This is a genomic window from Collinsella aerofaciens (assembly GCF_040910265.1).
In the GTDB taxonomy this organism is placed as follows: Bacteria; Actinomycetota; Coriobacteriia; order Coriobacteriales; family Coriobacteriaceae; genus Collinsella; species Collinsella aerofaciens_BK.
This window is the reverse complement of record NZ_JBDGAW010000022.1, coordinates 1-44,980: the sequence shown is the minus strand read 5'-3', so window position 1 is coordinate 44,980 and position 44,980 is coordinate 1. Positions and strand designations below refer to the sequence as shown.

Sequence of the window (44,980 nt, the reverse complement as noted above, 5' to 3'; positions counted from 1 at the left end):
CGCCTTTAGACGCGAGCCCGGAGCCCGTGGGTTATACCCTAAGAGCAAACCACCCTTTTTAAGGGTGGTTCTGATTGGGAGAGATGTGGCGTTTCCGCAGATAAAACCGACCAAAACAAACCTGTCCCTTTTTGGTAGGTGGAGAATGGGGTAAAGTAAGTGGTGGCTAACTAGAGGAGGCTTGCTATGGCACCTATCGATATTGTTGTACTGGCTGTTATTGGTATTGCGTTTGTCGCGGTATGCGTGCGCATCTACCGCAAGGGCACCTGCGCCGACTGCGCTCAGGGTGGCGTTTGCACGGGGCATTGCTCCAACAAAAAGACGTGCGCCGCACTTAAGGGCGTGGACAAAATCGCCGAAGACTTGGGCCGCGGTATCAAATAAGGTCTAGACATCCAAGCGCCTCGCGAGCATCCGTTCGCGGGGCGCTTTGCGCATTTGGGCGCGAGCGCGGCGAGTTGAAGAGTATTTTTGGGGTATCGTTAACTGAACTGTAAATTGGCAACTTATCTATAACGGAGTAATCCCATGAGCGCTCGTGTAACCATGAAGGACATAGCCGCCGAGCTTGGCGTTTCCATCAATACCGTGCACAAGGCCCTGACGGGAAAGGCCGGCGTGAGCGAATCCGTGCGCGCCAAGGTGAACGCCAAGGCCGAGGCCATGGGCTATCACCGCAACACAAGTGCCTCAAGCCTGCGCCGCAAGGACATCAACCTGGTGTTTTGCCTGCCCCGCGCATCGCGCGAGGGAGCGTACTTTTTCCGTTACCTGTGGGAAGGCTGCAATCGCTTTGAACAGGAGGTCATCGACCAGGGCATTACGGTTGAGCGTGTTGAATTTGGCGTGGGCGGCTACGCTGATGCGCTCGAGCAAATCGACGAGCGTTTGCAGGTGGGCGAGAAGATCGATGGCTTGCTCGCCTATGCGCCGGGCGACGATCGTGCAACTGAGCTTTTGGGGCAGATTGCCGAGGCGGGCGTGACGATCGAGCTCGTCGACGGTGACCGTCCGCACCTCGACCGTCTGGGCGCCAGTCTGGCGGACTATTCCGCGGCGGGCAGTCTTATGGCGGAGCAGGCGGCAAATCTGGTCCACGCTTCTGGGGTTGACGCCCGCGTGCTCCTGTTGGCGGGCGACCCCTATACCGATTCACACTACCTGACCGCCCGCGCCTTTCATAATTACCTGCGCGAACACGATATTCCATGGCAGGTTGAGGACCTTGCCGGCGCCCATGCGCAAGTCAAACAGCTCGAGCGCGAGCTTGAGCAGCGCTTGAGTGCGCCGGATGCTCCCGAGCTCATCTGTAGCGTTTTTGCCGTTGGTTCCGAGGTGGTCGCCGACGCGCTTGTTTCAAGCGGCAAGGCCGGCAAGGTCATGGTAATCGGCAACGACCTGTTCCCCGAGAGCGCCTTGGCCTTGCGCCGTGGCATCTTTACCAATATTGTCTATAAGGACCCGGTGAGCCTGGCCTACCGTGGCGCCAAGACCTTGGGCGAGTATCTGCTGTGGGGTAAAACTCCGGCGGAGCCCGTGCAGAAGGGTGCTGTGGAGATGGTGTTTGCCAGCAACGTCGACCGCTACTGCGAGCTTGCGGGAATTTAGCCGTTTAGTCAGGTGCCCCCTCTTGCGACGTGCATTTTTTGGAGTATTCAGCAATGGCGTGTCCCGAAAGAGGTTAGGACGACTGTTTTAAGTGCCCCCGATGGCGTAATTCGCCATCGGGGGCATTTATTTATGCCGATTGGGCGCAATATGAGCATCAGATAGGGCTTCGAAGACGGTGCGCGGTGCGCTCCGATGCTGAATACTCCCAAAAATGCACGGCGGAACATGACCCACCTGGCCAAAGCGCTCAAGTTCGGTATTCGGGGACGCCTGCCAATTCGCAATACATACAAGTCACGGCTCCAGTAACCGTTGAACGGGCAAAATCGACCGTTCACCCCATGGTGGTTAGGTGAACGTTCACCTTTTAAGTCGCAATGAATTAGTATAGTGAACGTTCACCTAGAGGATAACGAGCGCATCGTGCGCCCGCTCCGCCAACAAAGGGGTTGTTTGATGAAAAACTTCATGGACGATCAGGATTTCCTGCTAAGCACCAAAACCGGTGAGGAGCTGTTCCACAACTTTGCCGAGGGCATGCCCATCGTTGACTACCACTGCCACATTTCTCCCAAGGAGATCTGGGACGACAAGCGTTTTGAGAACATCACCGAGGTTTGGCTGGGCGGTGACCACTACAAGTGGCGCCTGATGCGTGCCAACGGCGTCGACGAGCGCGTCATTACCGGCGATGCCCCTGCTCGCGAGAAGTTCCAGAAGTGGGCCGAGACCCTGGGCCGTTGCGTGGGCAATCCCGTCTTTGAGTGGAGCCACCTGGAGCTCAAGCGCTTCTTTGGCTACGAGGGCGTCCTCAACGGCAATACTGCCCAGGAGGTCTGGGACCTCGCCAACGCCAAGCTCGCCGAGGCCAGCTTTACCTGCCGCAACCTGATCAAGCAGTCCAACGTCCGCATGATCTGCACCACCGACGACCCCGCCGACAGCTTTGAGTGGCACAAGAAGATTGCCGCCGACGAGAGCTTTGACGTCCAGGTCGTCCCGGCCATGCGCCCCGACGCCGCCCTGCGCATCGAGCGCGGTCAAGAGTTCGCCGACTACTGCAAGCACCTCTCCGAGGTCGCCGGCGTCGATGTCAACGACTTCGAGGGCATGAAGGCTGCCATCTCCAAGCGCTACGATGTTGCCCACGAGCTGGGCTGCCGCGCCTCCGACCACGCTCTCGACTACGTCATGTATGTCCCGGCTACCGCCGATGAGATCGAGGCCATCTTCGCCAAGGGCCTGGCTGCCGAGCCGCTCACCGAGGAAGAGGTCCTCAAGTACAAGACCGCCTTTATGCAGTTCGTCGCCGGCGAGTATGTCCGCCTGGGTTGGGCCATGCAGCTGCACTTTGGCTGCAAGCGCGACAACAACCGCGCTATGTTCGCCAAGCTCGGCCCCGACACCGGTTACGACTGCATCTCCAACTACACGCCGTCTGACCAGCTCGCGGATTTCCTCAACTCCATCCAGGAGACCTGCGGCCTGCCCAAGACCATCCTGTATAGCCTGAACCCCATCGATAACACCATGATCGACACCGTCATGGGCTGCTTCCAGGAGGCCCCGACTGCCGGCAAGATCCAGAACGGTTCCGCTTGGTGGTTCAACGACAACGAGGTCGGCATGCGCGAGCAGCTCACGGCCCTTGCCAATGAGGGCGTTCTGGGCAACTTTGTCGGCATGCTCACCGACTCCCGTTCTTTCCTGTCCTACCCGCGCCACGAGTACTTCCGCCGCGTGCTGTGCAGCGTGATCGGCGAGTGGGTCGAGCAGGGCAAGTACCCGGCCGACATGGAGCTGCTGGGCACCATCGTGCGCGACATCAGCTACAACAACTCCGTCCGCTACTTCGGTTTTGACCTGGACACCGTCGAGGCCTAATTCCACAGCGAACCACATCGAACCCGGGAGCGCCGTTGCCACACGCGGCGCCCCCGTTTTACTTGCACGCTAACAAACGCCTAAGGAGATACATAGATGGAGAACATCAGCTACGAGACGCTCGAGAAGATCGGCTACGAGGGCTACGTGTTGCCCAAGGACGCCCCCGAGAAGGTCCTGCAATTTGGCGAGGGCAACTTCCTGCGCGCTTTCGTGGACCGCTTCTTTGACATGGGCAACGAGGCCACCGGCTGGAACGGCAAGGTCGTTATGGTACAGCCCATCAGCGGTGCCTTTGGCTTTGCCGACGGCATCAATGCCCAGGACGACCTGTACACCGTGCTGGTTCGCGGCAAGGAGAACGGCAACACGGTTGACGAGTCCCGCGTGATCAGCGCCTGCAGCCGCTGCCTCAACCCGTACCGCGAGGACGACTACCACGCCATCATGGAGGTTGCCGTCTCTGACGACCTGGAGATCATCGTCTCCAACACCACCGAGGCCGGCATCGCCTACGACCCGTCCTGCAAGGCCGACGACATGCCGCCCGCGAGCTTCCCGGCCAAGCTTGCCCAGGTGCTCCACACCCGCTGGGCTGCCGGTAAGCCGGGCGTTATCGTGCTCGCCTGCGAGCTCATCGACCACAACGGCGAGGAGCTGCTGCGCATCATGAACCAGTACGTGAGCGACTGGGGCTGGGAGGACGAGTTCTCGCAGTGGATGGCCAACGACTGCACCGTCTGCACCACGCTCGTCGACACCATCGTTCCCGGCCGCATCCGCGACCCCAAGGAGGCCGCCGCGGTTGCCGAGCGTCTGGGCTACGAGGATCCCTTCCTGGCCGTGCGCGAGCCCTTCCAGATGTGGGGCATCCAGGGTGATGAGTCGCTCAAGGAGCGTCTGCCCTTCGTGAAGGCCGGCCTGCCGGGCGTCTTTGTGACCCCCGACGTCACCCCGTACAAGAAGCGCAAGGTCCGCATCCTCAACGGCGCCCACACCGCCTTTGTTCCGGGCTCTTGGGTTGTCGGTTTTGACATCGTGCGCGACTGCATGCACGACGAGACCATCCGCGGCTTTATGAACACTATGCTCTACGACGAGGTCATCCCGACGCTTGCCGCCGATCTTGATGTCGAGGACTGCAAGGCCTTTGCCGCTGCCGTCGAGAACCGTTTCGATAACCCGTTTATCGACCACGCGCTGCTCTCCATCTGCCTCAACTCCACCGCCAAGTGGCGCGCCCGCGACCTGCCCACGCTCAAGGACTACGTTGCCGAGACCGGTAACCTGCCCAAGTGCCTGTCCACGAGCCTGGCTACGCTCATCGCGTTCTATACGCAGGAGCTCGTTGCCCGCGAGGGTGACGGCCTGCATCTGCGCCGCGCCGACGGCACCGAGTACACCGCTCAGGACGACGCCTTCGTGCTCGATTTCTACGCCGCCCACGCCGGTGCAGACGATGCCGAGCTGGTGCACGACGTGCTCAGCAACGAGAAGATGTGGGGCGAGGACCTTACGCAGATCGCCGGCCTTGAGGAGTTTGTCGTCAACGCACTCGCCGTCGTGCGTGTCGAGGGCGTCAAGCAGGCATTCGCCAACGCTCAGGCCTAAATCCCTTTGTGCGCCCGCCGGTCAACCGGTGGGCGCCGCTCGATTTTTGCTCAACCTGTAGGGTTAGGACTCTTTGTAATGAACACTATCCAGATCAATCCGGCCGACAACGTGATCGTTGCGCTGTCACCGCTCGCCAAGGGCACCGCCGTCGCGGTCCCCGGTGTGGGCGAGGTCGTGGCCGTGGAGGATATCCCGCAGGGCCACAAGATGGCCGTGCGTGCGATTTCCGCGGGGGAGGACGTCATCAAGTACGGCCTGCCCATCGGACACGTGACGGGCGACATCCAGCCCGGTCAGTGGCTCCACACGCATAATGTGAAGACCAACCTTTCGGGTGAGGTCGAGTACACGTACAACCCCACGCATCCGGTTGTGGATTCCGTTGAGCCCGAGACCTTTATGGGTTTCCGCCGTGCCGACGGCCGTGCCGCCACGCGCAATGAGCTGTGGATCATCCCCACGGTCGGCTGCGTTAATGAGGTCGCGCGCGCTATGTGCGAGCAGGCCCAGGATTTGGTCGACGGTTCGCTCGAGGGCGTCTATTACTTCCCGCATCCCTTTGGCTGCTCGCAGACCGGCGCCGACCACGCCCAGACTCGTCGTCTGCTGGTGGCGCTTTCGCGTCACCCCAATGCGGCGGGCGTGCTGTTCCTGTCGCTCGGCTGCGAAAACTGCACGCACCAGCAGGTGCTCGATGAGCTCGGTGACTTCGATCACGAGCGCGTCCGCTTCCTCACCTGCCAGGACGTTGCCGACGAGCAGGTTGAGGGTCACAAGATTCTAGCCGAGCTGGCCGACCTCGCCAAGCAGGCCAAGCGTGAGCCCATCCCGGCTTCCGAGCTGGTCATTGGCCTCAAGTGCGGCGGCTCTGACGGCCTTTCGGGCATTACCGCCAACCCCACGATCGGTCGTGTGAGCGATATGGTCGTTGACCGCGGCGGCACGTCGGTGCTGACCGAGGTGCCCGAGATGTTCGGCGCCGAGAGCATCCTGCTCGACCGTTGCGAGAACGAGCAGGTCTTTAACGCCGCCTCGGACATGCTCAACGGCTTTAAGGACTACTTTATCAGCCACGGCGAGGTCGTCTATGAGAACCCGAGCCCCGGCAACAAGGACGGCGGCATTACCACGCTCGAGGACAAGAGCTGCGGCTGCGTGCAAAAGGGCGGCTCCGCGCCCATCGTCGACGTGCTGCCGTACGCCGGCCAGGCCACCAAGCATGGCTTGAATATGCTGTGTGGCCCGGGCAACGACATGGTGTCGACCACGGCGCTCACCGCTGCCGGTTGCCACGTGATCCTGTTCTCCACTGGCCGCGGTACGCCGTTTGGCGCGCCGGCGCCCACGCTCAAGGTGTTCACCAACCAGCGCCTGTGCGACCACAAGGCCAACTGGATGGACTTTAACGCCGGTGTGGTGGCTACGGGCGAGCGTACGCTCGATGAGGCTGCCAGCGACCTGTATCAGCTGGTGCTGGACACGGCGAGCGGCAAGCTTACGAGTGCCGAGCGTCGCGGTTGCCACGAGATCAGCATCTGGAAGGACGGGGTCTGCCTGTAGCGGTAAATGGGTTCGCATAGGACGCTATTGACCATGGCCCCGTCGGGAGTGTTCCCGGCGGGGCCATGTTTGTTCTGTCTGTTCGGGCGTGTCTTTCTGAGGGTACGGGAGCGGCGAAAACAATAAACGTTCACCTAATCGACCTCAAATTGAAACCCACTCAATACCTATGTAATCGTGATTTTTTTCAAGTCAGACGTCCGTTTAACGGCAAAAAACGACCGTTCAAGGATAATATACAAGTGAACGTTCACCTATCATAAGCAATCGCGCATAATCTAGCTAAACGTTCACCCTACGAGTGGGCGACATGCAGACAGACATCGGTATGGACTCCAATGTCTTGTTACAAGACAATCGAGAAAAGAGAGGGAGCTCGATGACTAACAAGATCGGTAAAAAGCGCAAGATCACATTCTGGACGCGCTTGGGCTTTGGTATGGGCGGCATGCTCAACTCCGGTGCCCTGAGCTTTACGCACAGCTACATGGTGCTGTTCCTGTCCACGGAGTGCGGCCTGTCCGCAGGCGAGGCTGCTCTGATCAGCTCGTTCGCCATTTACCTCAACGCCATCCTTTGCCCGCTGATGGGCTTCGTGGCCGATAACTTCTACGCCACCAAGGTCGGCCGTATCTTCGGTCGTCGCCGTTTCTGGATTCTGCTGGCCATCCCGATGATGGTTGCCGAGCCGCTCATCTTCGTGGCTACGCCGTTCGGTTTCCCGTACTACTTTGTGCTGTACCTGATCTACAACGTCGCGTACACGTTCTGCACCGCCAACCTGTCGCCGCTGACCATCGAGATGACTGACGACTTCAAGGAGCGCACGTATCTCACCGGATACAAGCACCTCTTTGGTAACGCCGCCGGCTTCCTGATGGCAGCGCTCGTCGGCTTTGGCTTTGGCACCTTTGGCGAGACCAATCCGTTCAGCTACTTCATCATCGCTACGATCAACGCTTCGGTCATGGCAATCTCGCTGCTCTGCGTGTACCTGTCCACGTGGGAGCACACCCCCGAGGAGGTCGCTCAGGAGAAGATCGAGAGTGTCGGCGAGGGCATCAAGAAGTTCTTCATCGATGTTGTCTCTACCTTCCGCAACAAGTCCTTCCGCAAGGTCCTGTATGCGCAGGTTTCCACGAAGCTCGCTGCTGCCTGCTGGTCTGCCTGCCTGTCCTTCTTCATCGTCTACTGTCTGCAGATTCCTAAGTCCTACGAGTCCGTGATGGAGATGCCCGGCAAGGTCGTCGCTATCGTCTGCACCGCTATCTGGGTCGCTCTCATGGCCAAGAAGGGCTTCCACAAGTCTTGGTACCTGGCCAACGTCGGTTGCGCTGCGTGCATCATCGCCTACAACTACTTCGCCTTTGGTCAGATCAACGGCACCTCCACGATCGCCATCGCCATGATCGCTTACCCCATCATCTTCGCCATCTGGAAGTTCTTCTACGTTGGCTTCCAGTATCTGCCCGATGTCCTGCTCAACTACATCCCCGATGTCGATGAGCTCATCACCCTGCGTCGCCGCGAGGGCATCTACAGCTCCGCCCAGCAGCTCTGCCAGCAGGTTGCCCAGGCAATTGCCGTTAACGCATGGGCTATCGTCCTTGCTGCCTCCGGCTTCATTCAGACCGCCGGCAACAGCGACGCCGTGACCCAGCCCGCTACCGTGCCTCTGTACATCTGCGGCTACATGCTCATCGGCTGCGCCGGCTTCTTCCTGCTCGCGGCTGTCCTTGCCCGCGGCATCAAGATCGACAAGGAGCAGTGCGACATCCTTTGCGACGAGATCCACCGTGTCAAGGAGGGTGGCAAGATGGCCGACGTCAAGCCCGAGGTCAAGGCGCTTTGCGAGGAGCTCTCCGGCTTTAAGTACGAGGACTGCTTCGCCCACAACAATGTTGGCTTCCAGGACGGCAGCGTAATTCCCGCCGAGTAGGGCAGGCGCATCGTCCAAACCACAGGGCCGTGCCACCGGAGATCCACCGGCGGGTACGGCCCTTTTTTAAAACGAGTAGTATGAACTTCTGATTACATTTGAGGGAGAGACCCATGGAGACGAACGTTATCTGGCGCAATGCCCGCGCGGCCGTTATCGAGCTCGACGATGGCGGCTACTTTACCTGTGCCGATACGTGGGAGATCTTTGTCAACGATGAGCCCGCCGGTACCACGAATACGGTCGAGACCTATGTCGATGGCCTGACCCCCGGCAAGCGCAACCTGATCCGCTTTGTCTGCGGCGAGCGCGAGCTGAGCGTAGGCGTCACCACGCCGGCGGAGCCCTTTACCATCAACGTTCGCGACTGCGGCGCCAAGGGCGATGCCGAGCACGACGACACCACCAATATCCAAGCTGCCATCATGGCCTGTCCCAAGGGCGGGCGCGTGCTGATCCCCGCCGGCAACTACCGCATCAAGTCCCTCTTCCTTAAGAGCAATATCAACATCGAGCTTGCCGAGGGCGCGGTGCTGCTGGCCCGTCACGACCGCGCGGCGCTTGCCTACATTCCGGGCACGGTCGCGGGTGACGAGGGCGCCGGGTATGCCGGCACCGACATGCTGCCCCTGGGTCGCTGGGAGGGCGAGAGCTTCTCGACCTACTGTTCGACCTTTACGGGTCTGAGCGTGCACGACGTGTGCATCTATGGTCGCGGCGCCATCGACGGCCAGACCGATTTTGCCGAGGACAACTGGTGGAACAAGGACTTTAAGAACATCTTCCGTCCCGAGGAGGGCCGCGAGGTCGCCCGCCCGCGCATGATTTTCCTGTCCGAGTGCGAAAACGTGAGCCTTGCCGGCTTTACCGTACGCAACAGCCCGGCGTGGAATATCCATCCCATCCTGTGCGAGCGCGTCGATGCTCTGTGCCTGTCCATCGAGGGTCCCAAGAACTCCCACAACACCGACGGCTTCGATCCCGAGAGCTGCGGTTTTGTCCGCATCCTTGGCTGCCAGTTCTCGGTGGGCGACGACTGCATCGCCATCAAGAGCGGCAAACTGGGCATTGAACCCGAGCTCCGTCCCGCCACGCACGACGTGCTGATCTCGCACTGCTACATGCACGACGGCCACGGCGCCGTGGTGCTGGGATCCGAGGCCGCCGGCGGCATCAAGGACCTCACCGTGAACAAGTGCCTCTTTGAGCGCACCGACCGCGGCCTGCGCGTCAAGACCCGCCGTGGGCGCGGCAAGGACGCCGTCAACGAGGGCATCACCTTCGAGCACATTCGCATGGATAAGGTGCTCACGCCCTTCGTGGTCAACTCGTTCTACTTCTGCGATAAGGACGGCAAGACCGACTATGTCCAGAGCCGCGACGCGCTGCCCGTCGACGACCGTACGCCCGGCTTTGGCGCCACGACGTTTTGCGATATCGAGGCCACCAACTGCCATGCGGCCGCGGCCTATATCACGGGCCTTCCCGAGAGCAAGGTGACGCGCCTGACGTTTCAGGATGTCCATGTGACCTTTGCCGCCGATGCCGAGCCCTTTGTGCCGGCCATGGCCTGCGGCGTGGAGCCTATGGTGCGCCAGGGCATCATCGCGCAGAACGTGAAAGTCCTCGACCTGCAGAACGTGCGCATCGAGGGTCAGGATGGCGACGAGCTGCAGCTGCAGAACGTCGACAAAGTTATCCGCGCGTAGGGTAGTGCTCCTGTACAAGTGAATACGGCATGTTGAGGCGTGCGACGGTCGGGTCTGCCCGGCTGTCGCACGCAATCTATAGGTGCCAGTATTGCATGGTGGGTGTTCTGTGATAGAAAGCGTAATGACAGATGAGTGGTAAAGAACAGCTCTTTGAGGTATCGCTCGAACGCGAAGGCGCGTATCGCAGCATTTCGGCGGCGCTCGAGGCGGCGGAGCGGTGTGTGCCCGATGCGACCGTGCCGGTGCGCGTGCTGGTGGCGCCGGGCGAGTACCGCGAACAGGTCGAAATTCGTCGTCCGCATGTGACGCTCGAGGGCGAGACCGCCGACAGCGTGCGTATCGTGGGAGGCCTGGGTGCCAAGATGCCTTCGGAAGACGGTAGCGGCCAGGATGGAAGACTCGGCACCTTCCGTACGTACACGGTGCTGGTCGATGCCGACGACGTGACGCTTGCGGGCCTAACGATCGAAAACGATGCCGGTGATGGGCGCGAGGTCGGTCAGGCGATTGCCCTGTATGCCGACGGCGACCGCCTGGCGGTCGATACCTGCCGCATCCTGGGCCATCAGGACACGCTCTTTTTGGGGCCGCTGCCGCCGCGCGAGGCCAAGCCGGGCGGCTTTATAGGCCCCAAGCAGTTCGCCCCGCGCCGCGTGGGGCGGCAGTATTTTCGACGTTGCCGGATCGAGGGCGATGTCGACTTTATCTTTGGCGGCGCGCGTGCCTACTTTGAGGGGTGTGAGATTCGCTCGCTCAACCGCGATATGGATGTCAACGGGTATGTAACGGCAGCCTCCACGCCTCAGGGCGAGCCGTACGGATTTGTGTTTCATGGCTGTTCGTTTACAGCCGATGAGGGCATTGCCCCCGGATCGGTCTATCTGGGTCGTCCATGGCGCGAGTGGGCCCAGACCGTTTTGCTCGAATGCTGGCTGGGCCCCCATATTTCACTCGAGGGTTGGTGGGATTGGAATAAGCCAGCGGCACATGACGGCACCCTGTATGCCGGCGGTGCCCTGTTTGGCCCGGCGGGTGATACTGCCGCTTGGGTGCCGTGGGCGCATTGCCTGACCGGTCAGGATTCCGAACGCTATGCGCGTGACCGAGTGCTTGCCGGCACGGATGGTTGGGATCCCGAGGGCGGCGACGGTGATGCGGTAGAGACGGCCGGGCTATCTGCCAATGGCCGCACCGTGCACATCGAGACGTACTACGAGGACGAACCTGCGCTGCGCGCCCGACTGAAGCGCGAGGGGCGCTCGGCCGCATTTACGGGCAAGACTCCCACAGACTTTGAGGCATGGAAGGCTGCGACCAGGACTCGTCTGTACGATATTTTGGGTCTTTCGCTTATGGACCGCGCCCCGATTGAGATTCGTGAGCTCAATCGCGTGCGGGTTGCCGGCAGCATCGTGCGTACTCATGCGGTGTTGCAGGTTGAGCACGATGTGTGGATGCCGTTTTACCTGTTGGAGCCGTCCCGCCCCAAGCTTGACGAGCGGGGACTCAAGCGCTGCTATATCTGCCCGCATGGTCACCAGGGGGCGGGTGCTGCAAGCATAGCCGGCGTTGCGGGCGTGCCGGCGGTCGACGATGCCGTGCGTAAGTTCAATTACGACTACGGTCTGCGTTTGGCGCGCATGGGTTACGTGACCGTCTGCCCCGATGCGCGTGGTTGGGGATACCGTCGTGACTGGAAGGGTCAGGGCGACGACGAGAACAGCTACCTGCGCGGTACGTGTCTGAATCAAGCACGTATGGCCGAGCCGCTGGGTCTTACGGTCGCGGGCCTCAACGCCTGGGACAACATGCGCTTGATTGATTACTTGGAGACACGCGGTGACATTGCCATGGACGACCTGGGCTGCTTTGGTTTTTCGGGCGGCGGTTACATGACGTTGTACCTGTCCGCGCTCGACCCGCGCGTGCGCAAGGCGTTTGTCTCGGGCTATCTGTACGGCGTTGATGATTCGCTACTGCACCTCAACGGCAATTGCAGCTGCAATTACACGCCTGGACTCTGGCGTCTGCTCGACATGGGCGACATTGCATCGCTTGTCGCGCCACGGCCGCTCTTGGTTCAGAGCTGCGAGAAAGACCATCTCAACGGCGCCCGCGGGCTTGCGAACGTAGACGAGCAGCTCGATATCGTTCGCGACGCCTACGCGCTGCTGGGCAAGGACGAAAACCTTCTGCACGAGGTCTGTCCGGGTGGACACCATCTTGGCGTGGCGCATCTTGCCGAGGATATCGAATGGCTCGATTCGCAAGTTGCGGAATGCGCCCACGCATAGCCCCACGGATGTTGCGAATGAACGGTATGTACCTGTATGACCGCCGGTGTGCGGGTGAGGAGAAGAATATGGAAACGAAAAACTTGAGCGAATCGACCATCTGCTGCTTTGGCGATTCGACCACCTGGGGCGATAACGGATGCGGCGGGGGAGGCAACGATATCTCCTGGACTTCGCACCTGGGTGCGCTGCTGGGCGGCGCTACGATCGAGAACTATGGTATTAAGGGTTCGCGTATTGCCGTCAAGGCCGACCGTAGCGATTCGTTTGTCGAGCGCTTGGACGGCATCGATCACACGGCAGATATCTGCATCGTCTTTGGCGGCGTTAACGACTTTAGCCGTAACGTGCCGCTGGGAGAGCTGGGCAGCACGGACGTGCACGAGTTCTACGGTGCGCTCGACTACCTGATCCGCACCATCACGGCGCGCTCGCCTCAGGCAAAGCTGGTGTTTATGACGCCGTGCAAGACGAGCGGCAAACACGAGAAGGATATCCCGGCAAGCAACGAGGCCAACCATCTGGGCCTGACGCAAGACGCCTATGTGCGCGCGATGCTGGAGGTCTGCGATCGCTACTCGGTGCCGGTGATCGACCTGTATGCGCAAAGCGGCATCAGCCCGTTTTTGCCGGAGCACCGCGAGCTCTACATGCCGGACGGTCTGCATTACAGCCCTGCCGGCTATGAGCGCCTGGCGCATCGCATCGCTGTGGGCCTCACCGCCGTTTGCCGTTAAAAGTTTGCCGTTCACGGGGATTATAGGGTTAACGTTCACCCTATAATCCCCGTTCGCGTTACACTAGGGGAAACGTTCACCCATCAATAACGTCAGAGGGGACAGCAATGGGTTGCAATCAGATTCTGGACCGTTATATCGAGCAGTTGATCGAGACCTCTACGCCTCAGGCGCCGGCCTGGAATATCGAAAAGCTTCGCGCCGGCAAGGAGAACACCTGGAATTACATTGACGGCTGCATGATCAAGGCACTCATCGAGCTGTACGAGATCACCGGCGAGCAGCGTTACCTGACCTTCGCCGACGACTATATCGACTTCTTTGTCCAGGATGACGGCACCATCAAGCATTACGATCCCCAGGAGTACAACCTCGACAACGTCAACGCGGGCAAAACCCTCTACAAACTCTATGACCTGGTGGGCAAGCCCAAGTACCGTGCCGCCATGGATACCATCTATCGTCAGCTCGAAACCCAGCCGCGTACCAAAGAGGGTGTGTTTTGGCACAAGGCCGTCTACCCCAACCAGATCTGGCTCGACGGCATGTACATGGCGCAGCCGTTCTACATGCAGTACGAGCTGAGCTTCCACAACCGCCGTGCCTGCTCGGATAGCTTCCATATGTTCCAAGTGGTGCACGATTTGATGCGCAACCCCCTCAACGGTCTGTACTATCACGCCTACGACGCGAGCCGCAAGCAGTTCTGGTGCGATCCCGTCACCGGCCTTTCGGCCAACTTCTGGCTGCGCGCCGAGGGCTGGTTCGCCATGGCGCTCATCGATACCTGGGAGCTCATGCCGCCCTCGATGTCGGCCGAGAAGGACGAGATCCGCAAGATGTTCCACGACCTGATCGACGCCATGCTGCCGTATCAGGACGAGAAGACCGGCATGTGGCACCAGGTCATCAACCTGCCCAATATCGCCCCCAACTATCTGGAGGAGTCGGGCAGCGCCATCTTTGCCAACGCCATCATGAAGGGCGTGCGCCTGGGCGTGCTGGGCGAGCGCTACTACCAGTACGGCCGTCGCGCTTTTGATGGCATCTGCGACACGTGCCTGTCCGAGCGCGACGGACAGCTGGCGCTCGACAACATCTGCCTGGTGGCGGGTCTTGGCAACACCGCGCACCGCGAGGGCACGTTTGGCTACTACATGAGCGAGCCCGTTGTCAAAAACGACGCGAAGGGCGTGGCGCCGCTGGTGCTTGCCTATATCGAGACCATGCATCATGACAAGCTTGCCGGTAAGCGCGATCCGCTTGCCCCTTCGGGCGTGTGCTCCATCGACGACCCGTTTGGCGGCTACACGCCGGGCATCAATGCGTGCAAGGAGGTCTAGGCATGGCGCAGTCAAAAGGCGCACTGAGCGTCGGCGTGCGCCTGCACGACCTGCCCGAGGGTACGGTCGAGGAGCGCATTCGCATGGCGGGCAAACTGGGTTTCTCGTGCATTCAGCTACCGAGCAAAGTACTCTACAAGTCCTTTGGCATTAACCGTTCCGGCCTTACGCACGAACTCGCCGACCATCTGCGCGAGGTGCTCGACACCAACGGCGTGCAGGTGGCGGTGCTCGGCTGCTATAAAAACCTGGCAACGCCCGATCAGAATCAACTGGTGGATACCTATGCCGAGTACGAGGCGTGCCTGAGGTTCGCGCGCTGGCTTGGGGGCTGTCCGGTGGGGACCGAGACGGGGCGCCCTAACGCGCGGAACAAGATGGCCGATGACCGTTTTTCGGCCGCTGCGCTCGATACGTTTTGCAAAGGACTCGCATGCGTGTGCTCGATGGCCGAAAAGGAGGGCGGCGAGCTTCTGATCGAGCCCGGCTGGAACGAGATCGTCAATACGCCCGAGCGCTGCCGCGAGGTTCTGGAGCGCGTTTCGAGCGCCGCACTCGGTGTGATCTACGATCCGGTGTCGCTGCTGCATCCCACGATCGTCGGTGAGGCTTCCGAGCAGGTGTCGCGCATGTTGCACCTGTGCGGCAGCAAGATTCGCGTGCTGCATGCCAAGGACTACGAGATCGTAGACAACGAGGACCAGGATGGCTGGTGTGATGGCTCGGGCTCTCGTTTGGTATGCCACGGCGCCTGTACGTGCGGAAACTTTGATTTTGAGGCTATTGCCGCCTGGGCCGCGGCCGCGCGACCGGGCATTATGACCGTTATCGAGAACAGCACACCGTCCACGGTCGAGCGTTCGCGCGACGAGCTGCTGCGCATGGGGCGCAGCGTGATGTGCGAGCACGTGATTCTGTAACGAAGCAGGTTGGCGAAAGAGATTGTCGTAGAGGTCCAGGAGAGGAACCGATGGCTATTCATATTGTTGAGGAAGCGAACCGTTGCCTTGGGTGCAAGAAGGCGTTCTGCCAGCTTAAAGGCTGCCCGGTGCAGACGCCTATTCCGCAGGTCATCGACCTGTTTAAGCAGCGTCGTCTGGAAGAGGCGGGTGAGCTGCTGTTCCAGAACAATCCCATGAGCGCGGTCTGCTCCATGATCTGCAACCATTCGGGTCAGTGCGAGGGCGCGTGCATCCAGGGCCGCAAGGGTGCGCCGGTGCACTTCTCGAGCATCGAGAACTATATCTCGACTGCGTATTTGGATCGTAGGGAGTGGAAGCCTGCGCCGTCGTGCGGCAAGCAGGTTGCCGTGGTCGGTTCCGGTCCTGCCGGCATTACCGTGGCCATTAAGATGGCCCAGCTGGGCTGTGCCGTCACGGTGTTTGAGCAACGCCCCGAGATCGGCGGCGTGCTGGAGTACGGCATCCCCGAGTTTCGCCTGCCCCGTGCTCTCGTGCAAAAGTACCGTCACGTGATGTGCTCGCTTGGCGTACGCGTCCGTCCCTCGACCACCATCGGTGGCGCGCTGCATATCGACGACCTGTTGCGCGACGGCTACGATGCGGTCTTTGTCGGTACCGGTACCTGGCGCGCCCGCAAGCTGGGTATTCCCGGCGAGTCGCGTGGTAACGTACTGTTTGGTATCGATTACCTGGTCGATCCCACGAGCGTGGCGATCGGTCAGAACGTGGCGGTTATCGGCGCCGGCAACGTGGCCATGGATGTTGCCCGCACGGCTCTGCGCTCGGGCGCTCGCAAGGTTACCGTGTATGCCCGATCGCGCCATATCTCGGCCATCGATGACGAGGTGGAGCTGACCGAGCTTGACGGTGCCGAGATCGTGCGCGGCAAGGCGATCTGCGCCATCGACGATAACGGTCCGGTGTTCGAGACGGCTATCTTTGACGAGGACGACAACGTGGTGGGCTACGAGGAAGAACTTGACCATGTGCCCGCCGACACGGTTGTGATTGCGGCCTCGCAAGTGCCTAAGGACAAGCTGGTGCTTACGACGGGCGGTCTGGAGACCGACCATCGCGGTCTTCTTTCGGTCGATGAGTGCGGCATGACCACCGTGCCTGGCGTCTTTGCCGCCGGCGACGTGGTCAACGGCCCGCTCACCGTGGTCCATGCCGTAGCCGGCGCCAAGCTCGCCGTCGAAGGCATGACGAGCTACCTGGGCCTCTAACCCATCCCATCCATCAGTTGCGGTGGAATACGGACTGTTTTGGCTGTCAAAGGCCTTATCTACTCCGTATTCCACCGCAACTTTTTTGTGAGGGTCGGGATTGAAGATGAGGAGTGCGAGCGAGTGCGGATACGGCGGTTCCTGATACGATAAGTACGTTAGCAACTGCCGCCGAGCGGCTCAAACGAAAGGAACCCTGTATGGAGTCTTCCGCCTACCCGATGCTCTTTAGCCCGATCAAGGTCGGTACGACCGAGGTCAAGAACCGCGTCTTTATGCCGCCGGTGTCCACGAACCTGGCCGATCATGGCTATGTGACCGACGACTTGGTCGATCATTACCGTGCCCGTGCCAAGGGCGGCGTTGGCCTGATCATCACCGAGGTCGTGACGGTCGAGCCCACCTATACCTATCTGCCGGGTGACATGTGCTGCTACGACGACACGTTTATCCCTGGCTGGGAAAAGCTCGCCGCGGCCGTCCACGAGTATGGCTGCAAGATCATGCCGCAGCTCTTCCACCCCGCCTACATGGCCTTTAACATTCCGGGCACGCCGCGCCTGATCGCTCCGTCCTTTGTGGGCCCGTCCTATGCCCGCGAGGCGCCGCGCCCCATCACGGTCGATGAGATCCACGAGCTCACGCATCAGTTTGGTGACGCTGCTGTGCGCATGCAGAAGGCCGGTGTCGACGGCGTCGAGGTCCATGCGGCACACGCCCACGGCATGCTCGGCGGCTTTTTGACCCCGCTCTATAACAAGCGCACCGACGAGTACGGTGGCTCGCTCGACGCCCGCATGCGCTTCCTGCTCGAGGTCATCGCCGAGATTCGCGAGCGCTGCGGCAAGGACTTTATCATCGACGTCCGTATCTCGGGCGACGAGTACACCGATGGCGGCCTGACCCTCAACGACATGATCTATGTCTCGCGTCGCTTGGAGAAGGCCGGCGTCGACATGATCCACGTGTCGGGCGGCACTACCATCAAGCGCGGCTCCGCCATTCCCGCCGCCGGCACCCAGCAGGCCTCGCACGCCGCCTGTTCGCGCGAGATCAAGAAGCACGTCAACATTCCCGTTGCCACGGTCGGCCGCATCAATGAGGCCTGGATTGCCGAGGAGCTGATCGAGGACGGCGCCGCCGACATCTGCATGATGGGTCGCGCCAACCTGTGCGATGCCGAGTTCTGCAATAAGGCGGCTGCCGGCAACGCCGACGAGATCCGCCCCTGCATCGGCTGCCTGCGCTGCCTGAACGGCATCATGTTTGGCAAGCGTATCTCCTGCACCGTCAACCCGGACGTGGAGCGCGACGAGGCTGGCTACGAGCCTGCCGCAGAGGCAAAGAACGTGCTGGTTGTGGGCGCTGGTCCTGCGGGCATGGAGGCTGCCTACATTGCCGCCAAGCGCGGCCACAACGTGGTGCTCGTGGATAAGCAGGACGAACCGGGCGGCGAGATGCGCATCGCGGCCGTTCCGCCGGCAAAGCAGGAACTCACCCGCGTGATCAAGTACCAGTACCGCCGTCTTGCTGAGGCTGGCGTGAAGTGCGTATTTGGCACCGAGCTTACTGCCGAGGACATTCAGCGCGACTACGCGGGCTACGAGGTTGTCTTGGCTTATGGCGCCGAGCCCATCGCTCCGGCCTTCATGCAGGGCTTTAAGCAGGTCATGACGGCTGACGACCTGCTGGGTGGCAAGGCTTTCCCGGGCAAGAAGATCGTCATTGTGGGCGGCGGCACCGTTGGCTGCGAAACGGCCGATTATCTGGCCCCGTTGGTCAACGACCTGTCGCCGGCCAACCGCGATGTCACCGTCATCGAGATGACCAAGACGCTCGCTGCCAACGAGGGCGGCGCCGGCCGAGCGGTGCTCATCACGCGCATGCTCTCTAAGGGCGTCCACGTGCTGACCGAGGCCAAGGTGACCGAGATCACCGAGGACACCATCAGCTACGAGAAGGATGGCGAGATCCACACTATCGCCGATGCGGATACGCTGGTGCTTGCCATGGGCTACCGCCCCAATACCAAGCTGGCCGATGACCTTGCCTCCGCCGGCGTTGCCATCCACGTGCTGGGCGACGCCAACAAGTGCGGCAACATCCGCGACGCCATCGGCGATGGCTACAAGGTCGCCTGCGAGCTGTAGGCTCTTGGCAAATAGGGGAGCGGCCGCCTTGCGGTGACTCAAGCGATAGCCAATCTAAAAAGGCGCCGCGACACATGGATCGTCGCGGCGCCTTTTGTCTGGCGGTTTGTTGGGGGTCGGTGCGCCCCGTGGGCCTTATTACAGGCCCAAGATCTCCTTGACCTTGGCGATGATGGCCTCGTCGGTGGCGTTGGCAAAGAAGTACTCTTGGAAGTGCTCGCCGGCAAGTGCGCCCTTCACCAGGTCCTGATCGATCTCGCCCAGGACGTCGACGAGCGGACGCATGGTCACAGCGCGCACGCCGTCGAGGATCTTCTTGTTGCGCTGCTCGGGCTCAACGCGCTCGGCGGGGTAGCCGTTGCCCGAACCAAAGCCAAAGAGCTTCTCGAAGGTGTACTCGAGGTTGAGCTCCTGGCCCCAGCCGTTCTTGAGGGCGAAGGGCATGGCGACGGCGTTGCCATCGTTGACCTGGGCAAAGGTGTAGGCATCCAGCGGGTCGGCAACGTGGCCGCACAGCACACCGGGGAAGGAGTTGCAGGCGAGCATGGCGCCCTCGCCGGTGCCGCAGCCGGTCACGACGTAGTCGGCAGCGCCGGAGTTGAGCAGCACGGCGGCAAGGATGCCGTTCTGCACGTAGGTGAGGGGCTTGGAGTCGGCGTCGGCATACATGCCATAGTTAAAGACGGTGTGCCCCATGGGCTCGACAACCTTCTTAAGGGCAGCCTCGATCATGGGGTTCTTGGAGTTCTGGGAATTCTCATTAATAAGTGCGATTTTCATTCGAGTTAACCTATCTACTAAGTGTTTTCATTTCTTGTTTCTGTGCGCGGGCGGCGGCTAATCCGACCCGCGATGAGCCATGCGGGCGGTCGGCAGTTAAGTCTGTCGCGAGTTCCGCACAAACCGAAGCGCCTGTGTTGGCTGGTGCGTGACGGTGGCGAGGGCGCGCGGAGTGCGGCAGATTGGCGTGAAAGAGGAGCGAAGCGTACTTCGGTACGCGAGCGACGGTTTGAGCGCCAAGGTGCCGTGCTCCGCGCGGCCGCAGCCTATTGCGGCTGTTTGCCGATGTAGGCGAGTATGCCGCCGTCCACGTACAGAATGTGCCCGTTGACGAAGTTCGATGCGTCGGAAGCCAGGAACACGGCGGGGCCCTTCAGGTCCTCGGGCGTGCCCCAACGGGCGGCCGGCGTCTTGGCAATGATGAACTGGTCAAACGGGTGGCGGCTGCCGTCGGGCTGCGTCTCGCGCAGCGGTGCGGTCTGCGGCGTGGCGATGTAGCCGGGCCCAATGCCGTTGCACTGGATATTGGCCTCGCCAAACTCGGAGCAGATGTTCTTGGTGAGCATCTTGAGTCCGCCCTTGGCGGCGGCATAGCCGGCGATGGTCTCGCGGCCCAGCTCGCTCATCATGGAGCAGATATTGATGATCTTGCCGTGACCCTTGGCGATCATGCCCGGCAGGCAGGCCTTGGACACGATGAACGGGGCATTGAGGTCGATGTCGACGACGCGACGGAAGTCCTCGGCGCTCATGTCGAGCATCGGGGTGCGCTGGATAACACCGGCATTGTTGACCAGGATATCGGGCGTGGTGCCAAAATCGGCCTCGATCTTGGCGATGAGTTCGGCGACGACGGCCTCGTCGGTAACGTCGGCTACGTAGCCGTGAGCCTCAAAGCCCAGCTCGCGGTAGTGCTTCTCGGCCTCGGCGACCTTGTCGGCGTGACGCGCGTTAAAGGCGATCTTGGCGCCGGCCTCACCGAGCGCCTCGGCAATCGCCATGCCGATGCCGTACGTGGCACCGGTCACGAGCGCGACCTTGCCGTTCAGTCGGAAGCTGTCCATGGAAAACGTAACGGAATCTGCCATCTTGCTCCAATCGTTGTGGAATGTGCTGGCATACCTAGTTTCGGCTAGTAAACCGGTTTTGTCAATGAAGGAAGCAGACTTCATAATTTACGTGGTGATATGCAGATCGGTATGGTTCCATAAAACGTAAATTGGTTTTGCAAGTTGGCTTGAAAATGGCCCGGGCGGTCATGCCTAGGCCATCGCCGACTTACAGCGTGCTCTCGTTCCAGCACACGTGACAGTCGAGCACCTGGTGCGTCTCGACCTGCTCTTTCTCGGCGATCAGGTCGAGCAAGACCTTGGCTGCCGTCTGTCCCTCCTCAAGTGCGGGCTGCTCCACGACCGAGACGGAGGGCGACGCCACTCCGACCCATTCGGTGTTGTCGAAGCCCAAAAGGCCTACGGTATCGGGCATGAGGGGATAGTAGGCCTTGCAGCACTTGTAGATCTCGGGCAGAGCCCAGCAGTTGGGCGCGAAGACGAGCGTCGGGGTGCTGCCGTCGATGTTCGCCGCCAGAAATGCCTCAAGCTTCTCGCTATCGACCTTGTCGTTCTCGATCAAGAACTGGGTGAAGCCCAGGTCGTGTGCCTCGAGCGCGTCCACAAAACCGCTGAAGCGCTCGATACGGCTCGAGATGAGACCCGGCGTCGCCGTGATGACCAAAAAGCGCTTATAGCCCTTTTCGACACAGGCTTCGACGGCCTTATAGGAGGCCTCGTAGTTATCGGTCTTGACCCAGTTGGAATTGAAATCGTAGAGCTTCGAGTCGATGAAGACGAGTGGCTTGCCCGCGTCGCTGATGGATTTGCTGATCTCCTTGAAGCGGGCGGTCGGCTGCACGATGAAGCCGTCGACACCGAGGGCAATCAGGCGGTCGATGTAGGCGAGCTCGCTTTGCTTATCGAAGTTCGAGGCGCAGACGAGCATGCGGTAGCCCTCGGCACCGGCAACGGAATCGATGCCCTTTACCAGCTGGTTCGAGAACGTGTTGGTGATGTCGCCGATGATCACGCCGATCATCTGGCTCGTCTTGGCGTTCATGCCGCGTGCCAGCGGGCTCGGCTCGTAGCCCGTGTCGTGGATGGCCTTGCGGATTCGGGCCTGCGTCTCGTCGCTCATGCGGTCGGTCTTGCCGTTGAGGTAGAAGGACACGGTCGTCTTGGAAGTGCCGGCCATAGCGGCGATCTCTTTGATGGTGACACGCTTTTTTGTGTTGTTTGAGTTGGCCATGGGTCGGTTCCTTTATTTGATTACATTGAAGGAATTGTAAATCAGTTTACTACAGCTTCTCGGAGGTGTTGCAGCGCAGCTCTGCATTTCAAGCCTACTATTTCATCTATTAATCGGTTTACGTAAACATGACAACGTCCATACCGATATGATGGTGGGTTGAAAAGAGCGCAAAGGGGGCTCCGTGAATCCAAAACCAAAACGTCCATCGCTGTCGACCAGGCAGGACTTGGTCGAATGGGCTCTTGTCCTGTTGCCCGACCCATATGCGTGCCCGCAGGACGTCGGTGCTTCGTTCCGTGCGAATATCCGTCGTCTGGAGTGGGGCTCGCGCCCGCTCTGGGCCGTCTTCTCACTCGTCAAGGGCGGCATGTCTCCCGATGACCCCCGTATCGCCCCGTTTTTCGAATACATCGCTCGGGGCCTGACGCCCGGTGATCCCGATGCATTCGAAGACCCCACGGTCGAGACCCGTCAGATCGTCTTCGAGCAGGTTGTGTACGGCTACGGTCTTTTGTGCTTGGGAGATGAGCTTTTGGGGCGGCTGACGCCCGAGCAGCAGGAGCGTCTGGTCTCGTGGCTCAACGTGGCCAACCGGACCGAACTGCCCTGGGGTAGCTGGTTTCTTGCCCGCGTGCTCATCAACTGCGGACTGCGCAAGTGCGGGCTCGCCTATGATGCGGAGCGTCTTGCCGCCGATTCCGCCGCCGTCGAGAACATGTATGCCGGCAACGGATGGTACGAGGACGGCACGCCGTTCCAACTCGATACCTATGTGGGATCTGCCTTCCACCTCATCGCGCTCTTGCTCGAGCGCTACGCCGCCTCCAACCCCCTGGGGGACTGCATCGAGCGGGCGCGCGCTTTTGCACGGGACTATCGATACTGGTTTGACGGCGCAGGCCGTGCGTTGCCGTTTGGACGCAGCCTTACCTACCGCTTTTCGCAGGCGGCGTTTTGGAGCGCTGCTGCCCTCATGGGCGATAGGGTCGCCCCGGCCTCTCAGATCAAGGACATCCTGCTGCGCCATCTGTCCTGGTGGCACTATCACGTGGGGGAGGACTGCCTATCCACGATCGGCTATCGCTATCCCGGCGCCCCGGTGCGCGAGGACTACTCGAGTCCCGGAGCATCGTTTTGGGCGCTCAGAGCGTTTATCGTCCTCGCCCTGCCCGACGACGACCCGTTCTGGCGGGTCGAGCCAGTCGCCCCTGAGCTCGACGGGCTTCATATGGAGAAGGAACCGGCCGTCTTGATCCAGACCGGTAAGCATCACACCTGCATGTTCTCGGCCAAACAGTACTGCGCTGCGGGCGTTATCGGGCGTCTCTCGAAGTATGGCAAGCTGTGTTATTCGACAGCGTTTGGTTGGAACGCCTCGGTTGATGGCACAGGCATCGGCAACTTCGCTGTCGATAGCGCATTGGCCCTATCAATCGCCGGGACCGATCAATTCCACGGCCGTGGGCGCATTGAGAGCTATGAGGTGCACGACCGCTATGTCTACAGCGTGTGGGGCTTCGGTTCGGTGGCCCGTGTCGAGACATGGCTTATCCCGGTCGATGAATTGAGGCACATCCGCATCCATCATGTCGAGTCGGCGTATCCGCTCGAGACCTACGAGGGTGGTTTTCCCGTATTTGGCTGGAGCGGCAAGTTCGATTGCGCGGAACGTGGGGAGGGCTCGATCACGCTCGCGCGCGATCCTGGAGCTCCCCGCGGAGAAGCCGATGCCTTTGGACAAGTCGCGGGAATCATGGATATATCGGTCTGCCGCTATACGGTCGAGGCGAAGCTCGCGGAAGTCGGACTCTCTCATCTGGTCGACGAGTTCGCTGCCGAATGGGACGCGCGCGAAGGCGTGGCCGTGCGGCAGAATCCCGCGACCAACATTTATAGCTGGGAGCAGAACGCCGTGCCTGCGCTCAAGACCAAGGGTGGTGCGGCGAGCTCTCTTCATCTGGGCTGCCTGGTATACGGCGACCCCGGAGACCTCAGATAGAGTCCATCGTCGTCCGGTAAACGGTTGGTTTTAAACCGTGGGCGGTCAAATTTGGCGATAACGAAAGAAAATACTGCAAGCTGAGCACATTTTCTGTACAATGCAAATCGGTTAGTAAACCAGTTTGCTAAACAAGTAACCAAGGGAGTCAGATGAGCAAGCAAGTCGTATTGATCTCGCATGGCAAGCTGTCCGCCGGCGTCGCCGACGCCGTCTCGATGGTGTTTGGCAAGAATGAGGAACTTTCGTATTTGGGGCTCGCTCCCGACGGCAACGTCGTCGAGCTTATCGGCGGCTTGCGCGACCGTGTCGCCGCCGATCCCGACGATCAGTTCATCGTCATCGCCGATATCTTCGGCGGCAGCGTGTGCAACCAGAGCCTCGAGCAGCTTTCCCAGTTCGATAACGTCGTCCTGCTCTCGGGCCTCTCGATGGGTCTGGTGCTGTCGATCCTGGCCATGCCCGGCGAGCTGAGCCAGGCCCAGATTGACCAGGCGGTCGCGGATGCCCGCGAGGGCACCAAGGTCGTCGAGCTCATCAAGGCCGACGCTCCCGTCGATAACGGCGAGGACGATTTCTTCTAAGAAGAGGCTCATGTATCACGGAAACAAGGATCAAAGGTAAAGGAGTACCGACATGATCACCATGGCACGCGTCGACGACCGTCTCATCCACGGGCAAGTTGCCGTCAAGTGGAGCAAGGAGCTCAACATCAGCCGCATCATCGTGGCTTCCGATGTCGTGGCGGCCAACAAGCTTCAAGTTGCTGCTCTTAAGGCGGCTGCCCCCGACGGGGTCAAGGCTGCCGTCGTTTCAACCGATAAGGCGGCCGGTCTTGTGTCCGACCCCCGTTCGAAGGATATGCGGATCCTTCTGCTTTCCAACGATCCTCGCGATTTGCTTGCGGTTTATCGAAAGATCGAAGAGCGTCCCGTGCTTGATATCGCGAATTTCGGCCGCATCGGCGGAAACCTAGCCGATAAGCAAAAACTTTCCGATTCGGTATACCTCACTGAAGATGACAAGAAAGTTATCCAAGAGATCGCCGACTTGGGCGTCGAGATTATCCATCAGGCGCTTCCGGGTGATCCCCGTAAGGAGTTTCTGCCCATGATGGGCTGCTGATCGAAAGATGTGCATTCGCGTCTGGATGACGCATGCGATAGCTCTGATATGAGAAAAGAGAAAGGCAGGTATGAACATGGATCTGTTGGGTCCTGCGTTGGTTGTGGGCTTCTGCACCGCGTTGTTCAAGTTCTTGGATTGGTTCTGCTGGACGCAGCTTTCCCGCCCCATTTTCTGTGTGGCGTTTGAAGGTCTTTTGTTGTCGCTAGTTACAGGCGATTCCTCTCTAGCCACTACCGGCGTTTTGCTTGCCGCCCAGCTCGAGCTGGTATTCATCGGCAACGTGAGCATGGGCGGCGTCATGCCTTCCGATTACTGCCTGGGATCGTTGTTCGGCGGTGCATTCGCAATGGTGCTCGGCCAGGATATCGCGACGGCCATCACGCTCGCCGTCCCGCTTTCGATGCTTGGCTCGGTTTTGTTCAACGTCATGGAGGTCGGCGTCTGCGCAATCGTCCCCAAGTTCGACGAGCTGCTCGACCAGCATAAGCTTGCTTCCTATAAAGCGCTGTGGTGGGCCCAGTTCGCGGTGTATCACCTCTGCTGGTTCCTGCTTGGTTTCGTGTGCATCCTCGCCGGTGCCGATGCGGTCGGAGCGTTTGTAAACGCGCTGCCCGCCTGGTTTACCAACGGTATGTCTGTCGCCGCCAGCATGGTTCCCGCCCTGGGCCTTGCGCTCCTTCTCAAATCCCTGTACACCAAGGAGAGTATGCCTTGGTATTTCATCGGCTTCGGTCTCATGGCGTTTTTGACATATAACGCAACTACGGGGGCGACGCTTGGCGCTGACAAAGCGATTACCCTTGCCACTGCTCCCACGTCCGTCATGACCCTTGTCGAGATCGCGTTCTTTGGCTTTGCCGTGGCTGCAATCATCATTTTCAAGGACCTGAAAGAGATTAAGGAGCGTCAGGCCGCTCCCGTTTTGAATGCTGCTTCCGATGACGAGGATGAGGATTTCTTCAATGACTAACGTTGCTGTTACTACGGGAGCCGCCCCCGTACTGGACGAGAAGGCCCAGAAAAAGACGCTGGCGCGCATTATTACCCGCAACTGGTGGCTGCTCTTCGTGAACTCCTACACCAAGCTTGAAGGTACCACGTTTGCTCGAGTCATGATGCCGTTTCTCGAGGATATCTATGGTAAAGAGACCGACGAGTTCTATGAGGCGATGAAGCGTCATTCTAACTTCTTTAACACGACGCCGATGGTGAATCCCTTCATCCTCGCCCTCGTGGTGACGATGGAGTACGAGCGCAAGGCTGCCATCGATGCGGGCAAGGAGTTTGACGACAACTCGATTGAGTCCCTCAAAGTTGCCCTCATGGGGCCATTTGCCGGCATTGGTGACTCAATCGCAGTTGGAGTTCTTCGTATTCTCGCAACCGGCATCGCGCTCGGTTTTTCCCAGCAGGGCCTTTGGCTGGGGCCGATTTTGTTCCTGCTCGTCTATAACATCCCCAACTTGCTGATTCAATGGTTTACCGGAACGTTGGGCATGAAGCTTGGTTCAAACTTCGTTGCTGAGGCACTTGAGAGTGGCATGATTGCTTCCTTTACTAAGGGTTTGAACGTCCTTGGTATGCTGATGGTCGGTGCTATGACCGCATCGTTTGTGAGCTTCAAGACGTCTCTCGTGCTTGATATGGGTAGCGGTGTCACGTTCGATCTCCAAAGTGTGCTGAATCAGATCATGCCCGGCATCCTTCCGTTGAGCCTGACCCTCGGCATCTTCTTCTATCTGCGGAAGAAGAACAGCCCGATGCTCGTGATGCTTCTCATCTTTGTGGTAGCCATCATCCTGACCGCATTGGGCGTTTGCGGATAACAGTGACGGATCATTCCGTCTTACGGTGGGACACGTGGGCGCAGGCGCGCGTGCCCCACATTTTATTAAAGGGGCAATGATGGACAGGCTAATCGTTTCGTTGTGCTTGATTGCGGTCGCAGCTGCAGCTTGCTGGTGTTTGATGCTTAAGGCGAGATCGAGTCGTTACAACCGACTGATAACACTTGCCAAAGCGGGAGATGCGGAGGGCTTTAAATCGTGCATGTCGTCAAACCTGTCAAGGATGTTGATTTCGCCGTTCGCCAAATGCAGGCTTCAGCTTGAGCTTGCCGGGAGCACGGGAAACCGCGAGGAGATTCGCTCCGCAGTCAACGAGCTCATGAAGCTCAAGATTTCGGATAGTCAGCGCTATCAAGTTGCAACGACGGCGTTTGTGATGCTCGCCGAGCTTGACGACAAAAAGGGCTGTAAACGATTGGTGGAGGAGATCGAGTCCATCTCCCCCGAAAATTCCGAAGGATATCGAATCTATTACGACACGGTCATGTGCGAAAAGGGCAGGTATCGCTCAGTTCTCGAAAGTCGTTTATCGGCACTTGAGCGAACGCCGGCCCGGAAGACGCGGGGACATTTGGAATACCTGCTTTCATGCGCATATCGCGCCGACGGGGATGATCGGAGGGCCCGTATGATGCGCGAGCGTGCGGCACACGACCTTGATGTTGAAGAAGAGCGACTGGAAGGTGCCATTGATGTTGCAGCTTGCATATGAGATGAGTGATGAGGACGCGCGTTGGGTTGATGACACACTCGCGAAGCTGATCGAGCGCTTTGGTGCCGAGCGCGATCGCATCGGCGGTAAGATCCCCTATATCGCCGAGGACGGCACCTATAAGAAGGATATGGCCGCCACCCCCGAGGACCTGATCTGGTGGACCAACGGCTTCTGGCCCGGCATCCTGTGGCAGTGCTACGGCGCTACGCAGGACGAGAAGTTCCTGCAGGCCGCGCGCGAGGTCGAGGACAAGCTCGATGGGGCATTCGACCGCTACACGGGCCTTCACCACGACGTCGGGTTCATGTGGCTGCTTTCGGCCGTCGCCGACTATCGTCTGACGGGCAACGAGCGCAGCCAGGCGCGCGGCCTGCATGCGGCCCATCTGCTGGCCGGCCGTTATAACCCCCGTGGTAAGTTCATCCGCTCGTGGAACCGCGACCGCGCCGGCTGGGTGATCGTCGATTCCATGATGAACATCCCACTGCTGTACTGGGCAAGCGATACGTTGGGCGATCCCCGCTTCACCTATGTCGCCGAGGACCACGCCGACACCGTCATGAACAATACGGTTCGTGGTGACGGTTCGTGCAACCATATCATCGTGCTCGATCCTCATAACGGCGATCTGCTCGAGACGCCGGCCGGTCAGGGCTGCGCCTCGGGTTCGAGCTGGAGCCGCGGCCAGGCATGGGCGGTCTATGGCTTTGCCCTTTCTTATCGTCATACCGGCGAGCAGCGCTATCTCGACACCGCCAAGCGCGTCGCCAACTACTTTACGAGTCAGGTTTCCCTCACCGGCAACGTGGCCAAACTCGACTTTCGTCAACCTGCCGATGTCGACTGGTGGGACGCTCTCGCCGGTTGCATCGCCGCATGCGGCATGCTCGAGATCGCCCGCGCCTGTGAGGGCACCGAGCGTGACGAGTGGGTCACCTGGGCTATCAAGCTCCTGCGTGCCACCGATGAGCGTTTCTGCGACTGGAACATCGAGCATGACGGTGTCGTCACGATGTGCTCCGGTGCGTACTTCTCCGAGAAGGACCGTCACGTTCCCATGGTCTATGGCGATTACTACTTCCTCGAGGCCGTACTGCGTCTGGCTGGAAAGGATACGCTGCTGTGGTAGATCTCCGTCGTTGAAACACGACGGTGCATACGTCCGGGTAGACGTTTCCACATGTCTCATGGGGTGAATTGAGGAATGACGGGTTGCGATGAAGCTTGCATTAATACAGGAGAAACAGAACAAGCTCTATCGGTTTCATGACGAGGATGTCTTTTCCCGTGATGAGGCTATCGAGATGCAACGTGAGATGGTCGAGCAGAATGTATCCCTGATACGTGATGCGGCTGACGAGGATGTGGACATCGCTCTTACTAGCGAGGCAATCAACTATCCCGGTCAGGTTCGTTGCCTGCCCGGGTTGTCGAGCGCGGAGCTCGTTCATTCAACGCAGGGCTGGGTTTGTGGCGAACTATCTAGAACCGCGCGTGAGTGCAACATGAATGTGGTTGCAGGTATTCTGCGCGTTGGTCGTGACGGAGCGTTGCGCAATCAAGCTGTCGTTTTCAATCGAGCGGGCACTGAGGTTCACGCGTATTCGAAAGTGTTCCTTGCGGGCGATGAGAATGATTACATGACTCCAGGCACTGGTTTTCCGGTTTGGGAGAGCGAGTTTGGCAAGATCGGTGTCGGAATCTGTTGGGATATGCAATTTCCCGAAACCTGTCGTGCCTATGCGCGACAGGGTGTCGATTTAGTCCTCGCTCCGACATGGGGTTGGGAATACATGTATGCCAAAGCACGAGCCTACGAGAATGGAATCTTCGTCGCGGCCGCCATGGCTGTTCCCGAATATAAGGACATTGAGGGGAAGCGTGCACCGAGTCAGGTCATATCACCGGATGGAACGGTTCTTGCGGAAGGCCCCCATGATCGTGCCTCCGTTGTGGCGATGGAGATTGATGACCTGAAGGCATGTGAACCGTACCGTTCATTTCGGATGAATTGTCTTGATCGGTGGGAATCGTCTCGCCTTGCAGGTGATAACGGGTGGGCCAAATAATGACGACGATCGCCAATCCGGTGCTGAGGGGCTTTCATCCCGATCCCTGCCTGTGTCAGGCGCGCGGAAAGTGCTATCTTGCAACGTCGACCTTCCAGTGGGTGCCGGCGGTTTCGCTCTATGAATCCGACGATTTGATCGAATGGAGGCCTCTCGGCGGTGCTCTGCCCGATCTTGATTTGCGCGGTGTTCCCGATTCGGCAGGTGTTTGGGCTCCCGACCTCACCTATGACGAGGCGAGCGAACGCTTTTGGCTGACCTATACGATCGCGTATCAGATCGACGGCATCTTCAAGGATGTCCGTAACTATGTGGTCACTGCCGAGGACCCTTGCGGCCCGTGGTCGGAACCCGTCTTCGTCAACGCATCGGGCTTCGACCCGGGATTCTTCCATGAGGACGGGCGACATTACGTCATCAACCCGCAGTGGGATCCTCGCCCTGCCGGGGGACATCATAAGTTCAACGGTTTGGTGATGCAGGAATTCTCGCTCGAGGACGGCCTGGTCGGCGAGGCCCGGGTGGTGCTCGGCAACAGCGATGCGGTCAACTGGCTGCGTGAGGGCCCGCACGTGCTCAAGCACGACGGCTGGTACTACATCGCCTGTGCCGAGGGCGGCACCGGTCGCCGGCACCGTATCCGCATGGCGCGGTCGCGTGGGCTGTGGGGTCCCTATGAGATGTGCCCCGAGCCTTTGGTGTGCGCTTGGTGCACCGACAGTTCCTTGCGCAAATCCGGACACGGTAATTTTGCCCAAGCTCCCGACGGTTCTTGGTACGTCACGTTCCTCTGCAGTCGTTACCTGCCCGAGCGCGATGGGTCGGTGCATGTGTTCGATGAGCATGAGGCTGGTTGCTCCCCGCTCGGTCGCGAGACCGGTATGGCGCAGATCGTGTGGCGTGACGGTTGGCCGCGTCTGGCAGATGGCGGCGTCGCCGCGCCCGCCACGCTCGATGCTGCGGGGGATGCTCCGGTGCCGAGTACGCGTCTTGCGTACGAGACGGACTTTGCCGCCGATACCGATCTTTGGAAAGAGGGCTGGCTGTGCTCCCGACGCCTGGCGGGCGATTGGTGGGGCACCGACGCCGAAGGCCTGACGCTTAAGGGCGGCGATTCGCCGAGCTCCTCGTTCGAGCGGTCCGAGATCGTCAGGCGTGCCCGCAGCCATGCGTGGCACGCCGAGTGTTCGCTGCGTTTCGACCCACGCCATTACAACCAGTCCGCCGGCTTGATCTGCGAGTACGATTCGCGTGCGTTTCATTACCTGTATCTGGGGTGGGACGAGAAACGCGCCTGCAGGACGATCCAGGTGCTGTCTTGCGACAAGGGCTCGTTCGCGATGCCGTTGGGCGATGCGGGTATCGAGGTGCCCGCATCCGTCGCGACGGTGCGGCTCGATGTTTCCGTCGACGGCTACGACCTCGTGTTCTCCTATGCCTTTGATGACGCGGAATGGCAGACGGTCGAGCACGGCGACGGCAACCCGTTGGTGCTCGACGCCTCCATCATGAGCGACGAGCACGTGGGCTTTGGCGCCTATACCGGAACGGTCGTCGGGCTCACCTGCATCGATATGTGGGATAAGAGCGCGGTCGCCACGTTCGGCTCATTTACCTATTGCGATCGTTAGGGGGTTCTGTATGGCTATGCTTTCCCTGAGTGTCGTGCGCGAGACGGGGGAGACCGTCTATTCCACCGAGTGCAAAGACGAGGTGACGCTTTCTTGGCGCGGGGCATACGAGCCAGGCGACAAGCTTGTCATCCATTGCGATGAGGCACCGGTGCATCTGGTGCTCAAACTCGATGCCGCGCTCGTCGAGAGCCACGTGTTGATGGAGCGGGACACGTTTGAGTTTCCCATCCCGCTCGGCGAGGGCCAGAAGGCGTATGGCAAGGGATGGGCGTTTGAGGATGAACGTCACTATGCCTATGCGCGCATCGAGGATACTCGCGAGGCGGGTGCCTGGCGGTGCCTCTCACGCAATTCATGCGATTACGAGGGCGCACAGGGCATCTATCCCCATGCGACGTCGAACATCCCCATGGATAACCCCCAGTTTATCGCTCGCAATGCCATCGACGGCGTGATCGAGACCTCGAGTCATGGCAGCTGGCCGCATGAGTCGTGGGGCGTCGCCGGCCGCGCCGACGCCTGGCTCAAAATCGACTTTGGCGAGAAGGTCGTAGCCGATGAGCTGCGGCTGTATCTACGTGCCGATTTTCCGCACGACACGTGTTGGGAATCCGCGAAGCTCGAGCTTTCGGATGGGTCGGTGCTCGACCTTTCGCTCGAGAAGACGGGGGAGCGCCAGGCGTTCGATCTGGGCGGCAGGCGCCTTTCCTGGGTCAAGATCGGGCAACCGGTCAAACGCGATGAGGACGGTTTTCCCGGCTTGAGCCAGATCGAGGTCTGGGGTCGCCGGGGTGAGACGGCACAAAACGGAGGCCCGAATGACCGCTTTTCCGGCGTCGCCCCGCAAGAGGGTACGGACGCCTAAGACAAAGAAAGGAAACCCATGTCTCTCACTATCCTCCATGTTCCCGCGGAGCTTGCCCAGGCCGAGGGTCTGGTAACCGCTGAGTTCCAGGCGGTACTCGACCAGGCGCGCGACGCGCAAGGTGCGCGTGTCGTCGTTCCGGCCGGCACCTATCGCGTCGGCTCCATCCGCATGTACGGCGACACCGAGCTCCATCTTGAGTCCGGTGCCAAGATCCAGGGGTCCGAAGACATCGCGGACTACACCGACTGGGACATTCCCACCACGCTCCGCTACGCGACCGACCCCGAGATCGTACGCATCCAGCGCCTTCCGCCGCATTACACGCGTGCCCTGCTCACGATTGCCGATGCCAAGAACGTCGCGATCACCGGCGAGCCAGACAGCTCGTTCGACGGTGTCGACTGCACCGACCCCGCCGGCGAGGAGGGATTCCGTGGCGCCATGGGCATCCGCATCTGCCGCTGCCAGAACGTGACGCTCAAGGGCTACACGTTTGAGCACAGCGCCAACTGGAGCCACCAGATGGATTCGTGCACCAATCTCCTTGCCGAGAATGTGAGTATCCTGGGCGGCCACGACGGCTTCAACATCCATCACTGCGACAACGTGACCATCCGCTCTTGCACGCTCAAGACGGGCGATGACTGCGTCGCCGGATTCGACGCACGTAACGTCGTCGTCGAGGACTGCCTGCTCAATACGGCGTGCAACGCCATTCGCCTTGGCTGTGTTAACTTGCTGGTCGACAATTGCCGCTTTGTGGGTCCGGGCGAGTACGAGCATATTCTCGAGGGTACTCATCACATGCACGCGGCCGTGAAATACTATTCGCCGGCGGGTGACGTCTACCGCTCGGACGCCTGCAACTGGCGCCTGCATGACTGCACGTTTACCAACCCTGGACGTCTGATCAACTACGATTTCGGTTCCGAGAAGGGTTATCAGACGGAGCGCCCGCTCGTCGACTTGCATTTCGATGCCTGTAAGGCGACGGGCGTGACCATGAGCTCGTTCTTCAACGGCGGCGATGAAGTTCCCGGCACGCTCGAGTTCAACGATTGCGAGATCTCGTACGAGCCCGACGCTGACTCTGCCGGCAGCCCCTGCATTCAGCTTGGCCGGGGCGCCAAGCTCATCGAGCGCGATGTCACGTATCGCTGCGAGGACGGAGAGCCTCTGCAGGGTTCGCGCGTCATTAAGGAGTCCGAGGTCAGAGCCGAGGTGCTCCAAAGGAGGTAGAAGTGTCGACGGCACTGCATTCGCGTCGCGATTTCGAGGCGCTGCTCATGCGCTTCCTCGATCCGCTGCGCAAACACTATGACGCATCTTGCTCGCGCATCGAACTCGCGGGCGGGGGAGCACAGTATGAGGACGAGGTTATTCCCATGGAGGCTTGGGCGCGGCTCCTGTGGGGCCTCGCTCCGTTTTGGGCGGGCGGTTCACGTAGTGCCGATGACTTCTACGAGCATGCATACTGCAACGGACTTATTGCCGGAACCGATCCTCAGTCGGATGCTTATTGGGGCGATTGCCGTGACCACGATCAGAAGTTTGTCGAGATGGCGGCTATCGCTTATGCCCTCTTGCTTGCTCCCGATGTGCTTTGGGAGCCGTTGACCGACGGACAGCGCGAGCGCGCTGCGGCATGGCTTGGCAAAATCAATGAGCATAGCTGCCCGGCGGGCAATTGGCTATGGTTCCAGGCGCTCGTCAACCTCGCCTTGCGTGAGCTCGGCATGCCCTATAACGCGGGGCTTTTGCGGGAAGACCTCGATACGCTTGACAGCTTCTATGAGGACGACGGCTGGTACAAAGACGGCCCAGCGGGTCTGCCCGACTACTATAACGCCATGACGTTCCAGTTCTTCTCGGTGCTCTATATCTGGAAGTTCGGATTGAGAGACACCGTCCGCGCGACGGGATATCTCGACCGTCTTAAGCTTTTCGCTTCCGATTACGTCAAGCTATTCTCGGCGCGCGGCGAGGGCGTGCCGTATGGTCGTTCCATGACGTACCGCTTCGCGCAGGCGGGTTTCTGGTCCATCGCAGTCGCCGCCGGCGTTAACTTGGGCGAGGGCTTTGATACCGCCTGCCTCAAGGGTCTGATCATGCGGAACCTCGAGGCGTGGAATCGGACGCGTATCTGCGATAACGGTGGGGTCGTGACGGTGGGCTACCGCTATCCCAACCAGCATATGTGCGAGAGTTACAACGCCGCCGGTTCCCCTTATTGGTGCCTTATGGCCTTCGCGTGTCTGGCGTTGCCCGAGGACGATTCATTTTGGACCCTGCCGGCCTCGGGAACGATGCCTGTCCACGACGGTGTTGTCTCCGCTCTGGGTGGCACCGGACTTGTGGCACGCGATACCGGGGGCGAGGTCGTGCTGTATCCGAGCGGCCGCGTACCGGGACATCCCTTTGCCCAGTCGGACAACAAGTACAGCAAGTTCGCCTATTCGAGCCGCTTCGGCTTCAGCGTGGCACGCTCCCAACGCACCCTCGAAGAGGCTGCGCCTGATAGCGTGCTTTCGTTCGTTGTCGGTGGGCGCGTGTTTGTTCGTGACGGCGTGGACAAAAGCGAGATCGTAACGCTCGGCGACGGGAAATGTGCTGTACGGACGCGCTGGAGCCCGTGTCCGGGTATCGATGTGGTAACCGATATCATTCCTCTTACGAACGGACAGCTTCGTAGCCATATTGTTACGAGCGCGATTGATTGCGTTGCATTCGATGCGGGCTTTGCCGTGCCGGGCGACTACCATTGGGTGACGTTGGAGGATACCGATAAAGTATGCCGCGTTGAGGCTGTGGGGCACGTGGAGGGTGAGCGTGTTTTGCTCCGTCCTGAGGCGAACACGAATATCGAGTGCTGCAAGACGGTGATTCCCGCCGTAAAGTACGTCATTAATGCAGGAATCAATAAACTCGCGACGCGTGTTGCCGTTATCGAATAAGGGCGACACGCGTTTTTGTCACGACTGCGCCTGTGCGCCTTCCGCGATCATGTTGCGGTTGTAGACCAGGTGCAGATACATCGCATCGTGCGCGGCGGTGGAGTTGCGCGCGGCGATGGCGTCGGCCACGCCGCGGTGCGTGCGGATGGTCTCCTCGACGAGCTTTTTGCCTGTTACGTCGATAAAGAGGGGAACGGATGCCTTGAGCACGCCCATCAGGCGGGGAACGACGAGGTTGCCGCAGCTCTCGGCAATGGCGTTGTGGAATGCGGTGTCGGCGGCGGAGTATGCAGTTTCCGCCATTCAGGGCGGCTACATGGAGTAGCGCCCGTACGCATCGAATTTCTCCTCTCATAGATGCGCGGCACAAAGAGCCCCGAGTTTATACGAGCTCGGGGCTCTTTTCGTTTGGATTGCGGACGTATCGTCAGACGAAAGCGCGTTGCGTCTGGAGCAAAATCGTACGAAAACGCAATTTGCGTCTTAGTTCCGGACGCAAATCAAGACGAAAACCATTTGCGTCTTGATTAGAACCGTACGCAAACGGTTTTCGTCTTATAATACGATCATGAATAGTACGAAACGAAGGGGTTGTGCATATGGTTGTTAGAGAGAGCCCTACAGTCGAATACAAGGAAAGCGTTACGCCGACGTTTCTTAAAACGGTGAGCGCCTATGCAAACTACGGGACGGGCAAGATTGAGTTTGGCGTTGATGACGAGGGCGTTGCTGTCGGTCTTGCCAATCCGGTTGAAGAATGTCTCCGCATCGAGAACATGATTAATGACAGTCTTGACCCCGCACCCCGTTACTCACTTGAACCCGATGAGAAGAACGGGACCGTAATCCTTACGGTTTATGAGGGCCAGGACAAACCCTATCGAAGCAAAGGAAAGGCCTATAGGCGTAACGATTCGGCAACGGTGGAGGTCGATCGGTTTGAGTACGGCAGACTGACGCTCGAAGGCAGCAACGTAACGTTCGATGCGCTCACGTCGGCTTTTCAGGACTTGAGTTTTCACACGCTCGAGCATAAGTGTGTTGAACACCTCGGCATTTCCGAGCTAACACCGGATATCATGCGTACGCTTCGCTTGCTCGGCAAGGACGGCTATACCAATGCCGCGGCGATTTTGGCGGATAAGAATGATTTTCCGGGCATCGACTGCGTCCGTTTTGGCGATACCGAGGATGTGATTCTGGATCGCGAGACGGCGACAGGTCTATCTGCAATTGAGCAGGTGGACAGGGCGGTGGCTATGTTTGCACGCTACTACCGTTATGAGCGTATCGAGGGGATGGAACGCGTCCAAACCGATCGAATTCCCCTTGAGGCGTTTCGCGAAGCTGTCGCAAACGCTTTGGTGCATCGAACGTGGGACGTTCGGGCGAACGTTCAAATTGCCCTGTACGACGATCGCGTCGTTGTGACTTCCCCCGGATCGCTGCCCGCCGGTTTGACGACAGAACAATACCTGTATGGGCAGATATCCGTGCTCAGAAACCCAATTGTCGCCGAGGTCTTTTTGAAGCTGGATTACATCGAGAAATTTGGCACGGGGATCGCGCGAATCAGGCGTGCGTATCGAGATTCTTTGAGCCAGCCGGTATTTGATGTTCGCGGCGGCATGGTGGCCGTCACGTTGCCCGTTATCGATGCCTTTGAAGGGTCTGAGGAAGAGGTCCAGGTTCTCAAGGCTTTGTCAGGTGGACGAATACTGTCGCGGGGCGAGATTGAGCAACAAACGGGATTGAGCCGCGCGCGCACGTTGGCGGCGCTTGAATCTTTGCTCAACCGAAACTCGATCGTAAGGCGGGGGACAGGACGCGCCACGAAATACGAGCGCGCATAGCTCAAAAGAGCAAAGCTACAAAACAGGCCCCAAGCCTACACCGGCTTGGGGCCTGCTGTCCTCTGGGATATTGGCGCTTCTACAGTTCAGCTTCCAGTTCGGCTTTGTGTTCGTTGAGGTAGTCGCGCATGTAGGGGATGGCAAATGAGACCTTGCCGTACGAGGGCGCCTCAATGATCGACTCTCTCAGCAGACGACTGCGGATGGAACTTACCTGTTGAGGTGTCTTGTTTAAGTCATCGGCAACCATGCTGGTCGAGCTCGTCTGCCCTAAGGACGCCATGCTCAGCAGATAAGCGATGCACGTGGGCGGAATGCGCTGCAGCGCGGGCTCAATCACCATTGCGCAGAAGCGTTCGCGTGCTGTTGCGATGCCTCGCTTTGCCTCTTCCTCTCCAATTACAGTTGTATGGGCGCGTCGTGCCAGTTGCCATGCGTAATATCCAACGAGCTGAATCATAAAGGGGTAGCCTTGCGTTGCCTCGGCAAGTTGGCCGGCAATACCTGGTTGCAGCTCCATGCCAGACGCTTCAATGGTTTCTTCGAGGGAGTACGACACTTCGGTTACTGCCACAGCCTTCAGGTCAAAGGGGAGGGCACGGCGCAAAAACGTAAGTGTCTTTCCGTTGATGACGCTTTCTATCATCGAAGGCAGCCCCGCAAAAACAAAGGCGATATCAAGGTCTTCGCCGATAACCTGTTGAATCGCAATGGAGAGCGTTCGGACCTCATCGAGCTCTGCGTCTTGAACCTCGTCGAGGGTGATGAGCAGGCCATTTCCATTCTTGGATATAGCCTGCCTCATGGCGTCGCGCAGCGATGGACCGATTCGCTCAATGTCTATGCTGCCGATGGATATGCCAGCTACGGTGGGCTCAAATCTGGCGTGTTTGGCCTGGAATTTGGGCTGCAGCTGCTCGAGAATGCGCTGACAAAGTCCTTCGGTTGCGACTTCTTTTATGACCGTCCAGCCACGGCTTTGCGCCAAACGTGAGCACTCGTCAAGGAGGACCGTCTTGCCCGTTCCGCGGACGCCGGCTATGCGCATAAGGCGCCCCGGGGCGCCAGGACCGTTGACGAGGCCTTCATTGAATTCCTCGAGGACATCTTCGCGGCCGATAATCGTGGGAGGTGTTTTGCCTGCTGTGGGCTTAAAAGGGTTTGTTTGCATGCGAGTCACCTTTGCTCAAGATATAGCAAGATATAGCAAAGTATAGCAACGTATAGCAAGATATAGCAAAGTATAGTGAGATATAGCAACGTATAGCGCTGCTCGCGAGTTCTTGCGGTGGCGCTATTTTCCAAAGGCCACGCGGATAAAGCGCTGGGCGAAGAGCTTATTGGCGACGTTGATGACATGGCCCAGGAACAGTGCCGAGATGGCGGTCGTGACGCCAAAGCCGCCCAGGTTGTGCATAAAGACCAGCGACAGCGCGAGCGAGGCGGCGACGTGCGAGCAATCGAATACGACCTTCACATCGCCAAAGCGGCATTTGAGCTTTTCGGCAATGACCTGTACCAAGCCGTCGGGTGCGTTGGGAACGACGCCCATATTGACGACGAGGCTTACGCCAAACGCGGTGATGGCAAGCGAGAGCAGCATGGTTACGACCTGTGCCGGCAGCGCGGTGGGGTGCAGAGGGTTAACGTTCATAAAGAAATCGGTAAAGCCGCCGATCAGCGTTGAGAAAAAGAGCTCGAGCAAAATGCGCGGCTGAAACTCGCGGCGCAAGATGGCTGCCTGTGCGGCAATGTAGGCGACATAGGTCGCGGTAATCCAAAAGCCGAGCGTCTTGCCGGTGAGCATGGACAGCGTCGTGGCAAAACAGGTAAGCGCTGCCACGCCTAGGCCCGACGCAGTCTGGATGCTCATGCCGAGGGCGAGCGTCGCGACGCCTGCTAAATACATCAACATCCTGATGACGGTATGGCACCAATCGATCTTCTCGCCATTCATAATGATGAGCGGTCGCATGCTGCTACCCGTCCTTTCGGTTGTGAAGAAAAGGCTGACCTGGGCCGGCAAAAGAGGGTTATCGGAGGCACTGCTGTAAAAGCAGAAAAGCCGGCCCCACGGTCAGTCGTCTAGGAAATGTCTCGCTGTGCCGGAATGGGACTGAAGGGCCAACGAGACGGGAGGAAAGCAAATGACATAGCGTGGGCAATAGGATGCCAAGATGGTAGGGTGCGTCTTAGCATCCTATTGCCCACGCTTGACGAAATCGGTTTCGTTTGAGCCTTAGTATACGCACGGGATTCTATTTGCAAAGAGAAAAATAATAAAAAGGTGAACGTTCACCTAATCGCAACAACTCGTTGGCTGTATTATGACAAGGACATACTCGAAACCGATTTCGCAACGGTTAGAGAGTGCATTGTACGTTCGTCGTAGATTGCCGGGCAGCTTGGTCGCGCCCGCCGGTCGCATTGCGGCGAACGCCTTCACCCGGATCGAAAGGATCACCATGGAACAGCACACCGATTGCTCGTACTGCATGTGCGGGACCGACAACACGCTCGTCGATGCCTTTGGCATCCCCATGCTCGATCTGCCCGCCAGCAAGCTCATCTTGTTTAAGGAGCAGAGCCACAAGGGCCGCGTGATCGTGGCCTCCAAGCAGCATGTCGACGACATCTCCTGCATGTCCGAGGAGGACGCCGCCGCCTTTATGGCCGATGTCCGCCACGTCGCAGCTGCGCTGCACAAGGCGTTCAGCCCCGACAAGATTAACTTTGGTGCCTACGGCGACACCATGCATCACCTGCACGTGCATATCGTCCCCAAGTACAAGGACGACCCGTTTGAGTTTGGCGATGTGTTCGCCATGAATCCCGGTCGCGTCATGCTCGAGCCGGCTCAGTACGACGAGATTGCCCAGGCAATTATCGCCAACTTGTAAAACCCTTCGTCCCTCATAAGCTGCGGTGAAATACGGACTGTTTAGCGGCTCCAGCGGCGCCATCAGTCCCTATTTCACCGCAACTTATGGGGGGGAGCGGCATTGCGATAGTATTACGTGTTGGTATTCGACTAACCGAGGACATATCCGAGGGCTTTATGGAACAGCACCAGCATTATCAGAGTCTGCAAGACCAGGCATACAACGCATTGCGCTCCAAGATCATCTATGCCGAGCTCAAGCCCGGCACGCGCCTTTCGGCGATTGGTCTGGAAAAGGAGACCGGAATTGGGCGCACTCCCATCCGTGAGTCATTTGTGCGCCTGCGCGAGCAGGAGCTGGTGGAAACGCGTCCCAAGAGCGGTACCTATGTCTCAAAGATCAGCATGGAGCGTGCCGAGAACGCCTGCTTTTTGCGCGAGAAGCTCGAGAGAAGTGTGCTGATCAAATGCTGCTCGGCTGCTACGCCCGAGCAAAAGTGCCAGCTTGAGCAGATTCTCGCCGAGTCAGAGTCGCTCGACCACAGCGAGACGCGCCGCTTCTTTGACCTAGACAACCTGTTCCACGAGACGTGTTTTGAGATTGCCGGCCGCCATATGCTGTGGGATTGGATGAAGAGCATCAACACGCATTTTGAGCGGTATAACTGGCTGCGCGCAGTGTCGCAGGATCTGGACTGGGAACCGATTCGTCGGCAGCATCGTCGAATTCTTGAGGCCATTAAAGAGGGCGATACCGATACGGCGAGCTATCTGGCGGAGACACACCTGCATCTGATGCCCGAGGAGCAGGGCCCAGTTATCGCCCTGCATCCCGATTACTTTGAGCTGCCCAAAGATTCGTTCATCTAATCTATCCCCTCATAAATTGCGGTGAAATAGGGATTGTTTTGCGGCCCAGGCGGCGCAAACAGTCCCTATTTCACCGCAACTGCGTTGGGGCATGGCCGGGGCACAAAGATGCGGTGCCGTTTGGAGGAACAGACCGGAAGCAAGGGGTCAATTCCTCCAGACGGCACCGCATTTATTTTGGCACTCTGGGCTATGTTGAAAAGTTTAATCGGTCAAGAAAAAGCGGCTCGGGGGCGTGTCGCTTCCGTCACGTTCTATCAGCATACAAGACGGTTTCGGTTCTTGTCCGTGACGGAAACGGCACGCTTCCGAGCCGCTTCAAAAATGGGGGTGCGGTCTAGGTCGCACCCCCACGATAGAGAGCTGGATTAGGCGCGGACCTTCTTGACGACGTCCATGGCCTCGCGAGCGATCTGCTCGACCTTGGAGAAGTCGCCGTCGGCGAACAGGGCCGGCTTGACCATCCAAGTGCCACCGCAGGCGATGATGGCGGAGGAGCTCAGGTACTCCTCGACGTTAGCGGTGCTCACGCCGCCGGTGGGCATAAAGCGGTGGCCGACAAACGGAGCAGCGAGGGCCTTGATGGTGTTAAGACCGCCGTACTGGGCTGCCGGGAAGAACTTGGTGACCTTGAGGCCCAGGTTCTCGGCTGCAGTGACCTCGGAGGGAGTCACGGTGCCGGGCAGCACGGGCAGATCGATGTCGATACAATGCTTGACGACGTCCTCGTTGTAGCCCGGGGAGACGATGAACTTAGCACCGGCGGCACGGGCCTGCTCAACCTGCTCGACGGTCAGGACGGTGCCGGCGCCCACGCACATCTCGGGCTCGGCCTCGGCCATGGCGGCGATGCACTCGGCGGCGCAAGCGGTGCGGAAGGTGACCTCGGCGGACTTCATGCCGGCGGCCATCAGGGCGTGAGCGAGCGGGGCGGCGTCCTCGACCTTGTCGAGCACGACGACCGGCACGATGCCCAGGGACTCAAGCGTGGTGTAGAACTGATCGAACATGATGTTCCTTTCGATGTGCGGCGCGCGAGTGCGCGTAATTGCTAAAGAAGATTGGCCATGAGCCGGTTCCGGATTGGTTATCGGAGGCACTGCTTGGGTCACAAGCAATTTCGGAACCGGCTACGAGGCCAGTCGTGAAGGAATGCCAGGCAGAGCCGGAATGGGACTAAGTGGTTCTACCTGGCCGGAGGAATCGGGGAGCGGGCTGCAGAGGTATGGGTATGGGAAACTGCAGCCCGCGGAATGGGGAACGAATTAACGGGCGACGCGGGTGCCACCGTCGGCGGCGTTTGCCACGGCGGCGATCTCGTCGGCGGTCACCAGGTTGGAATCGCCCTTGATGGTGAGCTTGAGGATCGAGGCCGCGATGGCGTAGTTGACGGCGTCCTGCGGATCGAAGTCGTTGATGAGGGCATGGACGAGGCCAGCGTTGAAAGCGTCGCCAGCGGCAACGCCCTCGAGCACGTGCACGTCGTGAGCAGGGGAGAACCAGTGCTCGCCGCTCTCGGCGTCATAGAGCATACCCATCCAGATGGAGCGCTCGACGCAGGAGATGTTGCGAACGACCGAGGCGACCTTCTTGCAGCCGTACTCGGCGCAGATCTGACGCGCCATCTCGACGTAGGTGTCGCGCTCCTCGATGCCGTGGGCAAGGGAGCCGGAGACGCAGGTCATGCCGAGGCCGGCGGGGGCGTCCTCGTCGTTGGCGATGCAGATGTCGACGAGCGGCAGGAGCTCCTTCATGGTTGCCTGCGACTTCTCGGGCGACCACATCTTGCCGCGGTAGTTAACGTCGCACACGGTGGTGATGCCCTTGGCGCGGCAAGCGGTGAGGGCATCCTTGCAGGCGGCGGCCATCTCGTCGGAGACAGCAGGCGTCACGCCAGAGAAATAGAAGACGTCGATGCCCTTGAGGATCTCGTCCCAGTCAAAGACGTCGCGCTTGGCCATGTTGATGGCGGAGTACTTGCGGTCGTAGACGCAGCCGTTACCGCGCTGCGAGGCGCCGACCTCAAATACATAGGAGCCAAGGCGGTCACCCTGACGCACGACGCGCGTGGTGTCGACGTCGTAGACCTTCAGCGAGCGCAGCGCGCACTCGCCCAAGCGGTTGGCCGGAACGACGGAAACATAAGCGGCCTTGTCGCCCTGGTAGGCCAGGGAAAGCGCGGTGTTGGCCTCGGCTCCGCCGTAACGGACGTCGAACTCGGTGGCCTGCTCAATACGCAGATGATCTTTGGGCGAGAGCCTCATCATGATCTCGCCGAAGGTAAGAACCGTTTTACCCATGGTCGCGTAGCTCCTTCTTGTCTGTGCGTACACCTTTGATATGGCGTTGGCACGGAGGTGCCAAGACGGTAGGGTGCATCTTTGCACCTCCGTGCCAACGCTTACCGAAATCGGTTTACGAAATCGGTTTCGTTTCAGCTTGTAGTATACTCACCTACAACGTTTTGCAACCGAGATTTTTAAAAAATGCTTAAATGGCTAAGATTGCCGACACATGGGAAACGAGGGGCGCTATGGCGCATATGAGAATCAAGGACATTGCCGCCGAGGCGGGCGTGAGCCCGGCCACCGTTTCGCGCTATCTCAACAACCGCCCCGGGCAGATGACCGAGGAGACCCGCGCCCGCATCGCGGAGGTCATCGAGCGCACCGGCTATCGTCCCCGCGCCGCCGCACGCAACCTGCGCAGCTCGCGCACCAACCTTATCGGCGTGATCCTGGCCGACATCGCCAACCCGTTCTCCAGTGCCATGCTCGAGGGGCTTTCCGCCAGCGCCGCCGCGCGCGGCTGCTCGCTCATGACGGCCATCAGCGGCAACGACTCCGCCAAGGAGGCCGAGTCACTCACCAGGCTCATCGATGCGGGCGTTGACGGCTTGGTCGTCAACACCTGCGGCGGCAACGACGCGGCGATCGCCGCGGCTGCGGGTCGCCTGCCGGTCGTGCTGCTCGACCGCGGCATCGAGGACGGCGGCATCGACTTGGTGACGTCTAACAACCGCGAGCTGGTCGCCGGCCTGGTCGACGCCTTGGCTGCTGCGGGCAGTGAGCGCCTGTGCCTGCTCACCGAGGCAAGCGACGACAGCCCCGTCCGTCGCGAGCGTGCCGAGGCCTTTACCGATGAGCTCTCGCGTCGCGGTCTTGCCGGCGAGGTCGTCACCCTCACCGACGGCGGCGCTGAGGGCATCAGCCGTCTGGACGAGGCCATTCGCGATTATGCGGGTAAAAAGCTCGGCCTTATCGCCGTAAACGGCTTGGTCTTCTTGCGCCTGACCGAGGCGCTGGCCCAGCTTGGCCCCTCGCTGCCGGCGGGTCTTAAGATCGCGACGTTCGACGACTATCCCTGGAACCACGTGCTCTTTGGCGGCGTGACCACGGCCGCGCAGGACACCCTGGCGATTGCCGAGCGCGTTGTCGAGCGCCTGTCCGAGCGCATCGATGTCGTCACCACCACGGTGGGCGAGGCCGCAAGGCTCGCGCCCAAGCACATCGAGATCCCCGGCCACATCGAGTCCCGAGCCTCCACTTCGCGCTAGGCCACCGACCAGCACTCGCCTGCTCGCGCACGTTTTTTGAGCGCCGGACACGCTTTAACCCTGCGGAAACATTTTTCTGCGATAGTATCTGCGATATAGAACAGTCGAAACCCGCCCGAAAGAAAGGGGAGCGACATGAACCAGCAGAACATCGATTACGTACTCCGCTCTGTAGAGCAGCGTGACATCCGCTTTGTGCGTCTGTGGTTTGTCGACATTCTCGGTCGCCTCAAGAACTTTGCTATCAGCCCCGAGGACCTCGAGGTCGCTTTTGAGGAGGGCATTGGCTTTGACGGCTCGGCCATCGAGGGCTTTGCCACGCCCGAGGAAGCCGACATGCTCGCGTTTCCCGATGCCTCGACCTTCCAGATTCTGCCGTGGCGCCCGAGCCATAACGGCGTCGCCCGCGTGTTCTGCGACGTGTGCACCCCCGATCGCAAGCCTTTCGCCGGCGATCCGCGCGATGCCCTGCGCCGTATGTTCCACA

At 59.7% G+C, this 44,980-nt stretch carries 38 protein-coding genes; 30 read left to right on the top strand and 8 right to left on the bottom strand.

Annotated elements, in window-relative coordinates; all coding sequences use genetic code 11:
* The first annotated feature begins 186 nt into the window (after window positions 1-186).
* The 13 genes from AB5Z14_RS08660 to AB5Z14_RS08600 all read left to right on the top strand — a co-directional run bounded on the left by AB5Z14_RS08660 (window position 187) and on the right by AB5Z14_RS08600 (window position 19,035).
* Entirely contained in the window at window positions 187-387 is a 201-nt protein-coding gene (locus AB5Z14_RS08660; protein WP_035136858.1) for a hypothetical protein, read from the top strand.
* A gap of 144 nt (window positions 388-531) precedes the next feature.
* Window positions 532-1,611: a substrate-binding domain-containing protein gene (locus AB5Z14_RS08655; protein WP_368131079.1), complete on the top strand. Its 1,080-nt coding sequence runs from the start codon at window positions 532-534 to the stop codon at window positions 1,609-1,611.
* Between the two features lie 459 nt (window positions 1,612-2,070).
* The gene (uxaC, locus tag AB5Z14_RS08650) at window positions 2,071-3,498 is read left to right on the top strand and encodes a glucuronate isomerase (protein ID WP_368131078.1); all 1,428 of its coding nucleotides are present in this window, start codon (window positions 2,071-2,073) and stop codon (window positions 3,496-3,498) included.
* 96 nt (window positions 3,499-3,594) lie between these two features.
* The gene (locus AB5Z14_RS08645; RefSeq protein ID WP_368131077.1) at window positions 3,595-5,109 is read left to right on the top strand and encodes a tagaturonate reductase; all 1,515 of its coding nucleotides are present in this window, start codon (window positions 3,595-3,597) and stop codon (window positions 5,107-5,109) included.
* Window positions 5,110-5,187: 78 nt separating this feature from the next.
* Window positions 5,188-6,672, top strand: coding sequence for a UxaA family hydrolase (locus AB5Z14_RS08640; RefSeq protein ID WP_368131076.1), 1,485 nt, complete (start codon window positions 5,188-5,190; stop codon window positions 6,670-6,672).
* 379 nt (window positions 6,673-7,051) lie between these two features.
* Window positions 7,052-8,611, top strand: a complete 1,560-nt coding sequence (locus tag AB5Z14_RS08635; protein ID WP_368131075.1) for an MFS transporter — start codon at window positions 7,052-7,054, stop codon at window positions 8,609-8,611.
* Window positions 8,612-8,724: 113 nt separating this feature from the next.
* Complete coding sequence (locus AB5Z14_RS08630; protein WP_368131074.1) at window positions 8,725-10,320, top strand: glycoside hydrolase family 28 protein; 1,596 nt, start codon at window positions 8,725-8,727, stop codon at window positions 10,318-10,320.
* A gap of 131 nt (window positions 10,321-10,451) precedes the next feature.
* Window positions 10,452-12,617, top strand: a complete 2,166-nt coding sequence (locus AB5Z14_RS08625; RefSeq protein ID WP_368131073.1) for a pectinesterase family protein — start codon at window positions 10,452-10,454, stop codon at window positions 12,615-12,617.
* Between the two features lie 68 nt (window positions 12,618-12,685).
* Complete coding sequence (locus AB5Z14_RS08620) at window positions 12,686-13,354, top strand: SGNH/GDSL hydrolase family protein (protein ID WP_368131072.1); 669 nt, start codon at window positions 12,686-12,688, stop codon at window positions 13,352-13,354.
* A gap of 107 nt (window positions 13,355-13,461) precedes the next feature.
* Window positions 13,462-14,697 (top strand): glycoside hydrolase family 88/105 protein, encoded by a 1,236-nt coding sequence (locus AB5Z14_RS08615; RefSeq protein ID WP_117778846.1) that lies wholly within the window; start codon window positions 13,462-13,464, stop codon window positions 14,695-14,697.
* Between the two features lie 2 nt (window positions 14,698-14,699).
* A complete protein-coding gene (locus AB5Z14_RS08610) occupies window positions 14,700-15,617 on the top strand; it encodes a sugar phosphate isomerase/epimerase family protein (RefSeq protein ID WP_368131071.1) in 918 nt (305 codons plus the stop codon).
* 50 nt (window positions 15,618-15,667) lie between these two features.
* Entirely contained in the window at window positions 15,668-16,885 is a 1,218-nt protein-coding gene (locus AB5Z14_RS08605; RefSeq protein ID WP_117757448.1) for an FAD-dependent oxidoreductase, read from the top strand.
* A 200-nt stretch (window positions 16,886-17,085) separates the two neighbouring features.
* Window positions 17,086-19,035 carry an FAD-dependent oxidoreductase gene (locus AB5Z14_RS08600; RefSeq protein ID WP_368131070.1) on the top strand — a complete coding sequence of 650 codons (1,950 nt, stop codon included), beginning with the start codon at window positions 17,086-17,088 and terminating at the stop codon, window positions 19,033-19,035.
* A gap of 138 nt (window positions 19,036-19,173) precedes the next feature.
* Here the strand turns inward: AB5Z14_RS08600 and AB5Z14_RS08595 are convergent, their stop codons facing one another.
* From AB5Z14_RS08595 to AB5Z14_RS08585, 3 genes are all read right to left on the bottom strand, one after another.
* Entirely contained in the window at window positions 19,174-19,815 is a 642-nt protein-coding gene (locus AB5Z14_RS08595; RefSeq protein ID WP_055309683.1) for an RpiB/LacA/LacB family sugar-phosphate isomerase, read from the bottom strand.
* A gap of 266 nt (window positions 19,816-20,081) precedes the next feature.
* Entirely contained in the window at window positions 20,082-20,903 is an 822-nt protein-coding gene (locus AB5Z14_RS08590) for a gluconate 5-dehydrogenase (protein WP_368131069.1), read from the bottom strand.
* Window positions 20,904-21,093: 190 nt separating this feature from the next.
* Window positions 21,094-22,116: a LacI family DNA-binding transcriptional regulator gene (locus tag AB5Z14_RS08585; protein ID WP_368131068.1), complete on the bottom strand. Its 1,023-nt coding sequence runs from the start codon at window positions 22,114-22,116 to the stop codon at window positions 21,094-21,096.
* A gap of 184 nt (window positions 22,117-22,300) precedes the next feature.
* Between AB5Z14_RS08585 and AB5Z14_RS08580 the strand changes: the two genes are divergently transcribed.
* From AB5Z14_RS08580 to AB5Z14_RS08525, 12 genes are all read left to right on the top strand, one after another.
* Window positions 22,301-24,118 (top strand): DUF2264 domain-containing protein, encoded by a 1,818-nt coding sequence (locus tag AB5Z14_RS08580; RefSeq protein WP_368131067.1) that lies wholly within the window; start codon window positions 22,301-22,303, stop codon window positions 24,116-24,118.
* Between the two features lie 152 nt (window positions 24,119-24,270).
* Complete coding sequence (locus AB5Z14_RS08575; RefSeq protein WP_368131066.1) at window positions 24,271-24,702, top strand: PTS sugar transporter subunit IIA; 432 nt, start codon at window positions 24,271-24,273, stop codon at window positions 24,700-24,702.
* 52 nt (window positions 24,703-24,754) lie between these two features.
* Window positions 24,755-25,243, top strand: a complete 489-nt coding sequence (locus tag AB5Z14_RS08570; RefSeq protein WP_368131065.1) for a PTS sugar transporter subunit IIB — start codon at window positions 24,755-24,757, stop codon at window positions 25,241-25,243.
* Window positions 25,244-25,319: 76 nt separating this feature from the next.
* Entirely contained in the window at window positions 25,320-26,216 is an 897-nt protein-coding gene (locus AB5Z14_RS08565; protein ID WP_368131064.1) for a PTS sugar transporter subunit IIC, read from the top strand.
* Window positions 26,209-27,072 carry a PTS system mannose/fructose/sorbose family transporter subunit IID gene (locus AB5Z14_RS08560; RefSeq protein WP_368131063.1) on the top strand — a complete coding sequence of 288 codons (864 nt, stop codon included), beginning with the start codon at window positions 26,209-26,211 and terminating at the stop codon, window positions 27,070-27,072. The genes AB5Z14_RS08565 and AB5Z14_RS08560 overlap by 8 nt, the downstream gene beginning before the upstream one ends.
* A gap of 79 nt (window positions 27,073-27,151) precedes the next feature.
* Entirely contained in the window at window positions 27,152-27,805 is a 654-nt protein-coding gene (locus AB5Z14_RS08555) for a hypothetical protein (protein ID WP_368131062.1), read from the top strand.
* A complete protein-coding gene (locus AB5Z14_RS08550; RefSeq protein WP_368131061.1) occupies window positions 27,786-28,937 on the top strand; it encodes a glycoside hydrolase family 88 protein in 1,152 nt (383 codons plus the stop codon). Before AB5Z14_RS08555 ends, AB5Z14_RS08550 begins: the two co-directional genes overlap by 20 nt.
* Before the next feature lie 88 nt (window positions 28,938-29,025).
* A complete protein-coding gene (locus AB5Z14_RS08545; RefSeq protein WP_368131060.1) occupies window positions 29,026-29,877 on the top strand; it encodes a carbon-nitrogen hydrolase family protein in 852 nt (283 codons plus the stop codon).
* Entirely contained in the window at window positions 29,877-31,508 is a 1,632-nt protein-coding gene (locus tag AB5Z14_RS08540) for a glycoside hydrolase family 43 protein (RefSeq protein WP_368131059.1), read from the top strand. Before AB5Z14_RS08545 ends, AB5Z14_RS08540 begins: the two co-directional genes overlap by 1 nt.
* A 10-nt stretch (window positions 31,509-31,518) precedes the next feature.
* Window positions 31,519-32,376 carry a hypothetical protein gene (locus AB5Z14_RS08535; RefSeq protein WP_368131058.1) on the top strand — a complete coding sequence of 286 codons (858 nt, stop codon included), beginning with the start codon at window positions 31,519-31,521 and terminating at the stop codon, window positions 32,374-32,376.
* Between the two features lie 18 nt (window positions 32,377-32,394).
* Window positions 32,395-33,618, top strand: coding sequence for a glycosyl hydrolase family 28 protein (locus tag AB5Z14_RS08530; protein WP_368131057.1), 1,224 nt, complete (start codon window positions 32,395-32,397; stop codon window positions 33,616-33,618).
* A gap of 2 nt (window positions 33,619-33,620) precedes the next feature.
* Window positions 33,621-35,333 (top strand): DUF2264 domain-containing protein, encoded by a 1,713-nt coding sequence (locus AB5Z14_RS08525; RefSeq protein WP_368131056.1) that lies wholly within the window; start codon window positions 33,621-33,623, stop codon window positions 35,331-35,333.
* Between the two features lie 18 nt (window positions 35,334-35,351).
* On the opposite strand, the gene AB5Z14_RS08520 is transcribed toward AB5Z14_RS08525, so the two are convergent.
* Window positions 35,352-35,636 carry a FadR/GntR family transcriptional regulator gene (locus tag AB5Z14_RS08520; protein WP_368131055.1) on the bottom strand — a complete coding sequence of 95 codons (285 nt, stop codon included), beginning with the start codon at window positions 35,634-35,636 and terminating at the stop codon, window positions 35,352-35,354.
* A gap of 296 nt (window positions 35,637-35,932) precedes the next feature.
* On the opposite strand from AB5Z14_RS08520, the gene AB5Z14_RS08515 reads away from it, so the two are divergent.
* The gene (locus AB5Z14_RS08515; protein WP_368131054.1) at window positions 35,933-37,186 is read left to right on the top strand and encodes an ATP-binding protein; all 1,254 of its coding nucleotides are present in this window, start codon (window positions 35,933-35,935) and stop codon (window positions 37,184-37,186) included.
* Window positions 37,187-37,265: 79 nt separating this feature from the next.
* On the opposite strand, the gene AB5Z14_RS08510 is transcribed toward AB5Z14_RS08515, so the two are convergent.
* Both AB5Z14_RS08510 and AB5Z14_RS08505 read right to left on the bottom strand, forming a co-directional pair.
* Complete coding sequence (locus AB5Z14_RS08510) at window positions 37,266-38,357, bottom strand: ATP-binding protein (RefSeq protein ID WP_368131053.1); 1,092 nt, start codon at window positions 38,355-38,357, stop codon at window positions 37,266-37,268.
* A gap of 123 nt (window positions 38,358-38,480) precedes the next feature.
* A complete protein-coding gene (locus tag AB5Z14_RS08505) occupies window positions 38,481-39,161 on the bottom strand; it encodes a YczE/YyaS/YitT family protein (RefSeq protein ID WP_117743205.1) in 681 nt (226 codons plus the stop codon).
* A gap of 490 nt (window positions 39,162-39,651) precedes the next feature.
* On the opposite strand from AB5Z14_RS08505, the gene AB5Z14_RS08500 reads away from it, so the two are divergent.
* Together AB5Z14_RS08500 and AB5Z14_RS08495 are read left to right on the top strand one after the other, a co-directional pair.
* On the top strand, window positions 39,652-40,086 hold the full coding sequence (locus AB5Z14_RS08500; protein WP_368131052.1) for an HIT family protein: 435 nt from the start codon (window positions 39,652-39,654) through the stop codon (window positions 40,084-40,086).
* A gap of 158 nt (window positions 40,087-40,244) precedes the next feature.
* Window positions 40,245-40,937, top strand: coding sequence for a GntR family transcriptional regulator (locus tag AB5Z14_RS08495; RefSeq protein WP_368131051.1), 693 nt, complete (start codon window positions 40,245-40,247; stop codon window positions 40,935-40,937).
* Window positions 40,938-41,305: 368 nt separating this feature from the next.
* Here the strand turns inward: AB5Z14_RS08495 and eda are convergent, their stop codons facing one another.
* Together eda and AB5Z14_RS08485 are read right to left on the bottom strand one after the other, a co-directional pair.
* A complete protein-coding gene (eda, locus tag AB5Z14_RS08490) occupies window positions 41,306-41,947 on the bottom strand; it encodes a bifunctional 4-hydroxy-2-oxoglutarate aldolase/2-dehydro-3-deoxy-phosphogluconate aldolase (RefSeq protein WP_368131050.1) in 642 nt (213 codons plus the stop codon).
* 255 nt (window positions 41,948-42,202) lie between these two features.
* Window positions 42,203-43,237 carry a sugar kinase gene (locus AB5Z14_RS08485; RefSeq protein WP_195535992.1) on the bottom strand — a complete coding sequence of 345 codons (1,035 nt, stop codon included), beginning with the start codon at window positions 43,235-43,237 and terminating at the stop codon, window positions 42,203-42,205.
* A 233-nt stretch (window positions 43,238-43,470) separates the two neighbouring features.
* Between AB5Z14_RS08485 and AB5Z14_RS08480 the strand changes: the two genes are divergently transcribed.
* Both AB5Z14_RS08480 and AB5Z14_RS08475 read left to right on the top strand, forming a co-directional pair.
* The gene (locus AB5Z14_RS08480; RefSeq protein ID WP_368131049.1) at window positions 43,471-44,493 is read left to right on the top strand and encodes a LacI family DNA-binding transcriptional regulator; all 1,023 of its coding nucleotides are present in this window, start codon (window positions 43,471-43,473) and stop codon (window positions 44,491-44,493) included.
* Between the two features lie 135 nt (window positions 44,494-44,628).
* Window positions 44,629-44,980: glutamine synthetase beta-grasp domain-containing protein (locus AB5Z14_RS08475; protein ID WP_368131048.1), on the top strand; the 352-nt coding region annotated here is incomplete at its 3' end.

What these genes read in the sequence shown, in the direction of transcription:
- AB5Z14_RS08660 (WP_035136858.1), top strand. Translation starts at nt 187, where the DNA reads ATGGCACCTATCGATATTGTTGTACTGGCTGTTATTGGTATTGCGTTT.
- AB5Z14_RS08655 (WP_368131079.1), top strand. Translation starts at nt 532, where the DNA reads ATGAGCGCTCGTGTAACCATGAAGGACATAGCCGCCGAGCTTGGCGTT.
- uxaC (WP_368131078.1), top strand. Translation starts at nt 2,071, where the DNA reads ATGAAAAACTTCATGGACGATCAGGATTTCCTGCTAAGCACCAAAACC.
- AB5Z14_RS08645 (WP_368131077.1), top strand. Translation starts at nt 3,595, where the DNA reads ATGGAGAACATCAGCTACGAGACGCTCGAGAAGATCGGCTACGAGGGC.
- AB5Z14_RS08640 (WP_368131076.1), top strand. Translation starts at nt 5,188, where the DNA reads ATGAACACTATCCAGATCAATCCGGCCGACAACGTGATCGTTGCGCTG.
- AB5Z14_RS08635 (WP_368131075.1), top strand. Translation starts at nt 7,052, where the DNA reads ATGACTAACAAGATCGGTAAAAAGCGCAAGATCACATTCTGGACGCGC.
- AB5Z14_RS08630 (WP_368131074.1), top strand. Translation starts at nt 8,725, where the DNA reads ATGGAGACGAACGTTATCTGGCGCAATGCCCGCGCGGCCGTTATCGAG.
- AB5Z14_RS08625 (WP_368131073.1), top strand. Translation starts at nt 10,452, where the DNA reads ATGAGTGGTAAAGAACAGCTCTTTGAGGTATCGCTCGAACGCGAAGGC.
- AB5Z14_RS08620 (WP_368131072.1), top strand. Translation starts at nt 12,686, where the DNA reads ATGGAAACGAAAAACTTGAGCGAATCGACCATCTGCTGCTTTGGCGAT.
- AB5Z14_RS08615 (WP_117778846.1), top strand. Translation starts at nt 13,462, where the DNA reads ATGGGTTGCAATCAGATTCTGGACCGTTATATCGAGCAGTTGATCGAG.
- AB5Z14_RS08610 (WP_368131071.1), top strand. Translation starts at nt 14,700, where the DNA reads ATGGCGCAGTCAAAAGGCGCACTGAGCGTCGGCGTGCGCCTGCACGAC.
- AB5Z14_RS08605 (WP_117757448.1), top strand. Translation starts at nt 15,668, where the DNA reads ATGGCTATTCATATTGTTGAGGAAGCGAACCGTTGCCTTGGGTGCAAG.
- AB5Z14_RS08600 (WP_368131070.1), top strand. Translation starts at nt 17,086, where the DNA reads ATGGAGTCTTCCGCCTACCCGATGCTCTTTAGCCCGATCAAGGTCGGT.
- AB5Z14_RS08595 (WP_055309683.1), bottom strand. Translation starts at nt 19,815, where the DNA reads ATGAAAATCGCACTTATTAATGAGAATTCCCAGAACTCCAAGAACCCC.
- AB5Z14_RS08590 (WP_368131069.1), bottom strand. Translation starts at nt 20,903, where the DNA reads ATGGCAGATTCCGTTACGTTTTCCATGGACAGCTTCCGACTGAACGGC.
- AB5Z14_RS08585 (WP_368131068.1), bottom strand. Translation starts at nt 22,116, where the DNA reads ATGGCCAACTCAAACAACACAAAAAAGCGTGTCACCATCAAAGAGATC.
- AB5Z14_RS08575 (WP_368131066.1), top strand. Translation starts at nt 24,271, where the DNA reads ATGAGCAAGCAAGTCGTATTGATCTCGCATGGCAAGCTGTCCGCCGGC.
- AB5Z14_RS08570 (WP_368131065.1), top strand. Translation starts at nt 24,755, where the DNA reads ATGATCACCATGGCACGCGTCGACGACCGTCTCATCCACGGGCAAGTT.
- AB5Z14_RS08565 (WP_368131064.1), top strand. Translation starts at nt 25,320, where the DNA reads ATGGATCTGTTGGGTCCTGCGTTGGTTGTGGGCTTCTGCACCGCGTTG.
- AB5Z14_RS08560 (WP_368131063.1), top strand. Translation starts at nt 26,209, where the DNA reads ATGACTAACGTTGCTGTTACTACGGGAGCCGCCCCCGTACTGGACGAG.
- AB5Z14_RS08555 (WP_368131062.1), top strand. Translation starts at nt 27,152, where the DNA reads ATGGACAGGCTAATCGTTTCGTTGTGCTTGATTGCGGTCGCAGCTGCA.
- AB5Z14_RS08550 (WP_368131061.1), top strand. Translation starts at nt 27,786, where the DNA reads ATGTTGCAGCTTGCATATGAGATGAGTGATGAGGACGCGCGTTGGGTT.
- AB5Z14_RS08545 (WP_368131060.1), top strand. Translation starts at nt 29,026, where the DNA reads ATGAAGCTTGCATTAATACAGGAGAAACAGAACAAGCTCTATCGGTTT.
- AB5Z14_RS08540 (WP_368131059.1), top strand. Translation starts at nt 29,877, where the DNA reads ATGACGACGATCGCCAATCCGGTGCTGAGGGGCTTTCATCCCGATCCC.
- AB5Z14_RS08535 (WP_368131058.1), top strand. Translation starts at nt 31,519, where the DNA reads ATGGCTATGCTTTCCCTGAGTGTCGTGCGCGAGACGGGGGAGACCGTC.
- AB5Z14_RS08530 (WP_368131057.1), top strand. Translation starts at nt 32,395, where the DNA reads ATGTCTCTCACTATCCTCCATGTTCCCGCGGAGCTTGCCCAGGCCGAG.
- AB5Z14_RS08520 (WP_368131055.1), bottom strand. Translation starts at nt 35,636, where the DNA reads ATGGCGGAAACTGCATACTCCGCCGCCGACACCGCATTCCACAACGCC.
- AB5Z14_RS08515 (WP_368131054.1), top strand. Translation starts at nt 35,933, where the DNA reads ATGGTTGTTAGAGAGAGCCCTACAGTCGAATACAAGGAAAGCGTTACG.
- AB5Z14_RS08510 (WP_368131053.1), bottom strand. Translation starts at nt 38,357, where the DNA reads ATGCAAACAAACCCTTTTAAGCCCACAGCAGGCAAAACACCTCCCACG.
- AB5Z14_RS08505 (WP_117743205.1), bottom strand. Translation starts at nt 39,161, where the DNA reads ATGCGACCGCTCATCATTATGAATGGCGAGAAGATCGATTGGTGCCAT.
- AB5Z14_RS08500 (WP_368131052.1), top strand. Translation starts at nt 39,652, where the DNA reads ATGGAACAGCACACCGATTGCTCGTACTGCATGTGCGGGACCGACAAC.
- AB5Z14_RS08495 (WP_368131051.1), top strand. Translation starts at nt 40,245, where the DNA reads ATGGAACAGCACCAGCATTATCAGAGTCTGCAAGACCAGGCATACAAC.
- eda (WP_368131050.1), bottom strand. Translation starts at nt 41,947, where the DNA reads ATGTTCGATCAGTTCTACACCACGCTTGAGTCCCTGGGCATCGTGCCG.
- AB5Z14_RS08485 (WP_195535992.1), bottom strand. Translation starts at nt 43,237, where the DNA reads ATGGGTAAAACGGTTCTTACCTTCGGCGAGATCATGATGAGGCTCTCG.
- AB5Z14_RS08480 (WP_368131049.1), top strand. Translation starts at nt 43,471, where the DNA reads ATGGCGCATATGAGAATCAAGGACATTGCCGCCGAGGCGGGCGTGAGC.